Origin of the sequence: Flavobacterium sp. JLP (genome assembly GCF_015350755.1) — a bacterium.
GTDB lineage: Bacteria > Bacteroidota > Bacteroidia > Flavobacteriales > Flavobacteriaceae > Flavobacterium.
In genome coordinates, this window is the sequence record NZ_JADKPS010000002.1 from 865,071 (window position 1) to 917,618 (window position 52,548).

The 52,548-nt window shown below is 33.7% G+C and carries 39 protein-coding genes and 1 tRNA gene (1 of these 40 cut by a window edge); 26 read left to right on the forward strand and 14 right to left on the reverse strand.

Features of this window, described 5'->3' with window-relative positions:
- A protein-coding gene (locus IRZ83_RS09145) for a TraB/GumN family protein (RefSeq protein WP_194568243.1) crosses the window boundary here: on the reverse strand, positions 1 to 1,765 show its 5' end (the start). The gene continues 1,916 nt to the left of window position 1, outside the view; only the first 1,765 of its 3,681 coding nucleotides appear in the window; the start codon lies at positions 1,763 to 1,765; its stop codon lies beyond the left edge, outside the window.
- Positions 1,766 to 2,011: 246 nt separating this feature from the next.
- Here IRZ83_RS09145 and IRZ83_RS09150 point away from each other — a divergent pair, with 246 nt between their 5' ends.
- Entirely contained in the window at positions 2,012 to 4,132 is a 2,121-nt protein-coding gene (locus IRZ83_RS09150; RefSeq protein WP_029271945.1) for a M3 family metallopeptidase, read from the forward strand.
- A 76-nt stretch (positions 4,133 to 4,208) separates the two neighbouring features.
- Here the strand turns inward: IRZ83_RS09150 and tsf are convergent, their stop codons facing one another.
- From tsf to IRZ83_RS09180, 6 genes are all read right to left on the reverse strand, one after another.
- On the reverse strand, positions 4,209 to 5,171 hold the full coding sequence (gene tsf / locus IRZ83_RS09155; protein ID WP_029271946.1) for a translation elongation factor Ts: 963 nt from the start codon (positions 5,169 to 5,171) through the stop codon (positions 4,209 to 4,211).
- 135 nt (positions 5,172 to 5,306) lie between these two features.
- Positions 5,307 to 6,095, reverse strand: a complete 789-nt coding sequence (gene rpsB / locus IRZ83_RS09160; protein WP_194568245.1) for a 30S ribosomal protein S2 — start codon at positions 6,093 to 6,095, stop codon at positions 5,307 to 5,309.
- Between the two features lie 176 nt (positions 6,096 to 6,271).
- A complete protein-coding gene (rpsI, locus tag IRZ83_RS09165) occupies positions 6,272 to 6,658 on the reverse strand; it encodes a 30S ribosomal protein S9 (RefSeq protein ID WP_007808909.1) in 387 nt (128 codons plus the stop codon).
- Positions 6,658 to 7,113 (reverse strand): 50S ribosomal protein L13, encoded by a 456-nt coding sequence (gene rplM, locus IRZ83_RS09170; protein WP_026983738.1) that lies wholly within the window; start codon positions 7,111 to 7,113, stop codon positions 6,658 to 6,660. The genes rpsI and rplM overlap by 1 nt, the downstream gene beginning before the upstream one ends.
- Before the next feature lie 193 nt (positions 7,114 to 7,306).
- Positions 7,307 to 8,119 carry a ferritin-like domain-containing protein gene (locus IRZ83_RS09175; protein ID WP_029271948.1) on the reverse strand — a complete coding sequence of 271 codons (813 nt, stop codon included), beginning with the start codon at positions 8,117 to 8,119 and terminating at the stop codon, positions 7,307 to 7,309.
- Positions 8,120 to 8,145: 26 nt separating this feature from the next.
- Positions 8,146 to 8,892 carry a ferritin-like domain-containing protein gene (locus IRZ83_RS09180; protein ID WP_029271949.1) on the reverse strand — a complete coding sequence of 249 codons (747 nt, stop codon included), beginning with the start codon at positions 8,890 to 8,892 and terminating at the stop codon, positions 8,146 to 8,148.
- A gap of 193 nt (positions 8,893 to 9,085) precedes the next feature.
- Here IRZ83_RS09180 and IRZ83_RS09185 point away from each other — a divergent pair, with 193 nt between their 5' ends.
- On the forward strand, positions 9,086 to 10,111 hold the full coding sequence (locus tag IRZ83_RS09185) for a LacI family DNA-binding transcriptional regulator (protein WP_029271950.1): 1,026 nt from the start codon (positions 9,086 to 9,088) through the stop codon (positions 10,109 to 10,111).
- Between the two features lie 90 nt (positions 10,112 to 10,201).
- On the opposite strand, the gene polA is transcribed toward IRZ83_RS09185, so the two are convergent.
- The gene (gene polA / locus IRZ83_RS09190; RefSeq protein ID WP_194568247.1) at positions 10,202 to 13,039 is read right to left on the reverse strand and encodes a DNA polymerase I; all 2,838 of its coding nucleotides are present in this window, start codon (positions 13,037 to 13,039) and stop codon (positions 10,202 to 10,204) included.
- Positions 13,040 to 13,337: 298 nt separating this feature from the next.
- Between polA and IRZ83_RS09195 the strand changes: the two genes are divergently transcribed.
- From IRZ83_RS09195 to IRZ83_RS09220, 6 genes are all read left to right on the forward strand, one after another.
- Positions 13,338 to 13,559, forward strand: coding sequence for a hypothetical protein (locus tag IRZ83_RS09195; RefSeq protein WP_194568249.1), 222 nt, complete (start codon positions 13,338 to 13,340; stop codon positions 13,557 to 13,559).
- A 186-nt stretch (positions 13,560 to 13,745) separates the two neighbouring features.
- On the forward strand, positions 13,746 to 14,420 hold the full coding sequence (locus tag IRZ83_RS09200) for a response regulator transcription factor (protein ID WP_029271953.1): 675 nt from the start codon (positions 13,746 to 13,748) through the stop codon (positions 14,418 to 14,420).
- A 10-nt stretch (positions 14,421 to 14,430) separates the two neighbouring features.
- Complete coding sequence (locus IRZ83_RS09205) at positions 14,431 to 15,768, forward strand: HAMP domain-containing sensor histidine kinase (protein ID WP_317174557.1); 1,338 nt, start codon at positions 14,431 to 14,433, stop codon at positions 15,766 to 15,768.
- Positions 15,769 to 15,874: 106 nt separating this feature from the next.
- On the forward strand, positions 15,875 to 16,063 hold the full coding sequence (locus tag IRZ83_RS09210) for a hypothetical protein (protein WP_029271955.1): 189 nt from the start codon (positions 15,875 to 15,877) through the stop codon (positions 16,061 to 16,063).
- Between the two features lie 178 nt (positions 16,064 to 16,241).
- Positions 16,242 to 17,477 (forward strand): metallophosphoesterase, encoded by a 1,236-nt coding sequence (locus IRZ83_RS09215; protein ID WP_029271956.1) that lies wholly within the window; start codon positions 16,242 to 16,244, stop codon positions 17,475 to 17,477.
- Positions 17,478 to 17,551: 74 nt separating this feature from the next.
- On the forward strand, positions 17,552 to 17,857 hold the full coding sequence (locus IRZ83_RS09220; RefSeq protein WP_029271957.1) for a thioredoxin family protein: 306 nt from the start codon (positions 17,552 to 17,554) through the stop codon (positions 17,855 to 17,857).
- Positions 17,858 to 17,875: 18 nt separating this feature from the next.
- On the opposite strand, the gene IRZ83_RS09225 is transcribed toward IRZ83_RS09220, so the two are convergent.
- Together IRZ83_RS09225 and IRZ83_RS09230 are read right to left on the reverse strand one after the other, a co-directional pair.
- The gene (locus IRZ83_RS09225) at positions 17,876 to 18,514 is read right to left on the reverse strand and encodes a polysaccharide deacetylase family protein (protein ID WP_029271958.1); all 639 of its coding nucleotides are present in this window, start codon (positions 18,512 to 18,514) and stop codon (positions 17,876 to 17,878) included.
- Between the two features lie 93 nt (positions 18,515 to 18,607).
- The gene (locus IRZ83_RS09230; protein ID WP_194568251.1) at positions 18,608 to 21,889 is read right to left on the reverse strand and encodes a DUF2723 domain-containing protein; all 3,282 of its coding nucleotides are present in this window, start codon (positions 21,887 to 21,889) and stop codon (positions 18,608 to 18,610) included.
- Positions 21,890 to 22,134: 245 nt separating this feature from the next.
- Between IRZ83_RS09230 and IRZ83_RS09235 the strand changes: the two genes are divergently transcribed.
- Positions 22,135 to 22,205: transfer RNA gene (locus tag IRZ83_RS09235), tRNA-Gln, on the forward strand.
- Positions 22,206 to 22,289: 84 nt separating this feature from the next.
- Here IRZ83_RS09235 and IRZ83_RS09240 read toward each other — a convergent pair.
- The 3 genes from IRZ83_RS09240 to IRZ83_RS09250 form a co-directional block, all read right to left on the reverse strand.
- Positions 22,290 to 23,111, reverse strand: coding sequence for a helix-turn-helix domain-containing protein (locus tag IRZ83_RS09240; protein WP_194568253.1), 822 nt, complete (start codon positions 23,109 to 23,111; stop codon positions 22,290 to 22,292).
- Between the two features lie 63 nt (positions 23,112 to 23,174).
- Positions 23,175 to 24,590 (reverse strand): aldehyde dehydrogenase family protein, encoded by a 1,416-nt coding sequence (locus IRZ83_RS09245; RefSeq protein ID WP_194568254.1) that lies wholly within the window; start codon positions 24,588 to 24,590, stop codon positions 23,175 to 23,177.
- Positions 24,591 to 24,787: 197 nt separating this feature from the next.
- A complete protein-coding gene (locus IRZ83_RS09250; RefSeq protein WP_194568255.1) occupies positions 24,788 to 25,612 on the reverse strand; it encodes a universal stress protein in 825 nt (274 codons plus the stop codon).
- A 173-nt stretch (positions 25,613 to 25,785) separates the two neighbouring features.
- On the opposite strand from IRZ83_RS09250, the gene rimP reads away from it, so the two are divergent.
- From rimP to IRZ83_RS09270, 4 genes are all read left to right on the forward strand, one after another.
- A complete protein-coding gene (gene rimP / locus IRZ83_RS09255) occupies positions 25,786 to 26,250 on the forward strand; it encodes a ribosome assembly cofactor RimP (RefSeq protein ID WP_029271963.1) in 465 nt (154 codons plus the stop codon).
- Between the two features lie 13 nt (positions 26,251 to 26,263).
- Positions 26,264 to 27,511, forward strand: coding sequence for a transcription termination factor NusA (gene nusA, locus IRZ83_RS09260; protein WP_029271964.1), 1,248 nt, complete (start codon positions 26,264 to 26,266; stop codon positions 27,509 to 27,511).
- A gap of 48 nt (positions 27,512 to 27,559) precedes the next feature.
- Positions 27,560 to 30,448: a translation initiation factor IF-2 gene (gene infB, locus IRZ83_RS09265; protein WP_194568256.1), complete on the forward strand. Its 2,889-nt coding sequence runs from the start codon at positions 27,560 to 27,562 to the stop codon at positions 30,446 to 30,448.
- Between the two features lie 138 nt (positions 30,449 to 30,586).
- Complete coding sequence (locus IRZ83_RS09270) at positions 30,587 to 31,096, forward strand: DUF4920 domain-containing protein (RefSeq protein WP_194568257.1); 510 nt, start codon at positions 30,587 to 30,589, stop codon at positions 31,094 to 31,096.
- A gap of 421 nt (positions 31,097 to 31,517) precedes the next feature.
- On the opposite strand, the gene IRZ83_RS09275 is transcribed toward IRZ83_RS09270, so the two are convergent.
- Positions 31,518 to 31,907, reverse strand: coding sequence for an SPOR domain-containing protein (locus IRZ83_RS09275; RefSeq protein WP_194568258.1), 390 nt, complete (start codon positions 31,905 to 31,907; stop codon positions 31,518 to 31,520).
- Between the two features lie 219 nt (positions 31,908 to 32,126).
- Here IRZ83_RS09275 and IRZ83_RS09280 point away from each other — a divergent pair, with 219 nt between their 5' ends.
- From IRZ83_RS09280 to IRZ83_RS09340, 13 genes are all read left to right on the forward strand, one after another.
- Positions 32,127 to 33,464 (forward strand): c-type cytochrome, encoded by a 1,338-nt coding sequence (locus tag IRZ83_RS09280; RefSeq protein ID WP_194568259.1) that lies wholly within the window; start codon positions 32,127 to 32,129, stop codon positions 33,462 to 33,464.
- A 32-nt stretch (positions 33,465 to 33,496) separates the two neighbouring features.
- A complete protein-coding gene (locus IRZ83_RS09285) occupies positions 33,497 to 36,553 on the forward strand; it encodes a TAT-variant-translocated molybdopterin oxidoreductase (protein ID WP_194568267.1) in 3,057 nt (1,018 codons plus the stop codon).
- A gap of 33 nt (positions 36,554 to 36,586) precedes the next feature.
- The gene (gene nrfD / locus IRZ83_RS09290) at positions 36,587 to 37,987 is read left to right on the forward strand and encodes an NrfD/PsrC family molybdoenzyme membrane anchor subunit (RefSeq protein WP_042566279.1); all 1,401 of its coding nucleotides are present in this window, start codon (positions 36,587 to 36,589) and stop codon (positions 37,985 to 37,987) included.
- Positions 37,980 to 38,504 (forward strand): DUF3341 domain-containing protein, encoded by a 525-nt coding sequence (locus tag IRZ83_RS09295; protein ID WP_025572651.1) that lies wholly within the window; start codon positions 37,980 to 37,982, stop codon positions 38,502 to 38,504. Before nrfD ends, IRZ83_RS09295 begins: the two co-directional genes overlap by 8 nt.
- An 8-nt stretch (positions 38,505 to 38,512) precedes the next feature.
- On the forward strand, positions 38,513 to 39,058 hold the full coding sequence (locus IRZ83_RS09300; RefSeq protein ID WP_029271971.1) for a c-type cytochrome: 546 nt from the start codon (positions 38,513 to 38,515) through the stop codon (positions 39,056 to 39,058).
- A 27-nt stretch (positions 39,059 to 39,085) separates the two neighbouring features.
- Entirely contained in the window at positions 39,086 to 40,603 is a 1,518-nt protein-coding gene (locus IRZ83_RS09305) for a quinol:cytochrome C oxidoreductase (protein ID WP_194568269.1), read from the forward strand.
- A 19-nt stretch (positions 40,604 to 40,622) separates the two neighbouring features.
- Positions 40,623 to 41,807, forward strand: a complete 1,185-nt coding sequence (locus tag IRZ83_RS09310) for a cytochrome c oxidase subunit II (protein ID WP_194568271.1) — start codon at positions 40,623 to 40,625, stop codon at positions 41,805 to 41,807.
- Between the two features lie 31 nt (positions 41,808 to 41,838).
- Positions 41,839 to 43,641: a cbb3-type cytochrome c oxidase subunit I gene (locus IRZ83_RS09315; protein WP_029271974.1), complete on the forward strand. Its 1,803-nt coding sequence runs from the start codon at positions 41,839 to 41,841 to the stop codon at positions 43,639 to 43,641.
- Positions 43,642 to 43,749: 108 nt separating this feature from the next.
- Complete coding sequence (ruvB, locus tag IRZ83_RS09320; RefSeq protein ID WP_029271975.1) at positions 43,750 to 44,772, forward strand: Holliday junction branch migration DNA helicase RuvB; 1,023 nt, start codon at positions 43,750 to 43,752, stop codon at positions 44,770 to 44,772.
- A gap of 8 nt (positions 44,773 to 44,780) precedes the next feature.
- The gene (locus tag IRZ83_RS09325; protein ID WP_194568274.1) at positions 44,781 to 45,596 is read left to right on the forward strand and encodes an alpha/beta hydrolase; all 816 of its coding nucleotides are present in this window, start codon (positions 44,781 to 44,783) and stop codon (positions 45,594 to 45,596) included.
- Positions 45,597 to 45,656: 60 nt separating this feature from the next.
- The gene (locus IRZ83_RS09330) at positions 45,657 to 47,003 is read left to right on the forward strand and encodes a cytochrome P450 (RefSeq protein WP_194568275.1); all 1,347 of its coding nucleotides are present in this window, start codon (positions 45,657 to 45,659) and stop codon (positions 47,001 to 47,003) included.
- The gene (queG, locus tag IRZ83_RS09335; RefSeq protein WP_194568276.1) at positions 47,000 to 47,926 is read left to right on the forward strand and encodes a tRNA epoxyqueuosine(34) reductase QueG; all 927 of its coding nucleotides are present in this window, start codon (positions 47,000 to 47,002) and stop codon (positions 47,924 to 47,926) included. Before IRZ83_RS09330 ends, queG begins: the two co-directional genes overlap by 4 nt.
- A 1,036-nt stretch (positions 47,927 to 48,962) precedes the next feature.
- Positions 48,963 to 52,548: HYR domain-containing protein (locus IRZ83_RS09340; protein WP_194568277.1), on the forward strand; the 3,586-nt coding region annotated here is incomplete at its 3' end.

Here is a 52,548-nt window from a genome sequence, read left to right on the forward strand (position 1 = left end):
AATCTGTAAAAGTTCTCGATTTAGATCTGTAATTAAGAGGAATAGTTAAAAATGATTTAAAATATCGATTAGTGTTTGCTTCAGAGGCATTTACAGTTCCAAGCAAATAGTATTTATTGCCGGCGATGATTGTTTTTAATTTCATATTTCGGTCTCCAATTTTAGAAGAAGAAATAAAAGAATTTTCGGTTTTATTATATTGAGTGGCAGTCGAATCTTGGTCTTGCTGTAAGTAAAATTGATAATGAATTTGTTTTTGTTCGTATTCTGAGTTTTCAAGCGTTTGAGTGTCGTTCAGCGTTTTTTCTCTTAAAAAATAATAACTTTTCTCTTGATTATCATAAGCTTGAATGTCAATATTAGTTCCTTTTTCGGCACTATTTCCAAAGACAAGGTTGAAAGATGGAATTTCAACTTCAAAACCTCCCTTTATAGGTTTTACTTTCTCCCAGTCATTTTTAAAAGGTTTTATTTTAATGTTTTCAAAAACTTCATTTTCATATTGGCGCACATAATTTGCCGGGCCCGTCATCGCTATCGAAATGATTTCTAGTGGCGTAATATAAAATTTAGAATGTTGGCTGTTTCCCGTTTTTGTAATGTTTTTTATATCATAACCTGAATAATTGGCTTGTTCAAAGTATTTTTTTTCGATGATATCACCGGCAATCTTTTCAAAAAATAAACTGTCTAATGATTTAGCATTATAAGTAATATCTTTTGTTTTTAAGAAAAAGTTTAGCGGCATTCTTTTAATTGTAATGGCGCCTCCATTGGTGAAATCGGGCGATCCTAAACTTTCATTTTCTTCAATTGTTGTTTTGTACAAGGGCAGTTGCAGCATTTTATCTTTAGTCGATGTAACATTGAAATTAGGATTTGGGAAATAAGACTCTATTGTTTTTTTCTGATTTTTTCCGTTTTCTGTAAAGGTGTCAATTATGGGTTTAACCGTATATCCTTTTTGTCTCAAAAGTTCAATGATTCCTTCATTTCCGCCAAGATGCGCTGCTCCAACAGCCGAAAATAAGCTTCCGGTTTTGGCAATAGAATCAATACTTTTTGCCATTATTTTATTGCGGTTTACAATAAGTGCATCGTGAGCTTTTTTAGAAAACATTAATTTATAGATAGAATCAAGCATGACAATATCTTTTTCTCTGTAATATTCTTTAAGAACTTCCGTCGGATTTCTGTTCTTCAAAATTTTCATCAGCGGCACTTTGTTTTCGTCTTTTGGTTTTGCATCATCATCCATAATGTTGAGTATGGAAAGCATCGATTCTTTAGCATTTTCTAGTCCGGCAATTTTCTTTTTGTATTTTTTTCCGGTTTGAAATATAAACATGTCCAGAACAGTATTTTCTTGAAAATCGGCTTGATCTCCTTCAGCTCCAGACAACATATTTCTAAAATACTTAGCATTGTCATTATTGAAAATAGTTTTGATATTTTCTTTGGTTGTTGGAAATAAGTAGAACTCTGTATAAAACTTTGGGTAATTTTTATAATCATTATTTTTCATCAAATCATTCAATTCTCCCCAGGTTTCAGGATTACTTTCATTAGCCACAATATCTGATCCAAGCAGGTTTTTAAAGAATGAATCTGATAAATGAAAAGAGACTTTTTCATTAACATGCATGGTTCCGTACAAGTAAGAATTTTTGGCTAAACCGTTTCCAGATATTTCCCAAAATAAGCTTTTGTTTTGTGCATGAATGAATGAAGTGATTAATAATGAGATATAAAGTAATTTTTTCAAGAGAGAAATTTTAATGGTTTTGGTAAACAAATATAGAATAGATTGATATCATTTCGTTTATGAATTTAAATTTTCTGTGTTTTATTATAAAGGATTTTCTTAAAAAAGAAGAAGAACCTTTTAAATATTATGATGCAGTTTCTGTTTCTGTTTTTTTATGATTAGCAGATTTGCTTTTGATTCGTAATTTTTCGGTACTTTTGGAAGTAAGAACAAGTTCTATTATTTAAAATCAAATTAATGAGAATGAAAAAATTAATGTCAATTTTTATCATGGGTACAACCTTTTTTGCGGCCAACGCACAATCCAATTCTGATAATCCTCTGCTTAAAAAATGGACAGGTCCTTACGGAGGAGTTCCTGCTTTTAATGAGTATAAAGTTTCAGATTTTAAACCTGCAATTGAGTTTGCTATTCAGGAAAAACTAAACGAAATCGATGCTATTGCTAATAATCCGAAAGCACCAACTTTTGATAATACTATTGCAGCTTTAGAACGTTCTGGAGAAACTATGGAGCGAGTTTCTACTGTTTATGGAATCTACAGATCAAATTTAAGCAGTCCCGAATTTAGTGCTATTGACAGAGAAATGTCGCCTAAATTTTCTGAGTTTAGTGATAAAATTAATCAGAATAAAAAATTATTTACAAGAGTTGAAACACTTTACAATTCTAAGGAAAGTAAAAAATTAACAAGTGAACAACAGCGCTTAATCTGGTTATATTATACGAATCTTGTTCGTCAGGGAGCAAAATTAAACGATCAGGATAAAGAGAAAGTAGCAGCTGTAAATAAGGAGCTAGCAACACTTTTTACTCGTTTTAGCCAAAATTTATTAGCCGAAGAGCAAAATCAATATGTAGCACTAAAAACAGAAGCTGATTTTGATGGTTTGCCAAATGAAGTTAAAAATGCCGCTATAGCTGAAGCCAAACAAAGAAAAATTGATGCGTTAGGATGTATCGCAAACACGCGTTCTTCAATTGAGCCGTTTTTAACTTTTTCTACTCGCAGAGATTTAAGAGAAAAAGCATTCGATATTTTCGTAAAAAGAGGAGATAACGGAAACGCTAACGATAATAATGCAACTTTGGTTTCTATTTTAGAATTAAGAACTCAAAAAGCAAAATTACTTGGTTTCCCGACTTTTGCTCACTGGAGTTTATCAAATAAAATGGCAAAAGATCCTCAAAAAACATTGGATTTGATGATGTCGGTTTGGGAGCCTGCAGTAGAAAAAGTACATGAAGATGTTGCTGAAATGCAAAAGATTGTAGATGCTGAAGGAGGAAAATTTAAAATCCAGCCTTGGGATTATCGTTATTATGCTGAAAAAGTTAGAAAAGCAAAATACGATTTAGATCAAAATGAGGTTAAGCCTTATTTGCAGTTAGAAAACTTACGTGAAGGAATGTTTTGGGTTGCCGGTGAATTATTCAATTTAAGTTTCAAACAAATTACTGATGTGCCGGTTTATCACCCAGATGTTCGTGTTTGGGAAGTAAGCAATAAAGTTACAGGAAAAACAGTTGGTTTATGGTATTTTGATCCTTATGCGCGTGCAGGGAAACGTTCTGGCGCTTGGATGAATGCGTATCGTAATCAGCAAAAATTAGATGGGGATGTACTTACAATTGTATCGAATAACTGTAATTTTATAAAAGGAACTGCAAACGAACCAATTTTAATTTCTTGGGAAGATGCATCAACTTTATTTCATGAATTCGGACATGCGCTTCACGGCTTATGCTCAAATGTTACATATCCAAGTTTAGCAGGAACATCCGTAGCTAGAGATTATGTTGAGTTTCCATCTCAATTGTTAGAGCACTGGCTTGCAACTCCAGAAGTACTAAACAAATTTGCTTTACATTATAAAACAGGTCAGCCATTGCCTAAGGCTTTAGTAGACAGAATTGAAAGAGCAGCTAATTTTGGTGAAGGCTTTTCTACTGTAGAGACAATTTCAAGCTCTTTAGTAGATATGAAACTGCATTTGGCTACAACAACTATTGATCCTCATAAATTTGAAAAAGAAACGTTAGATGCGCTTCATATGCCGTCTGAAATTGTAATGCGTCACCGTATTCCACAATTTGGGCATATTTTTTCAGGGGATGGATATTCAGCAGGATATTATAGTTATTTATGGGCAGACGTTATCAATGCAGATGCTTGGGAAGCTTTTACAGAAGGAAAAGGCCCTTATGACAAAGCAGTCGCAAAAAGACTTTATGATAGTGTATTTAGTGTAGGAAATACTATTGATCAAGAAAAAGCATACGAAAACTTTAGAGGAAGAGCTCCTAAGTCTGATGCTTTAATGCGTGCAAGAAATTTTCCAATCGTAGAGAAGAAAAAATAAGAACTAGAATAGCTTAAAAATAAAAAAGCCCGAATATCTAAATATTCGGGCTTTTTATATTGAAAAAAATAATATATTAACCTAAAGTAACTCTTTTGAAACCTGTAATTTCAACATTGAATCCTTTAACATAATCACCAACTTTTTTACTGTCATCTTTGATGAAGTTTTGATCTAATAACGCTTTCTCTTGATCTAAAGTAGTATTGTCAGAGATAAAACGTTGCACTTTTCCAGGAATAATTTTGTCCCAAATTTGTTCTGGTTTACCTTCAGCTTTTAATTCAGCTTTAGCATCTTCTTCAGCTTGTTTTAAAACTTCTTCAGTCAATTGAGAGTAAGAAATATATTTAGGAACATTTTTTAAAGTTTTTCCTAAACGTTTTGCCTCTTCATTGTCTTTTTCGATTACAGCAATACGAGCAGCAAGTTCAGATTCAACGAAAGCAGGATCAAAATCTTTGTAAGATAATGTATCAGCTCCCATAGAAGCAACTTGCATAGAAACATCTTTAGTTAAAACGTCAGCGTTAGGAATTGCAGCAGAAATTGCAGTCAATGCAGCAATTTTGTTAACGTGAACATAAGATCCAACGAAAGCACCTTCTAAAATTTCAAAACCACCGATTTCGATTTTTTCACCGATAACACCAGTTTGCTCAATTAATTTTTCAGCAACAGTAATTCCGTTAAAATCTGACGCTAAAAATTCTTCTTTAGAAGAGAAGTTAATAGCTCTTTCAACTAATTCTTTAGCTAAAGTTACGAAAGCTTCATTTTTACCTACGAAATCTGTTTCACAGTTTAAAGTAATGATAGCTCCTTTAGTTTTGTCAGCATTCACGAAAGAAACAGCAGCTCCTTCAGAAGACTCACGGTCAGAACGGTTAGCAGCAACTTTTTGTCCTTTTTCTCTAAGGTTTTGTATAGCTTTATCGAAATCTCCATCAGCTTCAACTAAAGCTTTTTTACAGTCCATCATTCCGGCACCTGTAGTTTGTCTTAATTTATTTACGTCTGCAGCAGTAATTGTTGCCATAATATTTTGAATTTTAATGTTAAAAGTAAAAATTCCAGCTTTTAAATCCCAAAGTCCAATTTTAATAAATTATCAACATTATGTTTTTAATTATTCTTGGATTTTGGAATTTAAAATTTGGAATTTAAATTTGATTTATTCTTCAGTTGCAGGAGCAGCAGCTTCAACAGCCGGTGCAGCTTCAACAGCTGGAGCAGCAATTTCTTCTGTTGCAGTCTCAGTTTCTTTTTCAGAACCTCTGTCAGAAAGACCTTCGATTACAGCAGCAGTTACTAAAGATAAAATTTTGTCAATTGATTTAGAAGCATCATCATTTGCAGGAATAACGTAATCAACCTCTCTTGGGTCAGAATTCGTATCAACCATTGCGAAAACTGGAATGTTTAATTTTTGTGCTTCTTTTATTGCGATGTGTTCAGCTTTGATATCTACTACGAACAATGCAGCTGGTAGTCTAGACATGTCAGCGATTGAACCTAAGTTTTTCTCTAATTTAGCACGTAGACGATCAACTTGCAAACGCTCTTTTTTAGATAACGTCATGAAAGTACCATCTTTCTTCATTTTATCAATAGAAGACATTTTTTTAACTGCCTTTCTGATAGTTACAAAGTTAGTTAGCATTCCACCAGGCCATCTTTCAGTGATGTAAGGCATGTTTGCAGCTTTTGCTTTATCAGCAACGATGTCTTTTGCTTGTTTTTTGGTAGCTACGAATAAAATTTTTCTACCTGATGCAGCGATTTTTTTCAAAGCTTCATTAGCCTCTTCGATTTTTGCTGCAGTTTTATATAGATTGATAATGTGAATACCATTACGCTCCATATAAATGTAAGGGGCCATGTTTGGATCCCATTTTCTAGTCATGTGTCCGAAGTGAACACCTGCTTCTAGTAAGTCTTTTACTTCTATTTTGTTTGCCATTTTTGTACTAGTTTACGTTCTGTTGATTAGCAATGTATAAATGGCGGTTTCCCAGGCTTTATACATTTAGATGCTAAACTATATCCTACCTCGATAGGAGAGCAACAACAACTGTGTTTTTTAATTTCAATAAATAATTGATGATGTCTTGTACCATATGCACAAGACAGGTAATATTAACGTTTAGAGAATTGGAATCTCTTACGAGCTTTCTTCTGACCGAATTTCTTACGTTCAACCATTCTTGGATCTCTTGTTAATAAACCTTCTGGTTTTAAGATAGCTCTGTTTTCAGCATTTACTTCACACATAACGCGTGCTAATGCCATTCTTACAGCTTCTGCTTGACCAGTTGAACCACCTCCGTAAACGTTTACTTTAACGTCAAAGTTGTTTACATTTTCTGTCATAGACATTGGTTGTAAAACTTTGTATTGTAAAGTTGCAGTTGGAAAGTAAGTTGCGAATTCTTTTTTGTTTACAGTGATTTTTCCTGTTCCTTCAGAAACATATACACGTGCAACAGCGGTTTTTCTTCTACCGATTTTGTGAATAACTCCCATTACTTAAGATCGTTTAGGTTAACAGTTCTAGGTTTTTGAGCTCCGTGAGTATGCTCAGCACCTACAACAACATTTAGATTTCTAAAAAGTTCAGCTCCTAATTTGTTTTTAGGCAACATTCCTTTTACAGCTTTTTCTACTAATAATGCAGGGTTTTTAGATTGCAATACTTTAGCAGTTAAAGTTCTTTGTCCTCCTGGGTAACCTGTATGACGCATGTAAATTTTGTCATTCATCTTTGTACCTGTAAGGTTAATTTTTTCTGAGTTGATAACAATTACGTTATCTCCACAGTCAACATGCGGTGTGTAACTTGGTTTGTACTTACCTCTTAAGATCATCGCAACCTTTGAAGCAAGACGACCTAAGTTATGCCCTTCAGCATCAACAACAATCCACTCTTTAGTTACAGTGGCTTTGCTAGCTGAAATTGTCTTGTAGCTTAATGCGTCCATAATATTATTTTAATTAAACATTCCATCCCCAATAAAGGGGATGCAAAAGTACAATTAATTATTTTAAAACCAAATACCTGAAAAGAATATTTTATCTGCTGAAAATCAGCACATCAGTTTTATATTTAAATCAATAAAAAAAAACCACCTTCACAATAACGCGAAGGTGGTTCAATTATTTAGAATTTATTTACTAAACAATAAATAAATTAGCAATATCGACCACTTGTTGTGTTGTAAGTGGCTCATCATAAGCTTCAGAGCCTGCCGAAGCTCCAAATAAGGCAGCAGTGTTATATCCAGCCTGAACTGTAACTCCTTCGCCAGCATATACAGCTTGTGTCGCGGCCGGCATTCCTGCACCTCTTTCGTCATTAGAGATCCATCCTTTTAAGGTACGAAGTCGTCTCACTTCTGAAGCGTGACGTGCTTCTACGGAGTGAATTTGTAATGCGGCTGTTAATAAATCTGGTGTTGAGATTAAATTTGCAGCCTGACCTTTGTATGCTCTTACTCCTGTATCTTCAAAAGCTTGTGCCAATGCCAGGAAAGTTGGATAATCATGAAAAGGATCAAATGCTCCTCCAACGGTAAAATCAAAAGTAGGTTTTGCAACGAAGTTTGCACTCGCAGTTCCGCCTAATCCTGCAATTAAAAACTTAACATGATTTGATTCGTGTGCTGCTATTTGCTGGAAAACTTTTAAATCACGCCCGCCATTTTCAGAAGCAGGAATTACTCCAGAATCTAATGCCATTGCGTAAAATTCGTTTTCTAGATATTCTAAAGTCAATGCAAACTGCAAAGCTCCAATTGGAGTTGCCGGTGTTGCAGTAATGTCTTTTGCAAATACTTTGTTTGCAAAAGTTGATAGTCCAAAAGGAATAGAGGCATAAGCCAAAGTCTTTCCAATATTTCCAAACTGATTAAAACTGTCTCTTCTAGATCCAGTGCTTCTCATTAAGCTATCATCAGTAAATGTTTCTATAAATTTTAAAATATTCATAATTTCTAAGTTTTAGCTAGTTAAGATTAAGGTAAATATTTGGCAGTAAATTTTGTAGTAATGAATCCTCCGGCAATTGGTAAAATTTTAGAAGGATCTTTAGCAACATCTAATCCAGTTGATGTACTTATAATATCATCACCAGCAAAATCTTTAGAATTAGGATTTATCAAACTTCTTATTGCTGAAGCGTGTCTTGCTTCTACAGAAACAATTTTTCCAGCTAATAATAAATAGTCAGCACTTTTAATTAATTTTCCTGCTCCATTATAAGCAGCAACTCCTGTGTCTTCTAGCGCTTTTGCAGTTGCAAGAACTTCAGTACGGCTGTTAAAGTTTAGAGAACCATAATTAAATGCTAAGGAAGGAAGTAATTGTGAGCTTGGATCTGGAAGAGCTCCAGTCAAAGCTGCTTTAAAAAAATCTCTGTGAATTACTTCATGGTGATATAAATCTGTCAGTACTTGACGTTCTATATCATTAAATGTAGTGTTGAAACTTGAAGAGTTTACAACTTTAGTATAAAAGTCAGCTTCGAGTTGTTCTAGAGCATAAGCGTACGTTAAAACGCCAAAATCTCCTGAGCCTAAATCAAACACTCCGTTCTTTATGCCGGGCAGGGTATTATCCTGCATATCATCTTCATTATCATTGTCGCTGCAGCCAGCTAACACCAAACCTGCGCTAACTAATGTCAATCCGCTGAGCTTAAGAAAGCTCCTTCTGTTATTCAATGAAGGATCCACTTCATGAATTTTAACTTCGTTTTTCATAATCAAGGTCTTTTAAAAGGTTAATAACATGTATTAAGGTATTAACGAGATTTTTGTAAGAGCGGTTTTAAAAAATCCATCTTTTTTATTTTTATTTCGAAAAGACCTTATATTTTGAAATAGTAATAGCTGTTTTTTGTTTTATTTTCGGTAATTCTACTATATTTGTATTAATTACATAAACTTTTATTAGATGAAAGCTAAAGCAACTCTAAAACAAATTGCGAAAGAACTAGGTGTTTCTGTGTCTACAGTGTCTAAGGCATTGAATGACAGTCCTGAGATTAGTGAGCAAACGAAGGTGAAGATTAAAGAGTATGCCAAACTCAAAAATTATAAGCCGAATGTTATTGGTCTGAATTTGAAAAATCGCAAAACCAAAACAATCGGTGTAATTATACCTAATATATTAAACTCCTTTTTTGCTAAGGTGTTTAGCGGTATCGAAAAAGTAGCCGATAAAAAAGGATATAATGTAATTACGTGTATTTCGAACGAATCTTTAGAAAAAGAAATTCATACACTTGAAATGTTGAGCAACGGAACTATTGACGGATTTATTCTTTCTGTTTCAGAAGAAGCTCAAAAATTACAGGATTACAGCCATTTTTCTGCTATTATTAATGACGGAACGCCAATCGTAATGTTCGATCGTATTGCAGATGAAGTAGAATGTGACAAAGTTGTAGTAGACGATTTTGATTCTGCCTTAAACTCAACACAGCATTTAATTAATTTAGGATGTAAAAATATTGCCTTGATTTCCTCAGTTGATAATTTAAGTGTCGGAAAATTGAGAGCGGATGGATATTTGAAAGCTTTAAAAGACAATAATATCCCGGTAAACGAAAAAATAATTCTTCGTACCGATTCTGAAGATGACATGAAAGCTAAAATTGATGCTATTTTCGACAACAAAATTGATGCTATTTTTGCTTTGGATGAAAATGATTCAGTTGCTGCTTTAAGAGTGAGTTTGAAAAAAGGGTACAAAGTGCCAGAAGATATTTCGATAATAGGTTTTGCTGACGGAATTTTAGCTTCAAGACGCTTATCGCCAAGTTTAACAACAATTAGCCAGCACGGAATTGAAATTGGAGAAGTTGCAGCAAAACAATTAATCAAACGATTGGAAGAATCAGAAGAAGAAACTTCAGATTACGAAACCATCGTGATTAAAACAAAATTGAAAGAACGAGAATCGACAAGAAAAGTTTAGATAAATAAAAAAAACCATCAGTTTCAGCTGATGGTTTTTTTTATGATTTAATATTAATTTTACAAAACCTGATTAAGGAATCTAAAATTATTAATGCGCCGCCAGCCAATCACTGCCCATGCCAAGTTCAACATCTAAGGGTACGCTCATCATAAAAGCATTTTCCATTTCGTGTTTTATCATTGGCTGGATTTTTTCTAATTCATCATTGTGTACATCAAACACAAGCTCATCATGAACTTGAAGCAGCATTTTAGATTTCCAGTTTTCTTCTTTTAATTTTTTGTGGATGTTGATCATCGCAATTTTAATCACATCGGCAGCACTTCCTTGAATTGGCGCATTTACAGCATTTCGTTCAGCAGCACTTCTAACAACGGCATTTGCCGAATTAATGTCTTTTAAATATCGGCGACGGCCTAAAATAGTTTGTACATAACCTTTTTCGCGTGCAAACTCAATTTGTTCATTAATATAAGATCGTAATCTTGGGTAAGTTTTATAATAAGCTTCGATCAATGCTGCACTTTCACCACGTGACAATGAGGTCTGATTACTCAATCCGAAAGCAGAGACACCATATATAATTCCGAAATTTACTGTTTTGGCATTGCTCCTTTGTTCACGGGAAACTTCTTCCAGCGGAACATTAAAAACTTTTGATGCAGTAGCTTTGTGAATATCTTCTCCGTCTTGAAACGCTTTGATCATATTTTCTTCTCCGCTTAAAGCGGCAATGATTCTTAATTCAATTTGCGAGTAATCGGCAGAAATTAAAGTATGATTTTCATCGCGGGCAACAAAAGCTTTACGGATCTGACGGCCTCTTTCAGTACGAATCGGAATATTCTGTAAGTTCGGATTATTAGAACTCAAACGCCCTGTTGCCGCAACAGTCTGCATATAATCGGTATGAACTCTTAATGTTTTTTTGTCTACCTGTTCTGGCAAAGCCAAAATATAAGTGCTTTGTAATTTTACCATCTGACGCCAATCGAGGATTTCTTTCACAATCGGATTGTCATTTGCTAAATACGTCAAAACTTCTTCACCTGTTGCATATTGACCCGTTTTGGTTTTCTTTTGCTTTGCGCCGCCAATTTTAAGTTTGTCGAATAAAATATCTCCAAGCTGTTTCGGCGAAGCCAAATTAAATTTCTCTCCTGCAGTTTCGTATATTTTTTGTTCCAAAGATTTAATCTCCACGTCCATTTCTTTGGACATGGCACTTAAGAATTCAACATCCAAACGAATTCCCTCCGTTTCCATATCTGCCAAAACGCTGACTAACGGAATTTCGATTTCATCAAATAACTTTTTAGTTTCAGTTTTATCTAATTCTGCCGTGAAAATTTCTTTTAATTGAAAAGTAACATCAGCATCTTCTGCAGCATATTCTTTAATATCTTCAAGCGCTACATCGCGCATTGTAATTTGATTTTTCCCTTTTTTGCCAATTAAAGTTTCAATTGATTTTGGAGAATATTTCAAATACGTTTCTGCTAAAATATCCATATTATGGCGCATATCTGGATTAATCAAATAATGCGCAATCATGGTGTCAAAAAGTTTTCCTTTTACGCTAATGCCATAATTAGAAAGAATTTTTAGATCGTATTTTAAGTTTTGGCCAATTTTCTCAATATTTTCATCTTCAAAGAAAGGTCTGAATTTTTCAATTAAAACTTGTGCTTCTTCCTGGCTTTCCGGAAACGGAACATAAAAACCTTTTCCTTTTTCATAAGAGAAAGAAATTCCAACTAATTCAGCATGCAAAGCATCTAAGCCAGTCGTTTCGGTATCAAAGCAAACAGAAGTTTGTTTTTGCAAATTCTGCAAAAGCAATTTAATTCCTAAATCGCCTTCAATAGCTTGATAGGAGTGGGGTGTATCTTCTAATGTATTATAAAATGAAGTTCTTTCCTGATTTTCATCTGTAGTTGCACCGCCTCCAAATAAATCAAATTGATCGTCGTTTTTAGGCTGTGGTTTTTTATATAATTTGGCTTCGTCGCTTTTATTTGCTAATTCATTTCCGCCACCAATTTTAAACAAGTTGTCAAATTGTTCTGCCATTCTTCTAAATTCCAATTCCTGAAAAATAGCATCTGTTTTTTCAATATCTGGGCGTGACAGCTCGTAATCGTTTTCATTGAAAACAACATCACAATCACAAATAATCGTCGCCAGTTTTTTAGATAAAATGCCCTTGTCTTTATTGGCTTCAATATTTTCTTTCATTTTCCCTTTCAGCAAATGCGTATTGTCTAAAAGGTTTTCCATTGTGCCAAATTCTTTCAGGAACTTTTTAGCAGTAACTTCTCCAACTCCTGGTAATCCCGGAATATTATCAACAGCGTCACCCATCATTCCAAGAAAATCAATTACTTGTTCTGGTCTTTCGATTTCAAATTTTGCCAAAACTTCAGGAACGCCCCAAATTTCTATTCCATTACCCATTCGGGCAGGTTTGTACATGAAAATATTTTCAGAAACTAATTGTGCAAAATCCTTATCTGGCGTAACCATAAAGACTTTGTAGTTTTCTTTTTCAGCTTGTTTTGCGATGGTTCCAATTAAATCATCGGCTTCACAACCTGCCATTTCGATAATCGGAATATGCATAGCTCTCAATAAATCCTGAATGTACGGAATCGCAATTTTAATTGCTTCTGGTGTAGCATCACGATTGGCTTTATAGTCAGAAAACATTTCGGTTCTTACTTGGCTTCCTTCTTTGTCAAAAGCTACCGCTAAATGATCTGGTTTTTCACGTTTAATAACATCTAAAAGCGAATTCATGAATCCCATGATCGCTGATGTATCCATTCCTTTTGAATTAATTCGAGGGTTTTTTATGAAGGCATAATAACCACGAAATATTAATGCGTACGCATCGAGAAGAAAAAGACGTTTTTGAGTTGACATAAAAAAAATATTAGTCTGTAAAAATAGACAATTGAGTTCTCAAAAAATAAACTAAAAAGATTTTTTTTTAATCATATAAGTTATATATGTTCATTTAATAGCGACATGCTGTTGTGCATCTTGATTGAAGATGTTGACAAAGTTGAATGAACATATATAATTTATATGGTAGAAAAAAGCTAAACCGTTAAGGTCTCGTTAAAATATGTATGTTGAAGGTTTTCTTCATTTTCTCTTCATTTTCCAGGGGTACATTTGATCTATAAAATAAAAGGTATTAATTTAAATTTTAGAAATCATGAGAAATTTATTAATGTTATTAGTAGCAGTTTTAGGAACAAGTGCAATGGTTAGTGCGTTTCCTGCAAAAGAAGTAAAAGTTGGTCCAGCAAAAGAGGTAAAAGAACTTCCTGCGAAAGAAGTAAAAGCGACAAAACATCCTAGAAACAAAGCTGACAAAAAAGCAAAATCAGAAAAAAATCAAGCTCCAAAAACAGAAACTGCAAAAGCAAAAAAATAAGAATTGTTTTTGTTTTGTTTTCAAAGCATTATAAAGGAAACAAAACAGGAATAATGGTTATGGAGAATGCGGTTGGAGAAAGCTGATGAAGAAATTTGTCAGCTTTTTTTATTCGTTAATTTTTTAATAATGCGTAACCGAGCTTTTTATAATTGCTTAAATTTAGTTGCGCTAAAACGCTTTTTTATGAATATTTTGATCGTTGAAGATAATAAAGAACTTGCAGTAGAAGTTTACGATTTTTTGTGCAATACAGGCTATGTGTGCAAAATTGCGCATACTTGCAGTGATGCACTCGAAGAAGTGGGCAGTAATGATTATGATGCAATGCTGTTGGATTTAGGTTTGCCCGACGGCGATGGTTTTGATGTATTGAAAACCGTTCGAAAAACACAATCGAAAATGGCTGTAATTGTTCTTACGGCACGCGGTGAATTAGATGACAGAATAAACGGTCTGCATTTAGGTGCTGATGATTATTTGACTAAACCATTTGCGCTTACAGAACTTAGTGCGCGATTATTTGCTGTTATACGTAGAATTCATGGTTTTACTTTGAATAATTTAAGCATTCACGGATTTTTATTGCAGCTTCAGGATTATAAAGTAAGTTATGACGAAATTCCAATCAGTCTTACCAAAAAAGAATTTGATATTTTTCAGTATTTGGTTTTGAATAAAAACCGTGTTATTACAAGACTGCAATTAACAGAGCATATTTGGGGAGATATTCTAGAAGTCAACTCCGATTCTAATTTTATTGATGTTCATGTTCGAAATCTTCGAAAAAAATTAGACAAACATACTGCTATAGATTGGTTTGAAACCGTTAGAAATGTGGGTTATCGTATTAACGAATAAATAAAGTATTGTGAAAATAAAACATCAACTCGCTATTTTTAATGCACTGACAAGACTTTTGGTCATTTTGATTTTATGGCTGATGTTGCCCATTTTAGTCGAAAATGTTGTATACAGACACATTAATAATGGATTAGTTGAAAAAAAGAAAAAATTTATTGATCATCTGAATCAAGATGAGATTAATGATTTTATCCAAAACTCAGATGATTCTACCGAAACCTATTCGCAGTTTTCTACGTTGCACAGTGAATTTTTGGTGCTTTCAAGACTTCCGGTAAAACCCAATCAAAAAAAAACCACTTTTAGTAATGACAACCGAATTATTGAAGGCGAAGAAAATGAATATCGAATTTTGCAATATCATTTCACCTACGAAAATCAAGGTTATCAGTTAGAAATAGGAAGCAGTTTAAGCGAAGTAAACGACCTTACTTTTATTATAAGATTTTTTATTATTATTGTTTTGGTTGTTATTCTCTTGGTTACATTTTTGGCAGATACATTTTACATCGAATATTTGCTCAAGCCTTTTTATAAAATTATTGATACCAAAATTAGGCGCGTTAACGAACCAGAAGCTTTTGATCATACGCCCATAAATGCAAAATCCAGAGATTTTAGAGAACTTGATTTGGTTTTAAATCAAATGATGGATCGTATTGCAGAGCTTTTTAAAAAAGAAAAACAATTTATCTCAAACGTTTCTCATGAACTATTAACGCCAATTGCATTATTAAAAAATAAATTTGAAAACTTATTACAGAATGATTCTTTAGATGATAATGCTTTTGATAAAATCGCAAGCTCACTAAAAACATTAGATATGCTGAAGAAAATCATCAATAACTTATTGTTGATTTCAAGAATCGAAAACAACCAATATGCAGCAAATGAAAATATTAATTTTCATGAAATTATAACTGATCTGCAAGAAGATCTTCAAGATAGAATAGATGACAGAGAAATTGAGTTCTCAAATAATATTCAGCATAATTTTGCTTTTACAGGAAATAAAATCTTATTTCATATTTTGATTTATAATTTGGTGACCAACGCTATAAAATATAATAAGCCAAACGGAAGTATTATAGTTGCAGATGGATTTTGGAATGACAAATATTTTATTTCAATATCCGATTCTGGTCTCGGGATGACGGAATCTCAAATCGAAAAAATATTTAACAGGTTTGCCAGAATTAGTTCAGATCAGGATGGTCAGGGTTTAGGACTCGCGATTGCTGAGAGTATTGCTTCTTTTCATCATATTGAAATTAAGGTTGATTCTATAATAAGCGAAGCAACAACTTTCCGATTATTATTTCCAGAGGCATCAAAACACAATTAAAAGTTAATTTTTTCAGATTGATTTAATCTTCATCTTGTCTTCATTTACTGATTATATCTTTGAGGTATAATAAATGAAATAATATTAATCAATAAATCTACAAATCATGAAAAAATTAGTAATGTTAGCAATCGCTGTTCTAGGAACAACTGCTATGGTAAATGCGCAAACAACTCCAGCTCAAACAACTCCAGCAAAAGAAGCAAAAGCTCCTAAGAAAGACAAAAAAGCAGACAAAAAAGCTAAAAAAGCAGAGGCAAAAGCAGAAACTGCTAAGCCAGAAGTTAAAAAATAATACAGCATAGTTTGTTTAGGCAAACTTAATTATGGATTATAAAAGGTTTTAAAAAATTTGGTAGAGAAAAAGCTGGTAGAGAAATCTATCAGCTTTTTGCTATTATTTGAGTTAAATTTTTGATAATAAAAAGCTATAAAATTTTCATTCTTTGTTACTTTGCTTAAAACTGTAAATAATGATCATTCGTTTTATAATTCTTTGTGCTCTTTTTCTATTTATTGAGTTCTATTCTTATCAAGCTTTTCGAACTTTAATCAAGTTAAGATGGGTTTTGATCAGTTACCAAGTTATAAGTTTACTTATTTTAATCTTTATAATTTATTCTTTTTCGCAAATTGATCGTTCAGTTGGACAGACCAGACAATTCATGTTTACAACAGGATTGATGCTGTTGGTTTATGTGCCGAAAATTGTAATTACGCTTATTTTATTTGGAGAAGATATTTTTAGAATAGGGGCAAGTATCTTAAATTATTTTATTTATAATACTCCCAGAAAAGAAATGATGCCGGACCGAAGAAGATTTATTAGTCAAATCGCATTGGGATTAGCGGCAGTGCCTTTTTTGTCTTTGATTTATGGGATTTTTGAAGGGAAATATAATTTTAAAGTCATCAAGCAAACTGTTTTCTTTCCTGATTTGCCAGATGCTTTTGATGGGTTTAGAATCACTCAAATTTCTGATGTTCACAGTGGCAGTTTTGATAATCCAGAAAAGATAAATTACGCTATCGACTTGATCAATAAACAAGAAGCAGACATGATTTTGTTTACCGGGGATATTGTAAACACACATGCAAAAGAAATGCATCCTTGGCTGGAAACATTTAACAGAATTAAAGATTATAAATACGGAAAGTTCTCCGTTTTAGGAAATCATGATTACGGAGAATATGTTACATGGCCTTCTGAAAAACAAAAAGACGAGAATTTTCAAGATATTAAGAAGCTATACGGTCAAATTGGATTTAAGCTTTTGCTGAACGAACATACTTATATTCAAAAAGGCGATGATAAAATAGCTTTGATTGGAGTAGAGAATTGGGGCGTAAACTTCAAGAAAGCTGGTGATTTGAATAAAGCTTCGCAAAATGTTGCTCAGGACGATTTTAAAGTCTTAATGAGTCACGATCCAAGTCATTGGGATGCTGAGATTAAAGATCATCCTAAAAACTTTCATTTGACTTTAGCGGGCCATACGCACGGGATGCAGTTTGGAATTGAAATTCCAGGCTATTTTAAATGGAGTTTGGCACAATACATTTACAAGCAATGGGCTGGATTATATGAAACTGCGGGCCGATATGTGTATGTAAACCGAGGCTTTGGTTTTCATGCTTATCCTGGTCGAGTTGGTATTATGCCAGAAATTACAGTCATTGAACTAAAAAAAGGCAACAATGTGGCTTAATTCGTTAAAAATGCTACATTTGTATATAATTACCTCTTTTTAACAGATTAAAAAAGAATTAAATTTTTGGTTTTATGTCAAAATTTGGAGAACTTATAAATGCTCAAGTTCCAGTGTTAATTGATTTTTACACCGATTGGAACGAATCATCTGTATCGATGCATCCTGTTATTAAGGATGTTGCGGCCGCGCTAGGCGATAAAGCGAAGGTGATTAAAATTGATGTAGATAAAAATCAAGAACTGGCCGAGGCACTGCGTATAAAAGGACTTCCTACTTTAATGATTTATAAAGAAGGGCAAATGATCTGGAGGCAATCTGGAGAACTTGATGCTAATACTATTATCGGAATTGTTCAAGAGCAGTTTACGAATCAATAAATGACTTCTTTTTTGATGTTAATGAATAACATCAAAAGCATATCCATTCTCTTTTAAAAAGTGCAAAGTTTTAGGTAACGCAAATTTTAAGTTTTGCGATGCTTTTATACTGTCATGGAAAACAATTACACTTCCTGATGTTACATTTTTAGTAACATTTTCAAGACATTTTTCTGGTGTTATCGATTGATCGAAGTCGGCACTTAAAACATCCCACATTACAATTTTATACCCTAGATTTCGCAAAATCTTAGATTGTGCTTTTTTTATCTTTCCGTAAGGAGGACGAAATAATAATCCGTTTAATTTTTTGTCGTTTGCTAAAATGCTGGCGCAATTTTTTACATTTTCTATATAATCATTTGTTTGGCTTTTCCATCCGTTTATATGATTCATGGTATGGTTGCCTATAGAATGTCCTTCTGCTATCAGTTTTTCAAACAGGGATGAGTTTGCATTTATGTTTTTTCCAATGCAGAAAAAGGTTGCTTTTGCGTCGAATTTTTTTAATTCAGATAATACCCAATCTGTAACTTCTGGAGTTGGGCCATCATCAAAAGTGAGGTAAATTTTCTTTTCCTTGTTCGGAATATCCCAACAGTACTTCGAAAATACCCTTTTTATAAATGAATTTGTTTTTACCCAATAAAAGCTCATTTTAAAATGATTTAGCAATACTGTAAAATTAAAAAATGCAGCGCTATTTAACTAACAGCGCTGCATTTTTTTAATAAGTATATTTTTCGTATATTATTCTTTTTCACGGCCAAAGCGCTCGAAAACATTTACGTAAGTATTAAAAGTTACTTTTTGTTTTTCATAGAATGCTTTATCGTTATTATGATCCATAACTTGTAAAAGGCTTCTGTAACGCTCAATATCTGTAATGATATCAATTGCAAGATCAGTTTGGTCGCCTGGAGTCAACGTTGCATAATAGTTCAGGTTTTCTTTGTATTTTCCAACTAACTTGTTAAGTAAATCGTGTGCTTTTGCAGTTTCTCCAACTTTATAATATCCATTTGCAAAAGGTTCTACTAATGAGTAATATCCGTATTTATCCAATGGCAGTTTTGTCATCGCTAAATTGATTACATTTTTAGCTTTGTCAATTTTACCTTCAACAATAAGCTGATCCATTAAGCGAGAAAGGTTTGTGCGGTATGTAATGCTGTTTCTTCTGGTTTCAGGATCATGATAAATCTTATCACTTTCGCTATTTCCCCAATCCCATTTCATTACAATATCGTACATTTTATCGGCGTCAATTTGCCCCATATCCATTGGTCCGCCATCTTTTGAAGGTGTATTTTTTATCGGAACCAATTTGTAAACCATTCCATCCAATTGCAGGTAATCTTTTAGCCATAAATAATCTTCATCATCAAAAGCTCCACCGCTAAAATAGATTGGTCTTTTCCAATTGTTATTAGCCAAGATATCCAGCATCATTAAACGGTTTTTGTATAATGCACTTCCTTTGATGTCGATATCCATGTAAGGAACGATAGAATCGTTGTATCTTGCATTAACAACTTTGTTTTTAATAATGATGTTTTTGTCGACAGGAACTCTAATTTTATTTGTTGGATAAAAATGGATTGTTTGCCCGTTTTGAAGTCCAACAGTTGATTTAGGGTTTTTGATAAAACTGATAAAATCATTAATGTTCCAACGTGTGTCAATTTTTTGAATATACGCTACATAATCTAATTTATCCCCCACATATTCATCGTGTACAAAAGAGATCGGCAATGGGTCAGATTCGTATGCTTTCGACTTCATTTGGTCGATATACCAATCTGTCATAAATAAGCTTGTATTTACGATCTTAACATCTGTTCTAATGTGCTCAATTTCTTGCGCATACCAGAGCGGGAAGGTGTCATTGTCACCAATGGTAAATAAAATGGCATTTTTATCGCACGAATTCAAATATGCTTTAGCCATTGCAACCGCGGTATATCGGTTCGATCTGTCGTGATCATCCCAGTTTTGAGATGCCATTAAAATAGGAGCAGCTAATAAACTTGCGGCAATAATAACAGGTCCTGCAATTTTTGGAGCAATGTATTTTTGAATGCTTTCGTATAATGAGTAAACTCCAAAACCTATCCAGATGGCAAATACATAAAATGATCCTACCAGTGCATAATCTCTTTCGCGAGGTTCAAAAGGCCTTTCGTTTAAGTAGATTTTCAATGCAATTCCGGTAAATAAGAACAAAGCTAAAAGCACATAAAAACTTTTAAGGTCTTTATTTGCGTGATACATTAATCCGATTAAACCTAGGATAAAAGGAAGGAAAAAGTAAACATTTCGTCCTTTGTTGTTTAAAACATCTGATGGTAAATTATCTTGAGAACCTAAATGAAGCGAATCCAGAGGTTTGATACCGCTGATCCAGTTTCCGTCTAAGTTGTCATATTTTCCTTGAACATCACTTTGGCGTCCGACAAAATTCCACATCAAATATCTCCAATACATGTATCCGAATTGATACTCGAACATAAAACTGAAATTATCTACAGTTGATGGTTTTTCTATAATTAAATATTCTCCATAACTTTTTAAAAATTTAACATAACCTTCATTGTCGATTTGTTTTTGAGCATACGCCTTTCTGAATTCAGAAACTGTTTTTTCAACCTCATTTCTCAATTGAGCTGTTGCTTTATTGTATTCATCTTCGCTTAATTGGCTTGCATCGATTCCGTATTTAGCCAAATCATCTTCGTAATTGTAATCAGGGTTGATTTTAAAATTTGGTGGATTTGTAAAGCTTATATAGTTTTGAATATGGCCAGTTTCAGTACTCCACATTCTTGGCAAAACTGTTTTTTGATTATCATCAGAATTTTGTTCTGCGTTTTTATAATTGTTGGTAATGATATATTTACCTGTTTTATAATCTCTTTCGTAGTTAGGTTTTTTATCTAAATACGGTGTTTTTTCGTCAAGACCAGCAAAAACTTCAGTGTATTGAGGTCCGTAAAACAAAGGATTTACTCCGTATTGTTCACGATTGTAATACGCTAGAACTTCTGTTGCGTCAGATGGTTTGTTCTCGTTAATTACAGTATTTGCATTTGCACGAACTGGCAGCATCATCCAGGTAGAAAAACCAATCAGAATGAATAAAATACAAAGGATAATAGTGTTGTAAAAAACCAATCCTTTTTGTTTGGTATATTTTAATCCAAAATAAAAGAAAGCAATAAAAACTAATGCTACAAAAATAGTTCCTGAGTTAAAAGGCAATCCCATGTCGTTTACCATAAAAACTTCGGTTTTACCAAAAAATGCCATAGTTAATGGTAAAAGCAATTTAAAAATAAACAACAAAATAGCAATTACTACAGCATTTGCGATGATGAAATTTTTAATAGTAACTTTTTCGTAGTGTTTAAAATAATATAGAAAACCAATTGCAGGAATCGTTAACAATGCCATAAAGTGAACTCCAAATGAAAGCCCGACAACAAGTGAAATGATTAATAGCCACTTATTCCCTTTAGGCTTGTCCATATCTTGCTCCCAACGAAGACCAAGCCAGAAAAGCAATGCAATTAACAAAGATGCCATTGCGTAAACTTCTGCTTCAACAGCATTAAACCAGAAACTGTCTGAGAAAGTATAAGCAAGAGCTCCAACAAAAGAACTTCCTAAAATTACAATTGAATTGTCTTTATTAATTTCAGCAAAACGAGCTACAATCTTTTTCAAGACAATCGATGACGACCAGAATAAAAACAAAATTGTAAAAGCGCTAGAAAAAACAGACATCATATTTACCATGACGGCAACATTCTCTTTATCAATGGCAAACATGGCGAAAAAAGCTCCCATCATTTGGAATAAAGGTGCTCCCGGCGGGTGGCCAACTTCTAATTTAGCGGCTGTAGCAATGTATTCGCCACAATCCCAGAAGCTCATTGTAGGTTCGACAGTAAGTGTGTAAGTAGTTAAAGCGATTGCAAATGCAAACCAACCAATAATTGTATTCCATTTATTGAAATTGAATTGTGCCATATTTAGGTGTTAAAATTTTATATGTTTTCTATTCTACAAAGAAAATGTTTTTTTGTGTAAAGAAACGAGCATTAACATAAAATTCTACAAAACTATTTGATAAAAGTAACCTATTGTTTGTGAAATACTTGCGACAACATTACAGATTTGGAAGAAAAAAAAATGAAAAAAAATCAAATTTTTTTATCAAAAAGTTTGCGCAAACTAAAAAAAGCTTTAAATTTGCACTCGCTTAACCGCACTGCTGGTCTATGGTGTAATGGTAACACAACTGTTTTTGGTGCAGTCTTTCTAGGTTCGAGTCCTAGTAGACCAACATAAAAAGCCTCTCAATTGAGAGGCTTTTTTTATGCGATAAATTTAAAGTTGCTTTTATTTGTGGGTAATCACCGAAAGTGATTTATCTTGCCAAACGATTATTTGAAAGTAACGACGACGGAACCACTCCAAATTTCTTTTTAAATGAAAATGAAAAGTGAGACAAGTCTTCAAAGCCAACTCCAATATAAACTTCTGATGGTGATTTTCCTTGTTTTAGGAGATAATAGGCTTCCTGCAAGCGTTTGTTTAATAGCCATTTGCCAGGTGTTTGCTGAAATACTTTTTGAAAATCTCTTTTAAATGTCGCCAAACTTCTTCCTGTTAAATAGGCAAAACGATGCATTTGCACATTAAAATGAAAATTTTTATTCATAAAAGCTTCCAGATCAATTTTGCCTGGTTCATTAAAATCAAACAAAATATCTTTTAATTCTGGATTTACTTTAAGTAAAAGATGTACGGCTTCTTTTATTTTTAAATTAAATAAAGTTTCGTTATTTTCTTGTTCGACTTCGAGATAGGATATTAGAGAATCCATAAAGGACTTATATAACGGATTTGGAGTCAGTGTAATCATGGCTTCTGAATCTTGCTTTTTGTTGATTTTAAAATCGTATTCAGCGCTTATTTCGCGTAAAATTTCTTGATCCAAAAAAAGAGATATGGTTTTGAATTCGCCTCCATCTGGCGGAATTTTAATAAATTTAGCCAAATGATTTCTTTTGCTAAAACGAAAATCTCCTGCTTTTGAGCAATAGGTGTTTTTGCTGTCAGAAGCTGTCATTTCTCCTGAAATTTGATAGCTAAAAACATGTTCCGGTATAAAATGCTCGCCTTCGCGGCTTCTTGCATAATAACAGGAGTAGAGTATTTTGGGTTTTATGTTAGAAATTGCTGTCATAGTGTAAAGTTACAAAAAGATCCAGAAAATCTCTTTTTAAAGATTTCTGGATCTGAGTTTGGTTTATTGAATTAATGCTTTTGGTTCAAGATAAGCTTCAAGTCCTAAAACGCCGAATTCTCTTCCTATTCCTGATTGTTTAAATCCGCCAAAAGGAGCCATCGGATCATGGCCAATTCCGTTTATCTGAACGCGTCCTGCGCTAATTTGGGAAGCGATATTGTGAGCTCGTTTTTCATCAGCAGAACTTACATAAGCCTGTAATCCGTATGAGGTGTCGTTGGCAATTTCAATCGCTTCTTCTTCTGTTTTATAAGTAATGATAGATAAAACAGGGCCAAATATTTCTTCTCTAGCGATGCGCATTTGGTTGTTTACATTTATAAAAACAGTTGGTTTTACAAAATTCCCGTTTTCTAGTCCTGCTGGTTTTCCTAAACCACCTGTCAGTATTTCTGCCCCTTCGGATATTCCAATCTGAATGTAATTTTGAACTCTTTCATATTGTTTTTGGCTGACCATAGGTCCAATTGCGGTATTTTGATTTTTAGGATCGCCAACAACTGTATTCAAAACAACTTCTTTAATTAATAATTTAACTTCCTCTAATTTGTTTTCTGGAACTAATAATCTTGTTCCTGCTATACATGCCTGGCCGCTATTCATGTACGCAGCCATTATTGCCAGCGGAATTGCTTTTGATAAATCAGCATCTTCTAAAATAATATTTGGTGATTTTCCTCCAAGCTCCAGTGTAACGCGTTTCATCGTGTTGACAGCTTCTTTTGCGATCATCTTTCCAACAGTTGTTGATCCTGTAAATGAAATTTTGGCAATATGAGGATTACGGCTTATTTCAGCTCCAACTATTTCCCCTAAACCGTTAACAATATTAAAAACACCTTTAGGTAAACCAGCTTCGTGCAAACATTCGGTAATTAATTGTGTTTGCTGTGCACTCATTTCACTTGGCTTTATTACCGTTGTGCATCCAGCAACTATAGCAGTAGATAATTTACTGCATATAAAACCGTTGCTTGAATTCCAAGGAATAATAATTCCAACTACGCCAATTGGTGTCATTTGAACTTCTGATTCGCCCATTTTTTTGGTAAATTCGTAATTGTTTAATAAGTTAATTGCCGAGTCAAAACTCTTAAGCATATATTCATAGCTTACAGATGCAAACTGAAATGTTCCGCCATATTCTTCAACCATTACATTGATAAAATCGTTTTTTCTTTTTTTGATAGAATTTTGAATATTTTCAAGGTATTGAATTCTTTCAGCGGCAGTTGTTTTAGAAAAAGTCTTAAAAGCTTTTTTGGCAGCATTTATCGCATTTTGTGTGTCTTCTTCATTTCCTAAAAGAACTTTTCCGAGTTTTTCATTTGTTGTTGGGCTTATAAGATCAAAATATGCTGTTCCTTTTGGTTTTACAAATTCTCCGTCAATGTAAATTTTGTCTATTGTTTTCATGTTATCGTGTTTTATGAATTTTTATTTGACAAATTTCTGAATTAATAGGAGGGTAAGCTTTGTTGAAAAGCTCAAAATAACTTTGTTGAAAAGCTCATTTTTAGGATCGAATTTTATATGAAAAAAGCTTCTCATTGAGAAGCTTTTTTGTAAAATAAACTATTTAGAAAGTATTTTTAATTCATATATTTTGGTATTTAAATTTTAAAAGTGATAACAGGTTTTACCGCGTGGTTTACTAATCCTTCACTAATACTTCCGTTAAAGAAGTGAGCAAATCCAGTTCTTCCGTGAGTACACATTCCAATAATATCTGCATTTACACTGTTCGTAAAATTAATAATTCCTTTTTCAATATTTGTGTCGTTGTAAATGTGTGTTGAATAATTGGTAACATTAAATTCGGCAACAAATTCATTCATTGCATTTTCGATAACATGCGTTGGTTTAAAGCTGTTTGGGGTGCAAATCGTTACCAAATGAAGTTTTGAGCCGAAAAAATTGGTGAAATTTAAAAGTTTTTCAAAAGGTTTTTTCGTTTCTTCTGAAAAATCAGATGCGAAAACAATACTGCTTGCATTAAAATTTGAAATTTCTTTTTTAATAATTAAAACGGGAATTTCAGAATTGCGAACCACTTTTTCAGTGTTAGATCCGATAAGAAGTTCTTCTATACCTGAAGAGCCATGCGATCCCATTACGATCAAATCAATTTCATAATCTTTGCTTACTTGTGAAATGCCGTGAATTGGTTTGTCCATTTTTACGACTTCAGTAACAGGAATGCCGTCTAAATAAGGCTTTGCGGCTACTTCGTCCAGCATTTCGTTGGCTTTTTTCATAAAAAGCATGGTCTCGGGGATGCTTGTACCGCCCATTATCGCATCATTGCTTTGGTGAGGCAGTTCTAGCATGTGCAGGATAATGATTTCTGAATCATTTTTTTTAGCAATCTGTGCGGCAACTTTTAAAGCGTCTTCTGCATGTTCTGAGAAGTCGGTAGGTACTAAAATTCGTTTCATAATTTTAAGGGTTAAACATGAATAATCCGTTATTTCAATGCTCCTATAAAGATAAGAAATATTTTTAGAGCAATCTATTTATTTTGATTTATAAAAAAAACACTATATTTGCACCGTTATTTATTAAAATCTAAATAATGAGGGGACTAAGTGTCCCCTCTTTTTATAAAATTATGACATTTAAAGAAAAAGTAAACGGATTAATTACAGAAGCTCTTCTGGAAAAGCCTTCAATCTTTTTGATTGATTTGGCAATTTCAGATTCTTTTAAAATTAGTGTTGGTTTAGACGGTGATAATGGAGTGGCGTTGCAGGATTGTATTGATATTAGTCGTGCAATCGAGAATAATCTGGATCGTGAAGAGCAGGATTTTTCGCTTGAAGTGGCATCGGTAGGAGTAGGTTCTCCATTGAAATTTACAAGACAATACATTAAAAATATTGGTAGAACGTTGATTGTTACAACAAATACTGAAAAAATTGAAGCAGAATTAGTAGAAGCTAACGATGTTTTTATAATTTTGTCTTGGACAGCAAGAGAACCGAAAAAAGTAGGAAAAGGAAAAGAAACAGTTCAAAAAGAGCAACAAATACCTTATACAGAAATTAAAGAGGCAATTGTTACAGTAACATTTTAATTAAAGAATTCGCATGGAAAATTTAGCATTAATCGATTCATTCTCAGAGTTTAAAGATAATAAACTTATTGATCGTGTAACGCTTATGGCAATTTTAGAGGACGTGTTTAGAAATGCATTAAAGAAAAAATACGGTTCTGATGATAACTTCGACATTATCATAAATCCTGATAAAGGAGATATGGAGATTTGGAGAAGAAGAGTAATCGTTGCTGATGAAGATCTAGATTTTGAGAACGAAGAAATTACCTTGACTGAAGCAAGAATGATCGAAGCGGATTTTGAAATTGGTGAAGAAGTTTCTGAAGAAGTTAAATTAATTGACTTAGGAAGAAGAGCTATTTTGGCTTTGCGTCAAAACTTAATATCTAAAATTCACGAACACGATAATACAAATCTTTATAAGCAATTTAAAGATATTATCGGTGATATTTATACTGCAGAAGTACATCACGTGCGTCCTAGAGTAGTTATCTTGGTTGATGATGAAGGAAATGAGATTGTGCTTCCGAAAGAAAAACAAATTCCGTCTGACTTTTTCCGTAAAGGAGATAATGTTCGCGGAATCATTGAAAGCGTTGAATTAAAAGGAAATAAACCTCAAATTATTATGTCTAGAACTTCTGAGAAGTTTTTAGAGAAATTATTTGAACAAGAAATTCCTGAAGTATTCGACGGATTGATTACAGTTAAAAATGTAGTGCGTATTCCTGGTGAAAAAGCAAAAGTAGCGGTAGATTCTTATGATGATAGAATTGATCCTGTTGGAGCTTGTGTGGGTATGAAAGGATCTCGTATTCACGGAATTGTTCGTGAATTAGGAAACGAAAATATTGACGTAATCAACTATACAAGCAATATTCAATTGTTTATTACAAGAGCATTAAGCCCTGCAAAAGTTTCTTCAATCAAAATTGATGAAGAAAATAAAAGAGCGGAAGTTTTCTTGAAATTAGAAGAAGTTTCTAAAGCAATTGGTAGAGGTGGTCATAATATTAAATTAGCAGGTCAATTGACAGGTTACGAGCTAGATGTTATCAGAGAAGGTGATGTTGCTAGTGGCGAAGATGATGACGTTGAATTAACTGAGTTTTCAGATGAAATCGAAGACTGGGTTATTGAAGAATTTGCAAAAATTGGTTTAGATACGGCTAGAAGTATCTTGAAACAAGAAGTAGAAGATTTAGTAAGAAGAACAGATTTAGAAGAGGAAACAATTCTTGATGTTATGAAAATACTAAAAGAAGAGTTTGATAGCTAGTAATCTGCTCTAACAACACAACGAAAAAGGTAATAATAAAAAGGTTATATGTCTGAAGAGAGAGTAATAAGAATAAACAAGGTTTTAAGGGAATTAAATATTTCGTTAGAAAGAGCTGTTGATTATCTAAAAGATAAGGGAATTGCCATTGATGCAAATCCAAATGCTAAAATTTCTGATAGCGAATTTAATATCCTACAAAGCCAATTTGCGGGCGATAAGGGGAATAAGGAAGCTTCTAAAGAGGTAGGAGAAGAGAAAAGAAAAGAAAAAGAAGCATTACGTGTTGAACGTGAGAAAGAAATTGAAGACAAACGCAGACAAGACGAAGAGCGCCAAAAACAGCAAGAAATTATAAAAGCGAGAGCTGTTGTAACAGGACCTGTTCAAGTTGGTAAAATTGATTTAAATCCGAAGAAACCAGCAGTTGTTTCTACTCCTTCTGAGGAACCAGCAAAAGCTGAAGAACCAAAAGCAGTTGTTACTCCAACTCAACCAGAAAAACCTGTTCAAAAAGAAGTTGTACAGCCTGAGCCAGTTGCTCCTGTAGTTTCTGAAGAGAAAAAGGTAGAAAAGCCTATTATTACAGAGAAAAAAGAAGTAAAAGCTAATCCTGAAGCTTCGGCACCAAAAGCAGCACAAGAGCCTGTAGTCTCAACAGATCCTTCAACTGCTGAGGAAACAATTACGACTCAATATCAAAAATTATCTGGAACTACTCTTACAGGGCAAACAATTGATTTATCTCAATTTAATAAGCCTAAGAAAAAGAAAGAAGATCCAAAAATAACACCTAATAAACCAGGAACTCCAGGTGCAAATAATAACGCTAACAAAAACAAGCGTAAAAGAATTGCGCCTAAACCAGGAGCTCCAGGAGCACCAAAACCTGCTGCAGGCACTGCACCGGGAACTCCGAATCCTAATAAAATTACACCAAATACTGGTGGTGGAGGTTTTAACGCTAACAGAAGTGCAAGACCTGGTTTTGTAAAAGGAAACCGTCCTGCAATTGTAGCAAAAGTTGAGCCTACTGAAGAGGAAGTAAAAAACCAAATTAGAGAAACTCTTGAAAAACTTCAAGGTAAAGGTGGGAAATCTAAAGCTGCTAAATACAGAAGAGATAAAAGAGATACGCACCGTCAGAAATCTGATGAAGAGCAAAGAGCAATTGATGAAGGAAGTAAAACTATTAAGGTTACTGAATTTGTTACTGTAGGTGAAATTGCAATTATGATGGATGTGCCGATTACTAAAGTAATTGGAACTTGTATGTCTCTTGGTATCATGGTTACCATGAACCAACGTTTAGATGCTGAAACATTAACTATTGTAGCTGACGAGTTTGGTTACGAAGTTGAATTTATCACTGTTGATATCGAAGAAGCTATTGAAGTAGTTGAAGATAAAGAGGAAGATTTAGTAGTTAGAGCACCGATTGTAACTGTAATGGGTCACGTCGATCACGGTAAAACATCTTTATTGGATTATATTCGTAAAGAAAATGTTATCGCTGGTGAGTCTGGAGGTATTACACAACACATTGGAGCTTACGGAGTAACTTTAGATAACGGTCAAAAAATCGCATTCTTAGATACACCAGGTCACGAGGCGTTTACCGCAATGCGTGCACGTGGAGCTCAAGTTACAGATATTGCTATTATCGTAGTAGCGGCTGATGATGATATCATGCCACAAACTAAAGAAGCAATTTCTCACGCACAAGCTGCGGGAGTGCCAATTATATTTGCAATCAATAAAATTGATAAACCAAATGCGAATGTTGAAAAAATCAAAGAGCGTTTGGCTAGTATGAACTTGCTTGTTGAAGATTGGGGTGGAAAAATTCAGTCACATGATATTTCTGCAAAAGTTGGAACAGGCGTTAAAGAATTATTAGAGAAAGTTTTATTAGAAGCTGAAATCTTAGATTTAAAATCAAATCCAAATAAAGCGGCACAAGGAACTGTTGTAGAGGCATTCTTGGATAAAGGAAAAGGATATGTATCAACGATTTTAGTTCAACATGGAACATTAAAAGTTGGAGATTATATGTTGGCTGGAAAACATCATGGAAAAATTAAAGCCATGCATGATGAAAGAGGACATATTGTTAAAGAGGCAGGCCCTTCGACTCCAGTATCAGTTTTAGGTTTAGATGGTGCAGCAACTGCAGGTGATAAGTTTAACGTTTTTGAAGATGAAAAAGAGGCAAAACAAATTGCATCTAAACGTTCTCAATTAATGCGTGAACAATCTGTACGTACACAAAGACATATTACCCTTGATGAAATTGGCCGTCGTATCGCTCTTGGTCAGTTTAAAGAATTAAACGTAATCCTTAAAGGAGACGTTGATGGATCTGTTGAAGCATTATCAGATTCGTTCTCTAAACTTTCTACTGAAGAAATTCAAATTAATATCATTCATAAAGGTGTTGGAGCAATTACTGAAACTGACGTTATGTTGGCTTCTGCTTCTGATGCAATCATTATCGGATTTAACGTTCGTCCTGCTGGAAATGCAAGACAGCTTGCTGATAAAGAAGAAATCGATATCCGTTACTATTCTATTATCTACGCAGCTATTGATGACTTGAAAGATGCAATGGAAGGAATGTTAGCTCCAGAGATGAAAGAAGAAATTTTAGGAACTGCTGAAATTCGTGAGATTTTCAAAATTTCTAAAGTGGGTTCAATCGCAGGTTGTATGGTGATGGATGGTAAAATCATGAGAACTTCTAAAATTAGAGTTATTAGAGAAGGAGTAGTAGTGCATACAGGTGAGCTTGTAGCATTGAAACGTTTCAAAGATGATGTTAAAGAAGTTTCTAAAGGTTATGATTGTGGTATTCAAATTAAAGGTTACAATGACATTGAAGAAAGAGATGTTATTGAAGCATACCATGAAGTTGCAATCAAAAAGAAATTGAAATAATATTCAATAAATATATTCTAAAGTCCCAATGAAAATTGGGACTTTTTTTATGGCCTTAAATTATAGTCTTCAATTAACACTCAAATTATTTCCTTTATTTCAAATTTTAATTTTAATTTTGATAAAAAATATTTGAATATGAAACTATTAATATACTCGGCCCTTTTTTCTTTAGGAGTCTCTACATTGTCTTTTTCGCAAGAAGCAGTAGAAAAACCTTCCCCTCCTGCAGGAAATGCTATAGTAGGGGATTATTATGGAGCAGATGTTTCTAAAGCCTCTGAGGTTAAGGCAATCTCGGTAGAGAAGCTAGAAAAAGAATTAGAAAGTTCAAAGAAAGCTGAAAATATTGCGGTAAAAGGAATGGTTACCGATGTTTGTGAGAAAAGAGGTTGCTGGTTAACAATTAAAACAGAAGATGGTTCTCCCTTTTTTGTAAAAATGAAAGACTACGCTTTTTTTGTTCCCACTGCATTAAAGGGAAAAAATGTAGTTTTAGAAGGCAATGCTGAAAAGAAAATTACCTCTGTTGAAGAGTTACAGCATTATGCGAAAGATGCTAAAAAAACAAAGGCAGAAATTGATTCAATTACTTCGCCTAAAGAAGAAATTCGTTTTTTAGCTAATGGAATTAAAGTAGTAAATTAGATACAGCTAAAATCTAACTAGAAATTGATAAAAGATAAAAACAAGTCCTGATGAAAATTGGGACTTTTTGCTGTTTTAAACATTTTGTTAGCAGTGAACTCATCAGTTTTATTTTTCGTTTGATTTGACAACTTAAAATGTCATTAGGAATAGTGATATAGGTAATATACGGATGAAATTACAACGAAAAATAGGTTTTTTGGCAAATAGAAAAATGATATTAGCTAGCTAAATTTACAATTTTTATAACAACTGAAGTGAGTTTTTATGGCGTTAATAATTTGGTTTTTTTGTATAGGAGAAAGAACGGAGTATTCATTGAATTATTAATTATTTTTGAATTTGTAAGCGTAAAATTGTGTTGTTTTGAGCATAAAAAAAGCGAGATTTTAATCTCGCTTTTTTTATGCTCATATATTTTTTATCTGCCCGGTTTAATTAAAAAGACATTTTTGTATCTATTTTTTATTTCCGCTAAATTTTTTTCTGCTTCTATTCGTGTTTTGAAATTTCCAACCATAACTTTATAATTTGGTGTATTGAAAATTATTGTGCCGTCAATATTTGTATATTCTCTTTTAAAATCTGCCAGCGTTTTTTTTGCTTCTTCGCTTTTTCCGCTAAAAATTTGAATTCTATAAGTGTCATTTGTACTTATTGATGTGTTAATTTTACGTTTGTCATTCAGTAACTGTTCAAATTTAGGATCTTGATTTAGTGTTAAATTTTGGTCCTGTGCATGAATATTGTATGCTAAAGCAAACATTGATAATGTTAATAAAACTCTTTTTGAAGGGGTTAAAATTCTCATAATGTGATGGTTTTTATGCAAAAATAGTATTTAAAGTTTGTGTGGAAAATTTTAATATTATTTAGAATTGATATAAATTGATATTTAAGACTATTTTAAGGTTTTGAGAATAGTTCATAAGTCGTATTTTTGTGCAAGTTTTAAAAGAAGGTGTTCGTTTTTTACTGATTTACTACAGTAAAAATCATACCAAAAATTAGTAGATAATTATTATACTATATGAAAAAGGTGGGTAACCATAATTCGATCTCAAGAAAATTGCTGCTTAGCTTATCGCTAACGCTGATTTTCTCCCTAACTTCATTTGCTCAAGATGCTGCTGCTGCTCCGGCGGCGCCTGAAGCTGCTGCTCCGGCTGCAACTGCAGGTGGTGATCCAGTAAAAGGGAAAGAACTTTTTAATGCAAATTGTGCTGCATGTCACAAATTAGATGCTAAATCAACAGGTCCTGCTTTAAGGGGAGTTGCTGCTAAGCATGAAATGGCTTGGATCTACAAGTGGGTTCACAACAGTTCTGAAGTAATTAAATCAGGTGACCCTGTTGCTGTTAAACTTTTTGAAGAAAACAACAAGTCTGTAATGACTGCTTTTCCTCAATTATCTGAAGGGGATATTGATAATATTATCGCGTATACTTCTGAAGTAAAAGCTGAGCCTGCGGTAGCGCAAGGTGGTGGTTCTGCTGCTCCTCCGGGAACTAATGTTGAGGGTGGTGGAATTTCAAATAATATTATTTTAGGTGCTCTTGCTCTTGTAATGGCTATTTTAGTTGTTATGTTGTTCATGGTGAACAAAGTGTTAACTAAAGTTGCTGGTAACAATGGTATTGTAGTTGCTCCTAGAGAAGCTAGAACTCCAATCTGGAAAGCTTTTGCTAAGAACCAATTCTTAGTGTTGGTTACTTCTATATTTTTGCTTTTGGCAAGCGGTTATTTTGTGTATGGATTTTTAATGCAGGTTGGTGTAGATCAAAACTATGAGCCAATTCAGCCAATTCACTATTCTCACAAAATTCACGCTGGAGATAACGAGATCAATTGTAAATATTGTCACTCTGCCGCTCGTGTAAGTAAAAATGCCGGTATTCCATCATTAAATGTTTGTATGAACTGCCATAAAAACATTTCTGAGGTTGCTGAAACTACTGCTACTGCTGAGTATAGCAAAGCATTTTACGATGCACAGATTCAAAAATTATATGATGCTGTTGGATGGGATAAGACAAAACAAGCTTATACTGGAAAAACACAGCCTGTAAAATGGGTTCGTATTCATAACTTGCCTGACTTTGTGTATTTTAATCACTCACAACACGTTTCTGTTGCTGGAGTTGAATGTCAAACTTGTCACGGTCCAGTGCAGGAATTTGAAATCATGAAGCAATACTCTAAATTAACAATGGGATGGTGTATTGATTGCCATAGAAAAACAGATGTTAAGATGGAAGGAAATGCATATTATGATAAAATTCATGCTGAACTTTCTAAAAAATACGGTGTAGAGAAATTAACTGCAGCGCAAATGGGAGGTTTAGAATGCGGTAAATGCCACTATTAATCGAATTATTAAGATTTTAATATTTATATACAATGTCATCAAACAAAAAATACTGGAAAAGTGTTGAAGAACTAGAAAATAGTTCTATTGTTGAGGCGCTTAGAAATAACGAATTTGTTGAGGAAATTCCTACAGAAGAATTCTTAGGAAATGCAGATGCTTTAGCTACATCTGGAACTTCACGTCGTGACTTTTTAAAGTACGTAGGATTTAGTACAGCAGCTGTTACACTTGCTGCCTGCGAAGGTCCTGTTCACAAGTCGATACCTTATGTGTTACAACCAGAGCAAATCATTCCTGGTGTTGCGGATTATTATGCAACTACAGTTTTTGATGGTTTTGATTTTGCTAACTTATTAGTGAAAACTCGTGAGGGTCGTCCAATTAAAATTGATAACAACACTATTTCTGGAGCTAAGTTTTCAGCCAATGCTAGAATTCATGCATCTATACTGTCTTTGTATGACAGTGGACGTTTGAAAGAACCTAAATTAAAAGGTAAAAACACTAGCTGGTCTGCTGTTGATTTGGAAATTAAATCAAGTCTAACAGCTGCGAAAGCTAAGGGTGGTCAGGTAGTACTATTAACAAATACATTAGCAAGTCCTTCTACTGAAAAGTTGATTGGCGAATTTATTGCTAAAAATCCAAATGCAAAACATGTTGTTTATGATGCAGTTTCTTCATCTGACGCATTAGATGCATTTGAGACAGTTTACGGTGAAAGAGCTTTGGTTGATTATGATTTTTCAAAAGCTTCTTTAATTGTATCCGTTGGTGCTGATTTCTTGGGAGATTGGCAAGGTGGTGGTTACGATGCTGGATATGCTAAAGGACGTATTCCTCAAAACGGAAAAATGTCTCGTCACTTCCAGTTTGAATCAAACATGACATTGTCTGGAGCTGCTGCTGATAAACGTGTTCCAATGACTACTGCTAATCAAAAACAAGCTTTAGTTCAAATTTATAATATTATTGTCGGAGCTTCTGTTCCTGTTTCTTTAGAAGGTGCTTATAAGGCGGAAGCTGTTAAAGCTGCGCAACAATTAAAAGCAGCTGGATCTAAAGGGGTTTTGGTTTCTGGAATTGAAGATAAAAATGCTCAATTATTAGTTTTGGCTATTAATCAGGCATTAGCTAGTGAGGCTTTTACTACTGTTGGAACAAGACAGATTAGAAAAGGTTCTAATGCTGTTGTTTCTCAATTAATAAAAGATATGAATGCTGGAAGTGTTCATACTTTAATTATGAGTGGAGTTAACCCAGTTTATACTTTAGCTGATTCAGCTTCTTTTGTTTCTGGTTTAAAAAAGGTGGAAACATCAGTTGCTTTCTCTTTAAAAGAAGATGAAACTGCTTCTATCGTTAAAGTTGCTGCTCCTGCGCCTCATTATTTAGAATCATGGGGTGATGTTGAGATTACTAAAGGAACTTATAGTTTGACTCAGCCAACAATCCGTCCAATTTTCAATACAAAACAATTTCAAGATGTTTTATTATCGTTAAATGGTACTCCTGGAAGTTTTTATGATTATTTAAAAGGAAGTTCAGCTTCAATTATAGCAGGTTCTTCTTGGAATAAAGTTTTGCACGATGGTGTTTTTGTTGCTGGTTCTGCTGCTTTGGCTGGAGGATCTTATGATTTCGCTGGAGCCGCAAATTCGCTATCAAAATCAAGATCAGCAGCTGGAGATTTAGAATTAGTATTATATACTAAGACTGGTATGGGTGATGGACAACAAGCAAACAATCCTTGGTTGCAGGAGTTTCCTGATCCAATTACGAGAGTTTCTTGGGATAACTATGTTACAGTTTCTAATACAGATGCTAAAAAACTTGGGTTATCAAATGAAATTGTTGCAAACGGAGGGTTAAACGGAAGTTATGCTACAATTACTGTTGCTGATGGATCTAAATTAGAAAATGTTCCAGTAATTGTTCAGCCTGGACAAGCTGTTGGTACAGTTGGTTTAGCTGTTGGTTATGGTCGTAAGGCATCTTTAAAAGAAGAAATGCAAGTAGGTTTAAATGCTTACGCTTTATATAAAAACTTTAATAGTGTTCAATCCGTTTCTATTGCAAAAGCAAATGGAGTTCATGAGTTTGCTTGTGTTCAAGGACAGAAGACGTTGATGGGTAGAGGAGATATTATTAAAGAAACTACTCTTGAAGTTTTTAATACTAAAGATGCAGAACATTGGAATGAAAAGCCAATGGTATCTTTAGATCATCAAGAAGTTGAAGCTACAACAGTCGATTTATGGGAGTCATTTGATCGTTCTACTGGACATCATTTTAATCTTTCTATAGACTTAAATGCTTGTACTGGATGTGGAGCTTGTGTTATTGCTTGTCATGCTGAAAACAACGTTCCTGTTGTTGGTAAAGCAGAAGTTAGAAGAAGCCGTGATATGCACTGGTTGCGTATTGATAGATATTATTCTTCTGAAAGTACCTTTGAAGGTGATAATGAAAGAAAAGAAAATATTGCAGGTTTATCGAGTTCATTATCTACATTTAATGAAATGGAGAAACCTGGAGATAATCCACAAGTAGCATTCCAACCAGTAATGTGTCAGCACTGTAATCACGCACCATGTGAAACAGTTTGTCCTGTTGCTGCAACATCTCACGGTCGTGAAGGTCAAAACCACATGGCATATAATAGATGTGTTGGTACTCGTTATTGTGCAAACAACTGTCCATATAAAGTACGTCGTTTTAACTGGTTCTTGTATAACAAAAACAGTGAGTTCGATTATAACATGAATGATGATTTAGGTCGTATGGTGTTAAATCCAGATGTAAACGTTCGTTCTCGTGGAGTTATGGAAAAATGTTCTATGTGTATTCAAATGACACAAGCAACTAAATTGAAAGCTAAAAATGAAGGTCGTCCAGTTGCTGACGGAGAATTTCAAACAGCTTGTTCAAATGCTTGTTCTTCTGGAGCTATGATATTTGGTGATGTTAATGATTCTGGAAGTAAAGTTGCTAAATTAGCATCTGATGAGAGATCATATCACTTGTTAGAACATGTTGGAACAAAACCAAACGTGGTTTACCATGTTAAAGTTAGAAATACTTAGTAAAATTATTAATAAGAAACAATATAAAGGATTATGTCGTCTCACTACGAAGCACCCATTAGAAAACCTTTAGTTATAGGTGATAAATCATATCACGATGTAACTGTAGATGTGGCAGCACCTGTTGAAGGGCCTGCAAATAAACAATGGTGGATTGTATTTTCAATCGCATTAATAGCCTTCCTTTGGGGGTTAGGTTGTATAATTTACACCGTATCTACCGGTATCGGAACATGGGGATTAAATAAAACAGTTGGTTGGGCTTGGGATATCACGAACTTTGTTTGGTGGGTTGGTATTGGTCACGCAGGAACTTTGATTTCAGCGGTATTATTACTTTTCCGTCAGCGTTGGAGAATGGCTATTAACCGTTCTGCAGAAGCAATGACTATTTTCTCTGTAGTTCAAGCAGGTTTATTTCCAATTATTCACATGGGACGTCCATGGTTAGCATACTGGGTTTTACCTATTCCAAATCAATTTGGATCTTTATGGGTAAACTTTAACTCACCATTGCTTTGGGACGTATTCGCAATCTCAACTTATCTTTCAGTATCATTAGTTTTCTGGTGGACTGGTTTATTGCCTGATTTCGCAATGCTTCGTGATAGAGCTATAACTCCATTTAATAAGAGAGTTTATTCTATCTTAAGTTTTGGATGGAGCGGTAGAGCCAAAGATTGGCAACGTTTTGAAGAAGTATCTTTGGTCTTAGCTGGTTTAGCTACTCCGCTTGTACTTTCTGTACACACGATTGTATCGATGGACTTTGCTACTTCTGTAATTCCTGGATGGCATACAACAATTTTCCCTCCATACTTCGTTGCTGGTGCGGTATTCTCTGGATTTGCAATGGTAAATACATTGTTGATCGTAATGAGAAAAGTTTCTAATCTGGAAGCTTATATTACACTTCAACATATTGAATTAATGAATATCATTATTATGATTACTGGTTCTATTGTTGGTGTTGCTTACATCACTGAGTTGTTTGTAGCTTGGTATTCAGGTGTAGAGTATGAGCAATATGCGTTCTTGAACAGAGCTACTGGACCTTACTGGTGGGCATATTGGTCAATGATGACTTGTAACGTTTTCTCTCCACAATTTATGTGGTTTAAAAAACTTAGAACAAGTATCATGTTTTCATTTATTATTTCGATCGTTGTAAACATCGGAATGTGGTTTGAAAGATTCGTAATTATTGTTACTTCTTTGCATAGAGATTACCTTCCATCTTCTTGGACAATGTTTTCACCAACATTTGTTGATATTGGAATTTTCATTGGAACAATTGGTTTCTTCTTTGTGTTGTTTTTATTATACTCTAGAACATTCCCAGTAATTGCTCAGGCAGAGGTAAAAACAATTTTGAAAGGAACAGGAGATAATTACATTAGAGAAAGAGCAAATAAAGATTCACATCATGAGTAATAAAGTAATATACGCCATTTATAATGACGATGATATTTTGATGGATGCAGTAAAGAAAACTAGAGCTGCTCATCATCATATTGAAGAGGTTTTTACTCCATTCCCAGTTCACGGATTGGATAAAGCTATGGGTTTAGCACCAACAAGATTAGCAATTTGTGCTTTTTTATACGGATGTGTTGGTATTTCTGTTGCAACAACAATGATGAGTTATATTATGATTCATGATTGGCCACAGGATATAGGTGGAAAACCAAGTTTTAGTTTCATTCAGAATATGCCTTCTTTTGTGCCGATTATGTTTGAAATGACTGTATTTTTTGCTGCTCACTTAATGGTTATTACTTTTTATATGAGAAGTAGATTATGGCCATTTAAACAAGCTGAAAATCCTGATGTAAGAACAACAGATGACCATTTTCTAATGGAAGTTGCTGTAAATGATAACGAAGCAGAACTAGTTTCTTTTTTCGAAGGTACAGGAGCTGTTGAAGTTAAAGTAATTGAAAAGAATTAATTGTAGCTATGAAAAGGATATATAAAATAACACTTTTAGTTGGTATAACTATTTTAGTTTCATCTTGCCACAATAATTCGGCACCAAACTATCAGTATTTCCCTAATATGTATGAGTCTGTAGGTTATGAAACTTATTCAGAAGCAAAAATATTTAAAGGTGGAAAAGAAGGACAGCTTCCTGTAGAAGGAACTATCAATAGAGGTTTTGAACCTTATGAATATGAAAACTCGACTGCAGGTTATGAATTGGCTAAAGCTAATTTAAAATCACCTTTGAGTGAAGAAGATAGAAATTCTGGAAAAGGAAAAGAACTTTTCGAAATTTATTGTATTAGTTGTCATGGTGCAGCTGGTAATGGTAAAGGTAAATTGGTGGAAAGAGAAAAATTTCTTGGAGTACCTAGCTATAAAGACAGAGTAATTACTGAAGGAAGTATTTTTCACGTAGAAACTTATGGTTTAAATGCAATGGGTTCACATGCAAATCAATTAAGTGCCCATGAACGTTGGTTAGTTGCTGACTATGTTCTAAAACTAAAAAGCCAATTATAATTGTTGAACAAACTGATCGTAATAGATATGTATACATTTTCAAGTAAATTAAAAACTTTTTCTATCATCCTAATGGCTCTTGGTATATTAGGAATTGGATATGGTTTTTTAACTGCTCCTAAAAATATTGAAGAGGTAGAAACTCTTCTAGCAAAAGAAGCATCAGAGCACGGTGGAGGACATGTTGAGGCTACTGTGGCACATCATGAGGAAAAAGCTGAACCAATTCAACATGTTGAAGCAGTTCATCATGAAGAAACTAAAGATGCAAATGTTGAAGAGGCTGTAAGTAAAGATTCAGTTGTTGCTAATGAAGAAATTACTAATGAAGTAAAATCTGAAGAAGCACATCAAACTGAAGCTGCAGTTGTGCATGATACAAAAGTAGAAAACCATGCTGAAGCTTCTCATGAGCATGACCCTAAAGCACATGCAGAACATGTTTTGCACCAACTGCAAAACAAGCCATGGTCAGCGTTATATGTAGCGTGTATTTTCTTTTTACTGCTTTCTATGGGAGTTTTAGCATTTTATGCTATTCAACAGGTTGCTCAGGCAGGTTGGTCTCCAGTTTTGTTTAGAGTTATGCAGGGGATTACGGCTTATTTGCCAGTAGCGTCTGTTATATTCTTTATTATATTAATTCTTTGTGGATTACACTTTAATCACATTTTTGTATGGTTAGGAGAGGGAGTTACTGATCCTAAAAGTGCAAATTACGATGAGATTATAGCTGGTAAAGCCGGATATTTAAACTTTCCATTTTGGATTGTTAGAGCTGGTATCTTTTTATTAGGATGGAATTTATATCGTCACTTTTCAAGAAAAAATTGTTTAGCTCAAGATGACGCTAATGATGATCTAAATTACAAAAAGAACTTTAAATTGTCTGCTGGATTTTTAGTATTCTTTATAGTTTCTGAGTCTATTATGTCTTGGGATTGGATTATGTCAATTGATCCACACTGGTTCAGTACTTTGTTTGGATGGTATGTTTTTGCTTCTTTCTTTGTAAGTGGTATTACTACAATTGCGTTAGTAACAATATACTTGAAATCAAAAGGATATTTAGAATATGTAAATACAAGCCACATTCACGATTTAGCTAAATTTATGTTTGGTATAAGTGTTTTCTGGACTTATTTATGGTTTTCTCAATTTATGCTAATCTGGTATGCTAACATTCCAGAAGAGGTAACTTATTTTGTAACAAGAATTCAATTATACAACTTGCCTTTCTTTGGTGCTGTTGTTATGAACTTTGTTTTTCCATTACTAATATTAATCAACACAGACTTCAAACGTCTTAGCTGGGTTATTGTAATGGCTGGTACTGTTATCTTATTAGGTCACTATGTTGACTTCTTTAATATGATTATGCCTGGTACAGTTGGAGATCAATGGTTTATTGGTGTTCCTGAAATTGCGTCTATTCTTTTCTTCTTAGGTTTATTTATTTTTGTTGTATTTACTGCATTAACTAAAGCTCCTCTGTTGGCAAAAAGAAATCCTTTCATTGAAGAAAGTAAACATTTTCATTATTAATATTTAAAGAAGTAAACAGATGACAAGTTTGTTGGTAATTATAGTTTTAGTTTTATTAGCAGTTGCATTATGGCAATTGACCAAGATATTTGATCTTACTCAAGTAGGATCTTCTTCGGACGATTCTCAAGTTGCATCAGATAATGATAATAATATTCAAGGATATTTTATGTTTGGCTTTTTAGCTTTCATTTATATCTTTACAATTTACGGTTTACTAAAATGGGGTAATTTAGCTCTTCATACTCCAGCTTCTGAGCATGGACTTTTAGTAGACAGCTTAATGAATATTACTTGGGTTTTAATTTTTACAGTTCAAGTTATTACACAAGGTTTATTATATTGGTTTTCTTTTAAAAATCGAGGTCATAAAGATAGAAAAGCATTATTCTTTGCTGATAGCAATAAATTAGAGGCAATCTGGAGTATTATTCCATCTGTAGTTTTAGCTTGTTTAATCCTTTATGGATTATATGCTTGGAATAATATCATGTTTGTTGATAAAGATGAAGATGTTATTGAAATCGAATTGTACGCTCAACAATTTAAATGGACTGCTAGATATGCGGGGGAAGGAAATGTTTTAGGAAAAGCAAATGTACGTTTGATTGAAGGTGTAAATACATTGGGAGTTGATATGTCAGATCCTAATTCTAAAGATGATATTATAGTTTCTGAATTGCATATTCCAAAAGGTAAAAAAATACATTTCAAGATGCGTTCTCAAGATGTATTGCACTCAGCTTATATGCCTCACTTTAGAGCGCAGATGAACTGTGTTCCTGGAATGGTTACTGAGTTTGCTTTTATTCCTACTTATACAACTGCTGAATATAGAGAGTTGCCTTTTATGATTGAAAAAGTAGCACATATCAATAAACTTAGAGCAGAAAAAAGTGCTGAGTTAGTTGCAAAAGGAGGAACGGCTTTAGATCCTTATACATTTGATTACTTATTATTATGTAATAAAATTTGTGGAGCTTCTCATTACAATATGCAAATGAAAGTTGTTGTTGACACTCCTGAAGATTATAAAAAATGGTTAAGCGAAAAAACAACTTTAGCTCAGGATATTGAAGCTGCAAAGGCTGCTGAAAAACCAGCTGAAGGTGCTAAAGCTTCAAAAGATAGTACCATTAAAGATACAGTTAAAGCAGTTATTGATACAGCTAAGGCGGTTGTAGCTAAAGTTGCTATGAAATAATATTTATTAAGAAAATTTAAAGTACACATATATGTCAGCAGAAGCGCACGATCACGATCACGGACACGATCACGAGCACGAACATCATCATAAAGACACGTTCATTACTAAATATATCTTTAGTATTGATCACAAAATGATTGCTAAGCAATACTTAATTACCGGTATTATTATGGGTATAATTGGTATTGCAATGTCGTTGCTTTTCAGAATGCAATTGGCTTGGCCAGAAGAGTCTTTCAAGATATTTAATGTTTTATTAGGAGATAAATTTGCACCTGATGGTGTAATGGCAAACGATATTTATTTAGCCTTAGTTACAATTCACGGTACTATCATGGTATTCTTTGTACTTACGGCTGGTTTAAGTGGAACTTTTAGTAACTTACTTATTCCACTTCAAATTGGAGCAAGAGATATGGCTTCTGGATTTATGAATATGATTTCATACTGGTTGTTTTTCTTATCTGCTGTAATAATGTTATCTTCTTTATTTGTTGAAGCTGGACCAGCTTCTGCAGGTTGGACGATTTACCCTCCATTAAGTGCATTGCCACAAGCAATTCCAGGATCTGGAACAGGTATGACATTATGGTTAGTTTCTATGGCTATCTTTATTGCATCTTCTTTAATGGGATCTTTAAATTACATTGTTACAGTTATAAATTTAAGAACTAAAGGAATGTCTATGACTAGACTTCCGCTTACTATCTGGACATTTTTCGTAACAGCTATTATTGGTGTTATTTCTTTTCCAGTATTATTATCTGCTGCATTATTATTAATTTTTGATAGAAGTTTTGGTACTTCATTCTTCTTGTCTGATATTTATATTGCAGGAGAGGTTTTACATTACCAAGGTGGTTCCCCAGTATTATTTGAACACCTATTTTGGTTCTTAGGACACCCTGAGGTTTATATTGTAATCTTGCCAGCGATGGGTCTTGTTTCTGAAATTATGGCTACGAACTCTCGTAAACCAATTTTCGGATATAGAGCGATGATTATGTCAGTTCTTGCAATTGCATTTTTATCTACAATTGTTTGGGGTCACCACATGTTTATTTCAGGTATGAATCCTTTCTTAGGATCTGTATTTACTTTTACTACTTTATTGATTGCAATTCCGTCTGCTGTAAAAGCGTTCAACTGGATTACAACTTTATGGAAAGGTAACTTACAATTCAACCCTGCAATGTTATTCTCAATTGGAATGGTTTCTACTTTCATCACTGGAGGTTTAACTGGAATCATTTTAGGAGATAGTACTTTAGATATTAACGTTCACGATACTTACTTTGTAATTGCTCACTTTCACTTAGTAATGGGTATTTCTGCTCTTTATGGAATGTTTGCTGGTATTTACCACTGGTTCCCTAAAATGTACGGAAGAATGTTGAATAAAAACTTAGGTTATATTCACTTTTGGGTAACTGCAGTTTGTGCTTATGGAGTTTTCTTCCCAATGCACTTTATTGGATTAGCTGGTTTGCCAAGACGTTATTATACAAATACGAACTTTCCATTATTTGATGACTTGCAAAATGTGAATGTTTTAATTACAACATTTGCTCTTGTTGGAGGTGCGTTCCAATTAGTATTCTTATACAACTTCTTTAGTAGTATTTTTTACGGCAAGAAAGCGGTTCAGAATCCTTGGAGATCTACAACATTAGAGTGGACAACTCCGGTAGAACATATTCACGGTAACTGGCCAGGTGAAATTCCTCATGTACACCGTTGGCCATATGACTATAGTAATCCAAATCATGATGTAGATTTTGTACCACAAAATGTACCAATGAAAGAAGGTGAAGAAGTTTTACACCACTAAAAATATTTTAAAGACTGTCTGAGAAGACAGTCTTTTTTGTTTTAGTTAAATTTTTTTTCGCCCCATTTTACTGTTTTACAAACTGATTACTTTGTATATCTTTGTAAGATGAATGAAAACCTAGATCCTACCACAAAAGGATACAACCCAGAAGAGTTAGATCTTGAAAAAAGATTACGTCCGCTGTCATTTGATGATTTTGCTGGACAGGATCAAGTTTTAGAGAATTTGAAAGTGTTTGTTGCAGCGGCGAATCAGCGTGGTGAAGCTCTGGATCATACACTCTTTCATGGGCCTCCTGGACTTGGAAAAACTACATTAGCCAATATTTTGGCAAATGAACTTGAAGTTGGTATTAAAATTACCTCTGGTCCTGTATTGGACAAGCCTGGCGATTTAGCCGGATTGCTTACTAATCTAGACGAAAGAGATGTTTTATTTATAGACGAAATTCATCGTTTGAGCCCAATCGTTGAAGAATATTTATATTCGGCAATGGAGGATTTTAAAATTGATATTATGATAGAGTCTGGACCAAATGCCAGAACTGTTCAAATCAATTTAAATCCGTTTACCTTAATTGGAGCAACTACTCGTTCAGGTTTGCTTACTGCGCCAATGCGTGCCCGTTTTGGGATCTCATCACGTTTACAATATTACACTACTGAACTTTTGACAACAATTGTTGAAAGGAGTTCTGCGATATTAAAAATGCCTATTGATCTGGAAGCAGCAATTGAAATTGCTGGCCGAAGCCGAGGTACACCACGTATTGCAAATGCATTATTGCGCAGGGTTCGAGATTTTGCACAAATAAAAGGAAATGGTACTATTGATCTCGAAATAGCTAAGTATGCATTGAATGCACTGCATGTTGATGCACATGGTCTTGATGAAATGGATAATAAGATTTTATTAACTATTATAAATAAGTTTAAAGGAGGTCCAGTCGGTCTTTCTACTTTAGCAACCGCTGTTTCTGAAAGCAGTGAAACTATTGAAGAAGTTTATGAACCTTTCTTGATTCAGGAAGGATTTATTATGAGAACTCCCAGAGGGCGAGAAGTTACGGATAAGGCTTATAAACATTTGGGCAAGATAAATATTAATATCCAAGGTGGATTATTTTAAAATGTGATATGAAGCATTTCGTTGTATTTTTGTTGTTTACTTGTTTTAGTTCTTTTGGTCAGACTAAATCTTTTCCAAATCTTGCTTATGGAAAATCTACTCAACAGGTTTTAGATTTATATATTCCTGATGGAAATTTAAGCGATGTGCCTGTTGTTATTCTTATTCATGGAGGAGCATGGTCAATGGGCGGTCTTGAATATACAAGAAAGCATGCTCAAGACATATGTAATCAAGGATTTGTTGTTGCCAATGTCGATTATCGCTATGTTACTGATAAAATTTCTGCCCAGGATTTATTAGCTGATATAAACACAGCTGTTAATTATGTTTCTGATCTATCTACTAAATACGGTTATGCTAAAAATGGTTATCATATTGTCGGAATTAGTGCTGGAGCACATTTAGCATTATTATATGGATATACTAAAAAAAATGTAAAGTCTATAACAGCATTGTGCGCGCCTTCCCGATTAGATTCTCGTGAAGCATTAGAATATCTTAAAAAGACTGGGATTTTTGATATTGTCGAAAAATTAGCTGGAACAAATATAAATGCAAATGGTATTAATCCTGCTCTTACTGATATAAGTCCATATAACACTATTTCTAACATTCCGACATTATTGATACATGGTGATGCGGATCCCGTGGTAAATGTCAGTCAATCTCAAAATCTTTATGCAGAATTAAAAAGCAAAGGTGTAGAGACAAAATTGATAATTAGAGAAGGTAAAGGTCATGATGTTGGAATGAATTCGCCTGAGACTGAAACTCAGAATATAAAGGATATTACAGAGTGGATTTTGCAGCATAATAAGTAAATTTGATTAATAAGGAAATAAATACCAATATTAAAGTGGATTCTTTTAATTCTATTCAAAATGTCTGAAAACAGAAAATATAATTATCCTAGCAGGCTTTCAATATTGAGATTTTTTCTGGATGCTGAAGGAGTGCGTAGAAATCCTATTCCGTTTCATAAAAGATATTTTGAAAAACTTGGAGATTCTTTTTCTCTTAAAATTGGTATTTCAAAGTATATTATCTTATCCAGAGACAATGAAATTGCCCAATATATTCTTCAGAAAAACCAAAAGAATTATCACAAATCTAAATTCCAATCTGTATACCTGTCAAAATATTTAGGTAAGGGACTTTTGACTGTTGATGGAGATTTTTGGCTTAAACAAAGAAGACTTATTCAGCCTGCTTTTCATAAGCAAAAGATGAATCAATTAGTCGAAAATATGAATAAGACAATTGCTTTAGAATTGGAAGGTTTAGCTGAAGAAAAATCAATTGATCTTTTCCCGATTATGAGTCAGCTGGCATTTAATGTTGTAGCTAAATCATTATTTCAGCTTTCAATTTCTGAAGAAAAATTAAATCGTATTAAAGTTATTATTGAAGAAGTTCAGAATTTCTTAATTAAAGAAATTCGACTTCCGCATAAAGCTTTATGGTTCTCGCTAAGTGGCCAAGTAAAAAGACATCTAGAATTGGCTCAAGAGAATAATAGAATCATTCAAGAAATTATTGAGGAAAGAATTGAATCAAAAAATGAAATCAATGATTTGCTTAATATGCTTTTGGAAACAAGATATGAAGATACTGGTGAAGGAATGTCAGTAAAGCAGTTGATAGATGAAATTAAAGTTTTATTTATTGCTGGGCATGAAACAACTGCAAATGCTTTGACTTTTACACTTTATCTTTTAGGAAATAATCCGGAAATTCAAGAAAAGGTTTTTAATGAAATTGCAGAAATACAAACGCAAACTGATAATGTTGTAGAACAACTTCAGAAAATGACTTATACAAATGCAGTTTTAAATGAGTCGATGCGATTATACCCGCCTGCTTGGATTACGGATAGACAAAATGTCGAAGATGATTCTATTGGACAGTTTAATATAAAGAAAGGAACTCTAATCGGAGTTTCTTTTTATGAATTACATCGCAATCCTAAATATTGGGAAGATCCAGAAAAGTTTGATCCAGAACGTTTTCTTGGGGAAAGAAAGAAAAATTCAACGCAATACTTTTATCCATTTGGAGCTGGACCAAGAATGTGTATTGGAGCTGGATTTGCTATTTACGAAATGTGCTTGACTATTTCTCATATTGTAAAAAGATATCAGATTAAATCTACTGAAACTGCTATTCGTTTTAACCCTCTAATTACATTAAAACCAGTTGGAGTAGAGGTTATATTTTCTAAAAGATGAGTATCAATTCTAAAGAAACATATTCAAAATTTATTAAAGCCGAAGCGAAACGACTTGGCTTTCTTTCTTGTGGTATATCTAAAGCTGGATTTTTAGAACAGGAAGCTCCTCGGCTTGAAAAATGGCTAAATAATAATCATAACGGGCAAATGGCCTATATGGAAAATCATTTTGATAAACGTCTAGATCCTACTTTATTAGTTGATCATGCGAAAAGTGTAGTATCACTTTTGCTAAATTATTATCCTTCTGAAAATCAAAATCAAGAAAGTTTTAAAATATCGAAATATGCTTACGGCCAGGATTATCACTTTGTTATCAAAGAAAAATTAAAAGAATTTCTTCATGCTATTCAAGAAAATATTGGTGATGTTTCAGGTCGCGCCTTTGTCGATTCTGCACCAGTTTTAGATAAAGCCTGGGCTGCTAAAAGCGGTTTAGGATGGATTGGTAAAAACAGCAACCTCTTAACTCAAAAAGTGGGCTCGTTTTACTTTATTGCAGAACTAATTCTGGATTTAGATTTAGAATATGATCATGCCACTACAGATCATTGTGGTTCTTGTACTGCATGTATCGATGCTTGTCCTACACAAGCAATTGTTGCTCCGTATGTTGTTGACGGAAGCAAGTGTATTTCTTACTATACTATCGAATTAAAAGAAAATATTCCTTACGAGATGAAAGGGAAATTTGATGAATGGATGTTTGGTTGTGATACTTGTCAAGATGTTTGTCCTTGGAATCGTTTTTCGAAACCTCATTCGGAACCATTATTTAATCCAAATCAGGAAATTCTTTCTTTATCCAAAAAAGATTGGATTGAAATTACCGAAGAAACTTTTCGTGCGGTTTTTAAAAATTCTCCTATCAAAAGAACAAAATTCGAAGGATTAAAGCGTAACATCAAATTCCTTGAATAAGTTTTTTCAAGTTATTTATTAGCAAATACATCATAATAGCAATTTTGATTTTGCTTAAGAAAAGATAAAAATTAAGGTTGTTTTTTGTAAGAACTTATTTTTATCTTTCATAAATATAGTACTTAATAAAGCGTAAGAAATAAAACACAAATAATATAGTTTTTGAGAAAATTTAAATAATATCGCTACTTCTAAAAGTGAGTTTATTTTGAGAATGATCCTACAAGTGCATAATTAAAACACAGACTTGGATAAAAGAAATAAAGCGATTTATACAAATGGACAATGCTAAAGCTCGCAATTTAAATTTATTAAATGCTAGGCAATTTGAAGTTACGTTGGCGAAATTATTTTATATTATTTTCCTTTTATATGAAATAATTATATTGATAATGAATAAGTTGTATTTTTTAAATGGTTGTAATTATTAATTACTAAAAAAAGTTTTAACTGGAAATTTTTCATCATAATTCATCAGAAGCTGCCTAACCGATTACAATTTCTAAAAAATCTTTTAGAGAGATCAAAATTTGACAAGTGAGTCAAACACCAAATATTTTTTTTGAATTAATAAAAGCATGATTAAAGCATGCTTTTTTTGTAAGATAAAATTAGTGTATTGTTTGTAAAAACACATAAAAACAATTAATTCAATAATATTTTAAGAAAATTCCGTCTTTTTGTTATCAAATAATTATATTTTTTGATTCTTTAGGTTAAATTTTATCGATAAAAAGTGCATTTCAACGTTTTTACTTGTATTTGGTCGAGTAAAGTGGCTAGTATTGAGGTGTTTGTATACTTTCGCCCCTCCAAAACTACAAATTTAACTTAAAGACAAAAATCAGTACGAGCTGAGATTAAAGTATTATGGTCCAAATAGTTTACTTCTTTTTTTATGATTTTGAAAAAAATAATTTCAATTTTCTAAAATCTATTTCTTCGTTTTTATCGTATCTGCTTAATAATTTGAAAGTCACCTTTTGGAATTCAAATTCTATATTATCTATTACTCAAATTAATACCGAGTCTGTCCATGCGTAACTTTACATTAAATAGGTTTAAATTCTTTAAACCTAATTTTCTTATTTTATTTATTTTATTAATTACATCTAGTGCGTCAGCTCAATTTTATACGAAGCATTATATCGCGCCCGCTCCGTGGCAGTATTTTAGCAAAGCAAATGAAATTGTCATAGCGACAAATTCTACAACTGCGGTAAATATCGAAATATTAAAAAGTGATGGTACTTTAATCACAAATACATTGACTGCTGTAAAAGGAACTCCTGCGGTTTACAGATTTGCAGGTCTTCCTAAAGATGCGCCGGCATTAAAATTAAGTACTGTTTTAAATGCAGCAGGTTTAATTGTTACAGGAAGTAAACCTGTATCCATAAATTTAAGAAACGTTGCTTCTGACGCTTTAGGTGGTGATGGAAGTGATAAAGATATTAAAGGTAATGCTGCATTGACAAGTTTTGGCGATGCTGGAATCGGAATCAGATATAGAATTGGATATTACAGGGATGGTTCGCTAGGTAATTTTGGAGGTTATGGAGATCAGCGCCCAATTTATAGTATCATGGGTATTACCAATGGTACATCAGTAAAATTGAATAATGTAGTAATTGCAACCTTAAATGCAGGTCAAAGTTACTTGTTTACAGCACCTCTGGGTTCTTTAGTAGAGTCTTCAAATCCTACAGTAATGAATACTTCTGCAGCTATAGATACGCCAGACGGTTGTGGAGATGGAGCTTATAATCAAATTCCTCCAGAAGCAGTTTTGGGATCAGAATATTTTATTGAAAGAGGTAAAGGAAATGACACAGCAGAGCAGACAACAGTAGTAGCAACAAAACCAAATACAAAAGTAACAGTTGATACATTTTCTGCAACAGGCGCTTTAACAGGTACAGTAAGCAAAACGCTTGTAAATGCAGGGGATTTTTACACGTTTATGAACGGTATTTCTAAAACTAATTTTTCTGCATCGAGAGTTTCTGCGACGAACAATGTTGCCGTATATTCTGGTACAGCAAAGGATTGTGAGGTTGATGTTTATACCGTTGCACCAGTTTCAGAATGTGGAGGATCTAATTTTATTGAAACGGCTAAATTCAGAAATTATGGAGTAGGTTCTTTACCTTATTTTGGATACGTTTTATTAAAAGATGCCGCTGCAAAAGTATATGTAAATGGAGTAGATATTGAAACAAAATCAGGAATAGCAGCTCGTCATCAATTAGGAACTACAGGCTGGTATTTAATTAATTTTGAAGATACTCAAATAGGAAGTCCAGATGTACTTTCTCTTTCAAGTGATGCCAAATTAACGGTGTCGATTGTACAGCAGGGTGGAGGTTTTTCTATGGCAGGATTTTTCTCGAATTTTGCTATTCAGCCCGAAGATCCAACATTTACATACGTTTCAGGCGGAGGATGTACAAACAATACAGCTGCATTAAAAACGCCATCAGGATTTTCGCCTTATCAGTGGTATTTGAATGGAGTGGCTATTTCAGGCGCAAATTCAGACACTTATACAGCAACTAAAACAGGATCATACTCAGTAGCTTCAACTTTAACATGTGGTGCGCAAACTCAATCTAAACCTGTTTCTGTAACATTATGTACAGATTTAGAAGTTACTAAAACGGTAAATAACGCTACACCATGTGTTGGCTCGAACGTAGAATTTACAGTTAAATTAAATAATTTAGGAGTAAACAATTCAACAGGAGTTTCAGTAAATGATTTACTTCCAACGGGATACAGCTTCGTTAGTTCAACTGTATCAACAGGAAGTTATAATTCAGGAACTGGTGTTTGGAGTATCGGAGACGTAAATGGAGGTGTTACTGAAACATTAAAAATTGTTGCAAAAGTTAATCCTTCAGGAGTTTACTTAAATAAGGCTTCATTACCAGATACAACTACAGACAGTAATTTGGCAAATAATTCGGCAAGTATTTCAACTACTCCCAATGCTCTGCCAACACTTATCGTATCTAATCCTGCATCTGTATGTGCTCCATCAAAAGTAGATTTAACAGCTGCTGCGATTACTGGAGGCAGTTCAGCCAATTTAACCTATACATATTGGACAAATTCAACTGCAACAACAGCATATGCTACACCAACAGCGGCAACAGCTGGGACTTATTATATCAAAGGAACTAATGCTTCCGGATGTTCAGAAATAAAATCAGTTGTAGTAACAGTTGCGGCGGCGCCAAATGCAGGGACTATTTCAGGCACTCAAAATATATGTATAGGAGGAACATCAACTTTTTCATCAAATGGAAATTCTGGTGGCAGCTGGACAAGTAGTGATGCAAATATCGCAACGGTTGATGCTTCAACAGGAGTAGTTAGAGGAGTTGCTGAAGGTTCAGCTACAATTACTTACAAAGTAACAGGAACAGGCGGTTGTTCAGATGTAACATCAAATAGAAGTATTAAGGTTAATCCGTTTCCGACTGCTTCAATCACAGGAAGCCTAACTGCTTGTTTGACTACAACTTTAAACGCACAAACTAATGCGGCTTCGCCAGCCTATGTTTGGTATAAAAATAATGCTGTTATTTCTGGTGAGACATCATCTTCTTTAGTTGTTAATACTGATGGTGATTACAAAGTAAAAGTTACAAATGGGGCAACAACCTGTGAGCAGATTTCGGCAGTTTCAACTGTAAAAGTGAGCGATACAGAAAAACCTGTTAAACCAGTTTTAGCAGATGTTACAGCCCAATGTTCAGTAACAGTAACGAATCCGACAACAACAGATAATTGTAAAGGAACTGTAACGGGAACAACAACAGATCCTTTAACATACAATACTCAAGGTAGTTTTAATATTACCTGGAGTTTTAATGATGAAAACGGAAATATAGAAACAGCTCTTCAAAAAGTAATTATAACAGATACACAAAAACCGACCGTTACCTGCCCTTCAGATGTTGTGGCTTTTGCCAATGCAAATTCTTGTGCAGCAGCAGGGGTAAATTTAGGAGTGCCATCAACGACGGATAATTGCAGCGGAACTGTTACAGTAACTAACAATGCACCATCAAGTTACCCGCTTGGAAATACAATCGTTACTTGGACAGCTACAGATGCAGCAGGAAATATACAAACTTGTTCTCAAAATGTTAAAGTGGTAGGTCCGATAAAAGCAAATGATGACAAAATATCCTCTTTCAATGGAAATACAGGCGGAACAGCAGTTTCTAATGTTTTATCTAATGATTTGCTCAATTGTAATAATATAGTAAGAAGTGATGTTGACTTAATTTTATCATCTCCTTTACCTTCAGTTTTAACTTTTGATACTATTAGTGGTGCAGTAACAGTTAAACCAAATACACCGGCAGGAACTTATTCATTTAATTATCAAATTTGTGAAGTTTCGAATTCTGGAAATTGCAGTACTGCAACAGTAGAAATTATAGTAACAAATCCAGTAATCGATGCAGTTACAGAAACAACAGCTTCAGTAAACGGAACTATCGGAGGCACTACATCAGTTTCATTAACAGCAAACGATACCTTAAACGGAAATCCGGTTGTGATCGGAACAAGCGCAGGACAGGTTATTTTAACATCAGTTAATGTCT

Bases quoted from the DNA above. Each gene is read 5' to 3' on its own strand.
- infB (WP_194568256.1), top strand. From the start codon at position 27,560: ATGTCTGAAGAGAGAGTAATAAGAATAAACAAGGTTTTAAGGGAATTA.
- IRZ83_RS09305 (WP_194568269.1), top strand. From the start codon at position 39,086: ATGTATACATTTTCAAGTAAATTAAAAACTTTTTCTATCATCCTAATG.
- rpsB (WP_194568245.1), bottom strand. From the start codon at position 6,095: ATGGCAAACAAAATAGAAGTAAAAGACTTACTAGAAGCAGGTGTTCAC.
- rplM (WP_026983738.1), bottom strand. From the start codon at position 7,113: ATGGACGCATTAAGCTACAAGACAATTTCAGCTAGCAAAGCCACTGTA.
- IRZ83_RS09285 (WP_194568267.1), top strand. From the start codon at position 33,497: ATGTCATCAAACAAAAAATACTGGAAAAGTGTTGAAGAACTAGAAAAT.
- nusA (WP_029271964.1), top strand. From the start codon at position 26,264: ATGGAAAATTTAGCATTAATCGATTCATTCTCAGAGTTTAAAGATAAT.
- IRZ83_RS09310 (WP_194568271.1), top strand. From the start codon at position 40,623: ATGACAAGTTTGTTGGTAATTATAGTTTTAGTTTTATTAGCAGTTGCA.
- IRZ83_RS09295 (WP_025572651.1), top strand. From the start codon at position 37,980: ATGAGTAATAAAGTAATATACGCCATTTATAATGACGATGATATTTTG.
- IRZ83_RS09300 (WP_029271971.1), top strand. From the start codon at position 38,513: ATGAAAAGGATATATAAAATAACACTTTTAGTTGGTATAACTATTTTA.
- rimP (WP_029271963.1), top strand. From the start codon at position 25,786: ATGACATTTAAAGAAAAAGTAAACGGATTAATTACAGAAGCTCTTCTG.
- IRZ83_RS09220 (WP_029271957.1), top strand. From the start codon at position 17,552: ATGTCAAAATTTGGAGAACTTATAAATGCTCAAGTTCCAGTGTTAATT.
- IRZ83_RS09150 (WP_029271945.1), top strand. From the start codon at position 2,012: ATGAAAAAATTAATGTCAATTTTTATCATGGGTACAACCTTTTTTGCG.
- IRZ83_RS09250 (WP_194568255.1), bottom strand. From the start codon at position 25,612: ATGAAACGAATTTTAGTACCTACCGACTTCTCAGAACATGCAGAAGAC.
- IRZ83_RS09275 (WP_194568258.1), bottom strand. From the start codon at position 31,907: ATGAGAATTTTAACCCCTTCAAAAAGAGTTTTATTAACATTATCAATG.
- ruvB (WP_029271975.1), top strand. From the start codon at position 43,750: ATGAATGAAAACCTAGATCCTACCACAAAAGGATACAACCCAGAAGAG.
- IRZ83_RS09210 (WP_029271955.1), top strand. From the start codon at position 15,875: ATGAAAAAATTAGTAATGTTAGCAATCGCTGTTCTAGGAACAACTGCT.
- IRZ83_RS09175 (WP_029271948.1), bottom strand. From the start codon at position 8,119: ATGAATATTTTAAAATTTATAGAAACATTTACTGATGATAGCTTAATG.
- IRZ83_RS09215 (WP_029271956.1), top strand. From the start codon at position 16,242: ATGATCATTCGTTTTATAATTCTTTGTGCTCTTTTTCTATTTATTGAG.
- rpsI (WP_007808909.1), bottom strand. From the start codon at position 6,658: ATGGGAGTTATTCACAAAATCGGTAGAAGAAAAACCGCTGTTGCACGT.
- IRZ83_RS09240 (WP_194568253.1), bottom strand. From the start codon at position 23,111: ATGACAGCAATTTCTAACATAAAACCCAAAATACTCTACTCCTGTTAT.
- IRZ83_RS09315 (WP_029271974.1), top strand. From the start codon at position 41,839: ATGTCAGCAGAAGCGCACGATCACGATCACGGACACGATCACGAGCAC.
- nrfD (WP_042566279.1), top strand. From the start codon at position 36,587: ATGTCGTCTCACTACGAAGCACCCATTAGAAAACCTTTAGTTATAGGT.
- IRZ83_RS09280 (WP_194568259.1), top strand. From the start codon at position 32,127: ATGAAAAAGGTGGGTAACCATAATTCGATCTCAAGAAAATTGCTGCTT.
- queG (WP_194568276.1), top strand. From the start codon at position 47,000: ATGAGTATCAATTCTAAAGAAACATATTCAAAATTTATTAAAGCCGAA.
- IRZ83_RS09270 (WP_194568257.1), top strand. From the start codon at position 30,587: ATGAAACTATTAATATACTCGGCCCTTTTTTCTTTAGGAGTCTCTACA.
- polA (WP_194568247.1), bottom strand. From the start codon at position 13,039: ATGTCAACTCAAAAACGTCTTTTTCTTCTCGATGCGTACGCATTAATA.
- IRZ83_RS09325 (WP_194568274.1), top strand. From the start codon at position 44,781: ATGAAGCATTTCGTTGTATTTTTGTTGTTTACTTGTTTTAGTTCTTTT.
- tsf (WP_029271946.1), bottom strand. From the start codon at position 5,171: ATGGCAACAATTACTGCTGCAGACGTAAATAAATTAAGACAAACTACA.
- IRZ83_RS09245 (WP_194568254.1), bottom strand. From the start codon at position 24,590: ATGAAAACAATAGACAAAATTTACATTGACGGAGAATTTGTAAAACCA.
- IRZ83_RS09225 (WP_029271958.1), bottom strand. From the start codon at position 18,514: ATGAGCTTTTATTGGGTAAAAACAAATTCATTTATAAAAAGGGTATTT.
- IRZ83_RS09180 (WP_029271949.1), bottom strand. From the start codon at position 8,892: ATGAAAAACGAAGTTAAAATTCATGAAGTGGATCCTTCATTGAATAAC.
- IRZ83_RS09185 (WP_029271950.1), top strand. From the start codon at position 9,086: ATGAAAGCTAAAGCAACTCTAAAACAAATTGCGAAAGAACTAGGTGTT.
- IRZ83_RS09230 (WP_194568251.1), bottom strand. From the start codon at position 21,889: ATGGCACAATTCAATTTCAATAAATGGAATACAATTATTGGTTGGTTT.
- IRZ83_RS09195 (WP_194568249.1), top strand. From the start codon at position 13,338: ATGAGAAATTTATTAATGTTATTAGTAGCAGTTTTAGGAACAAGTGCA.
- IRZ83_RS09330 (WP_194568275.1), top strand. From the start codon at position 45,657: ATGTCTGAAAACAGAAAATATAATTATCCTAGCAGGCTTTCAATATTG.
- IRZ83_RS09200 (WP_029271953.1), top strand. From the start codon at position 13,746: ATGAATATTTTGATCGTTGAAGATAATAAAGAACTTGCAGTAGAAGTT.